Origin of the sequence: Pseudomonas sp. Sample_11, from assembly GCF_004307505.1 — a bacterium.
Classification (GTDB): domain Bacteria; phylum Pseudomonadota; class Gammaproteobacteria; order Pseudomonadales; family Pseudomonadaceae; genus Aquipseudomonas; species Aquipseudomonas atacamensis.
The window spans coordinates 1-57,671 of sequence record NZ_RCOD01000048.1; the positions used below are offsets into that span (position 1 = coordinate 1).

Genomic DNA, 57,671 nt, shown 5'->3' on the forward strand with positions numbered 1-57,671 from the left:
GCCCCATCTAACACCCCATACCCCATTGCGCAGGTGCCCCATGACCGACCAGCAAGATCGCCCGGACAACCACGACGATTACGAAACCGACCACATCGAACACACCTCCTCCGGCACCGGCCTGGCACTGCCCGGGCAAAACCTGCCGGACAAGGTCTACATCATCCCGATCCACAACCGTCCGTTCTTCCCGGCCCAGGTCCTGCCGGTCATCGTCAATGAAGAGCCGTGGGCCGAAACCCTCGAACTGGTCAGCAAATCCGAACACCACTCCCTGGCCCTGTTCTTCATGGACACGCCCCAGGAAGACCCGCGCCACTTCGACACCGGCGCCCTCCCCGAATACGGCACGCTGGTCAAGGTCCACCACGCCAGCCGCGAAAACGGCAAACTGCAATTCGTCGCCCAAGGCCTGAGCCGCGTGCGCATCAAGACCTGGCTCAAGCACCATCGCCCGCCGTACCTGGTCGAAGTCGAATACCCGCACCAGCCGACCGAGCCGACCGACGAGGTCAAGGCCTATGGCATGGCGCTGATCAATGCGATCAAGGAATTGTTGCCGCTCAACCCGCTGTACAGCGAAGAGCTGAAGAACTACCTCAACCGCTTCAGCCCCAACGACCCATCGCCGCTGACCGACTTCGCCGCCGCCCTGACCTCCGCCACCGGCCCCGAGCTGCAAGAAGTGCTCGACTGCGTGCCGATGCTCAAGCGCATGGAGAAAGTCCTGCCGATGCTGCGCAAGGAAGTCGAAGTAGCGCGTCTGCAAAAAGAGATTTCCGCTGAAGTTAACCGCAAGATCGGCGAGCATCAGCGTGAGTTCTTCCTCAAGGAGCAACTCAAGGTCATTCAGCAGGAACTCGGCCTGACCAAGGACGACCGCAGCGCCGACCTCGAACAGTTCCAGCAGCGTCTTGAAGGCAAAACCCTGCCGGCGCAGGTGCAGAAACGCCTCGAGGAAGAAACCCATAAACTGTCGATCCTGGAAACCGGCTCGCCGGAGTACGCGGTTACGCGTAATTATCTGGATTGGGCAACATCGGTACCGTGGGGCGTGTACGGCGAGGACAAACTCGACCTCAAGCACGCACGCAAAATCCTCGACAAGCACCATGCGGGTCTGGACGACATCAAGGATCGCATCCTCGAATTCCTCGCCGTTGGTGCCTATAAAGGCGAGATCAGTGGCTCGATCGTGCTGCTGGTCGGCCCACCGGGCGTGGGTAAAACCAGCGTTGGCAAATCCATCGCCGAATCCCTCGGCCGGCCGTTCTACCGCTTCAGCGTCGGCGGCATGCGCGATGAAGCCGAGATCAAGGGCCACCGCCGCACCTACATCGGCGCGCAGCCGGGCAAACTGGTGCAGGCGTTGAAAGACGTCGAGGTGATGAACCCGGTGATCATGCTCGACGAGATCGACAAAATGGGCCAGAGCTACCAGGGCGACCCGGCCTCGGCGCTGCTGGAAACTCTCGATCCTGAGCAGAACGTCGAATTCCTCGACCACTACCTCGACCTGCGCATGGATCTGTCGAAGGTGCTGTTCGTCTGCACCGCCAACACCCTCGACTCGATCCCCGGCCCGTTGCTCGACCGAATGGAAGTGATTCGCCTGTCCGGCTACATCACCGAAGAAAAAGTCGCCATCGCCAAGCGTCACCTGTGGCCGAAACTGCTGGAAAAGGCCGGCGTATCAAAAGGCAGCCTGAGCATCAGCGACACCGCGCTCAAAGCCCTGATCGACGGCTATGCCCGTGAAGCCGGCGTGCGGCAGCTGGAAAAGCAGATGGGCAAACTGGTGCGCAAAGCGGTGATGAAGCTGATCGACGATCCGAAAGCGGTGATCAAACTCGGCCCGAAAGACCTCGAAGCCTCGCTGGGCCATCCTGTATTCCGCAATGAGCAAGTGCTGTCCGGCACCGGCGTGATTACCGGCCTGGCCTGGACCAGCATGGGCGGCGCGACCTTGCCGATCGAGGCCACGCGGATTCATACCTTGAATCGTGGCTTCAAGCTCACTGGGCAACTCGGCGATGTAATGAAGGAATCGGCGGAGATCGCCTACAGCTACGTCAGCTCGCACCTCAAGCAGTTTGGTGGTGACGCGAAGTTCTTCGACGAAGCCTTCGTCCACCTGCACGTGCCCGAAGGCGCAACGCCGAAGGACGGCCCGAGCGCCGGCGTAACCATGGCCAGCGCCCTGCTATCCCTCGCGCGTAATCAGCCACCGAAAAAAGGCGTGGCGATGACCGGCGAACTGACCCTGACCGGGCATGTACTGCCGATCGGCGGCGTGCGCGAGAAAGTGATCGCAGCGCGGCGGCAGAAGATTTTCGAGCTGATTCTGCCGGAGCCGAACCGGGGTAACTTTGAGGAATTGCCGGATTACCTGAAGGAAGGGATTACCGTGCACTTTGCCAAGCGGTTTGCGGATGTGGCGAAGGTACTCTTCTGACAATCATGTAGTGCCTGATGTACCGCTATCGCTGGCAAGCCAGCTCCCACAATGTTCAATGTGCCCACAAATCTTGTGGTCAACCGAGAAACCTGTGGGAGCTGGCTTGCCAGCGATGGCTTCAGTGCTGCCAACAAGGAACTCCCTGACCGTCACACTTTGTCTCATCTTCAGTTATGCTCGCCGTTCGTCGTAACCGCCGGAGCTGCTGACCTTATGTCCCCCACTCGCCTGTTTCTCCCCCTCGCCCTTTCCTTGCTGGCGGCCTGCGCCACGCAACCGAAACACAACGTGACCGTGGAAAAACAAAGCGAATGCCCCGTGCGGCTCAACGTCGGGCAAAACCTGATCATCAGCCTGCCAAGCAACCCGACCACCGGCTACCGCTGGGCGATTCAGGATTCGGCTGGCGGCGTGTTGCGCGCGCTCAGCCCGGAGGTTTACAGCAATCCGGAAGATGCCGGCGTGGTGGGCGCAGCGGGGGTTTCGACCTGGCGCTTCCAGGCCTTCGCGGCCGGCACCGGTCGCTTGCGCCTGACCTCGCAACAACCGTGGGCTCCGGAAGTGCTGCCAGTAGAAACCTTTGACTGCGCCATTTCCGTGGAATGATCGGGTTCGCGAATCCTTCTTCTCATTCGCGATAACCGCGCACGATCCCATGATCTATTCGTATAAAAAACTGTCATTTCTGTCAGTTACCAGTCCTTCCCACTCACGTTTAGAGTGGACGCAGAGCAGCTCCCCATGAGCTGTCGCGTACTCAAGGAACGGCCATGAGCAATCAAGACAAGGATTTCAAACCCCAAGCCAACGCCTTCACGTGCCAGATTGAAGGCGCTGATGCGTTCAGCTTTCCTTTAGTCAATGCATTCCGCACCGAGCGAATTACCATCACGGGCGCAGACTATCTCCCACTTGATCAGGATATTTACAAGATTGAGTTCACTTTCGATAACGACATCGTGACTGCCGAATACAACCTCGGCCATGCCAAGGTAAAGGTCGACACCGAGACGGGGAAGGCCAACATACGATATACGCCGATCAGCATGATCCTGAAGCTGACCGTTGACCATTTCTCCAAGTCCGTCTCCGGCGTATATGCCATCGATACGGTCCAGGACTACGGCGGTGTGATAACCCCTGGAATCAAGCTGAACGGGAATTTCGCAGTCAATTATATCGACAGCTGAGACAGCCTTGGCCCGCCGAGCTGCGCAGAGCGTGACTCACAACTACAGATCGCCTCGTGCGCGGCGACTCAAAGTCGCCGAATCACCCGACTTTAACCGCACCGAAGCGGCTTATCAGCAATTCAAGCATCCATGCCCCACTTTGGCTAAAATGCCGGCCTTTTCCACCGACACCGCCGGACGCCGCCGTGAGCAAAGAACCCGATCGCCTATTCGCCCAGCCTTTGGCCCAGGTGCCTGACTTCGCCTTCAATGAAGACGTGGTGCGGGTGTTCCCGGACATGATCAAGCGCTCGGTGCCGGGTTACCCGACCATCGTCGAAAACCTCGGCGTGCTCGCGGCGCAGTTCGCCCAGCCGAACAGCGTGCTCTACGACCTCGGTTCGTCGCTCGGCGCAGTCACTCAAGCCCTGCGCCGTCATGTGCGCACCGACGGTTGCCGGGTTATTGCTGTGGATAACTCGGCGGCGATGGTCGAGCGTTGCCGTGAGTACCTCAATGGTCAGGATTCGATGTTTCAGGAATTGCTGCCGGTCGAGGTGATCGAGGGCGATATCCTCGCGCTGGAGTTTCAACCGGCCTCGGTGGTGGCGCTGAACTTCACCCTGCAATTCATCGCCCCGGACCAGCGCACCGCGTTGCTCTCGCGCATTCGCCAATCGTTGCTGCCCGGCGGCGCGCTGATTCTCTCGGAGAAGCTGCGCTTCAACGATGCCGAAGAGCATGCGCTGCTCACCGATCTGCACGTGGCGTTCAAACGCGCCAACGGCTATAGCGAACTGGAAATAGCCCAGAAGCGCAGCGCCATCGAAAACGTCATGAAGCCCGACAGCCTCGAAGAACACCGCGAACGCCTGCTGGCCGCCGGGTTCTCGAAAGTCGTGCCGTGGTTCCAGTGTCTTAACTTTGCCTCGTTGATTGCCTTGCCATGATTGATCTGTCCCCCCTCGCCCGCCGTCTGGCCGGTACCCCGCTGGCCGAATGGGCCAACACCCTGCAAGCGCAACTCGACAAGAAAATGGACAAAGGCCACGGCGATCTGGAGCGCTGGCAAAGTGCGCTGGACGCCTTGCCGAAGATCCAGCCAAGCGAAGTCGACCTGCTCAACGGCCTGAAACTCGACACCGATTGCGACGACGACACCCGCGCACAGATGCGCACCGCGCTGATGGGGCTGTCGCCGTGGCGCAAAGGGCCGTTCGACCTGTTCGGTGTGCATGTCGACACCGAATGGCGTTCGGACTGGAAGTGGTCGCGCGTCTCCCCGCACCTCGACCTGAAGGGCAAACGCATTCTCGATGTCGGCTGCGGCAACGGCTACTACATGTGGCGCATGCTCGGCGCCGGTGCCGACAGCGTGATCGGTGTCGACCCGAACTGGCTGTTCTTCTGCCAGTTCCAGGCGGTGCAGCGTTACTTGTCCGAGCCGAATGCCTGGCACCTGCCGTTCCCGTTCGAAGACCTGCCGCCGAATCTGGAAGGCTTCGACACGGTGTTTTCCATGGGCGTGTTCTACCACCGTCGCTCGCCGATCGAGCATTTGCTGGCGCTGAAGGATTGCCTGGTCAAGGGTGGGGAACTGGTGCTGGAAACCCTGGTGGTCGAAGGCGACAAGCATCAGGTGCTGGTGCCGGAAGATCGCTACGCACAGATGCGCAACGTGTGGTTTTTGCCGTCGGTGCCGGCGCTGGAATTGTGGCTGCGCAGAGCCGGGTTCACCGATATTCGTTGTGTGGATGTCAGTACCACGACGGTGGAAGAACAACGCGGGACGGAGTGGATGAAGTATCAGTCGCTGAGTGATTTTCTGGATCCTGAGGATCACAGCAAAACCATTGAAGGGCTGCCGGCGCCGATGCGTGCGGTTATCGTCGCCAGGAAGTAAGCGTATTTTCCCATGACCGCGGTAGGCCTGCCCCTCACCCCAGCCCTCTCCCCAGGGAGAGGGAGCTGATTGTTGAGCTTTTCAAAACTTGCGTCCGACTCGGTATTTCAGTTCGGCGGATTTGGTCCATCCAACTCGGTCGGTCCCCTCTCCCTCTGGGAGAGGGTTAGGGTGAGGGGCTTTTGGTGCGTCTGGCGCGGAAAAACTCGGTCAGCACCGCACCACATTCTTCAGCCAGCACCCCCCCCTCATACAACACCCGGTGATTCAAAAAGCCCTGGGTAAAAAACTGTCCCTGACTCTGCACAATCCCGGCCTTGGGTTCCAGCGCGCCGTACACCACCCGCGCCACCCGCGAATGCACGATCAGCCCGGCGCACATGCTGCACGGTTCCAGCGTCACATACAGCGTGCTGCCCGGCAGGCGATAGTTATCCACTGCCTGCGCGGCGGCGCGGATCGCGACCATTTCGGCGTGGGCACTCGGGTCGCTGGTGCTGATCGGGCAATTGAAGCCGCGACCGATGATCACGCCATCGTGCACCAGCACCGCGCCCACCGGCACCTCACCGAGGGCGGCGCCCTGTGCGGCGAGGGTCAGGGCTTCGCGCATGAAGTCGCGGTCGCGGCTGCGGTCGATGATCGCCGCCGGGCGGATCTGGCGCATCACTTCACCTCGATCGCGGCCATCAGGCCGGTTTCCATGTGGTCGATGACATGGCAGTGGAACATCCATACCCCCGGGTTATCCGCCACCAGCGCCACTTGCGCACGCTCGTTCTTGCCCAGCAGATAGGTGTCGGTGAAATACGGCACGACTTTGTGCCGGTTCGACGCGATCACCTTGAAGCTCATGCCGTGCAGGTGGATCGGGTGCTGGTACTGGGTCATGTTCTTCAGTTCGAAAATATAGCTCTGACCCAGTTTCAGGCTGGCAATCGGTCGGTCAGCACAGGTCTTGTCGGTGATGTCCCAAGCCTTGCCGTTGATCTGCCACAGGCTCGGCGGTTTACCGTTTTCGGTGTTCACCGAGACCGAGCCGACCCATTCGAAATTGAAGTTGAGTTTCTCCGCATTGGCCAGATCCGGCTCGGCCACCGGGTTGGCCGGCAGGGCTTTCGGCCAGTCCGTCGGCGCGTCGGTGTTGGCGACTGAACGTAGCGTGCCCAGACGCACCGGGCCGTTACGCAGCGACAACTCTTCACCCGCCGCCGGCGCCTTGATCGCCAGGCAAATGCGCATGCCGGGGCCGAGCCAGTATTCCTTGCCCAACGGGCGGGGCTCGACCGGGTTGCCATCCAGCGCGTAGATCTTCGCTTCGACACCGGGGATGTTGATGCGATAGGTCAGGGTGTTGTCGAGGTTGAGCAGACGCACCCGGGTGATCTGCCCGGCCGGCAGATCAATCACCGGCAGCGGCACACCATTGATCGTCGACAGGCGCCCGGCGGTACCGCCACGGGCCGCTTCGCGGGGGATGCTGAATTCGACGAACTGGCCTTGCTCGTCGATGTGCCAGTTCTTCAGGCTCAGGGTTTTCTCGTACTTGAAGCCGGTCGGCTCGCGTTCTTCGATGATCAGCGGCCCGACCAGCCCGCGCCCCAGTTCCTCGCTGCTGCTGACATGCGGGTGATACCAGTAGCTGCCGGCGTCCGGCACGCGGAATTTGTAGTCGAAGTATTCGCCCGGCAATACCGGCAGTTGCGACACATAAGGCACGCCGTCCATTTCCAGCGGCAGGCGGATGCCGTGCCAGTGGATGGTGGTCGCCACCGGCAGGTGATTGATGAAACGCACCCGCAGCCATTCACCCTGGCGCACGCGCAATTCGGTGCCCGGCGCCGACGGGCCGAACGCCCAGGCTTCGGTCATGTGGCCCGGCACCAGCTCGACATCGAGCGGCGCGGCGATCAGTTCATAGTCGTGGCCGGCCTCGGCGTCGGCCATCTTGCCCAGCCAGTAACGCGACGCGCCTCCCGCGCCCACGCCAACGACAACAAGACCGGCCAGGCCACCGAGGATTTGGCGACGGGTAAAGGACATGAACTCAACTACCTCACGTATCAGCGACAGACCCCGAGGGATCCGCAAAAAGGCGAATACGATACACCCGCAGTTGAGAAACAGTAAGGGCGACCTGCGGCCGCACGTCTTGTCGGCCTTATGCGCGCAGCCCGGTAATCAGGTGCAGCACGCCGCCCTCAAGCGGCATGACGCCCGCCACACCGGCGACACTCAGGGCCTGACGGTCGACCCGTGCCTCGTCATGCAACGTCACCCGCACCCGGGTCAGCGCCAGCGGTTGCTGCGACTTGAGGTTATCCACACCGCCCAGCGCGGCGACGATCTCGGCGTTCAAGCCGGCAACCGCATCGGCGGTAATGTTTGCCTCGTCCGGTACCATATCCGGCGTCAGTGCTTTCCAGAATGCCTGCTGCAATTTGTCGAACATGTTCAATTCTCCATAACCGGCGAGGCATCGACTTTCGCCCCATGAAACTGCTGCAAGGCTGCGCGCACGTCGGCGGCGCTCTCAAGGTTCGAGACCTGTTCGGCGATGATTCGACAGTCGGCCATATTCACTTCGCGCACCGCCGACTTGATCGCCGGAATCAACGGCACGCTCACCGACAATTCATCCACACCCAGCCCCAGCAGCAACGGCACCGCAAGGCGTTCAGACGCCATGGCGCCGCAGACGCCGACCCATTTGCCGTGGGCATGGGCCGCCTTAACCGTCATGGCAATCAGGCGCAGCACCGAAGGGTGAAAGCTGTCCGCCTGGCTGGCCAGACGCGGATGATCACGATCCATGGCCAGGGTGTATTGGGTGAGGTCGTTGGTACCGATGGAGAAAAAATCCACGTGCGGCGCCAGCACATCGGCCATCAGCGCTGCGGCAGGCACTTCGATCATGATTCCCAGCTTCGGCATGTGCCTAATGCCGACTACTCGCGCCTCCTCTTCGAGGATCTGCCGCGCCAGACGCAGTTCGGCCAGATTCGTGACCATCGGCAACATGATGTGCAGACGCGTCAGTTCACAGCAGGCGAGGATTGCACGGAACTGCTCGCGCAACAGTTGCGGTCGTTCAAGACACAGGCGAATGCCGCGCAAACCGAGGAATGGATTGGTTTCGCTGTCCATCGGTACATAGGCCAGCGGTTTGTCGCCACCGACATCGAGGGTGCGCACCACCAGATTGTGTGCCGGCCCGATGGTGCGCGCGATGGCGCTATAAGTGGCCACCTGTTCGTCATGGCTCGGCGCCTGTTGACGGCCCAGGTAGAGAAATTCCGAACGCAGCAGGCCAACGCCACTCGCGCCGAGCTCCATGGCCTGGGCGGTTTCGCCCTGCGAGGCAACGTTGGCGGTGACTTCGATGTGCTGACCGTCACGGGTACAAGCCGCCTCGCTGGCCTGCGCCAGTTCCTGCTGATGACGCTTGCGCTGGCGCTCATGCCGCGTGCGCAATTGATCGATGGACTCGGCGTCCGGGTGCAACTGCAATTCGCCTTTGTCGGCATCGAGCAGCACCCGCGTGCCGTTGCCGAGCCCGAGCATTTGCAATGGCATGCCACAGATCGCCGGCAAGCCGCAGGCTCGCGCGAGGATCGCGACATGGCTGGTGGCGCCACCGCCAACGGTGGCAAACCCGAGCACCTTGCGCGTATCGAGCCCGGCAGTCTGGGACGGGGTCAACTGATCGGCGATCAGAATGGTGTCGTCCGGCAACTCCAGCGCTTGTTCGTGAACACCAAGGATCAGCTTCAGCACGCGCTGGCCGACATCATCCAGATCCGCCGCGCGCTCAGCCAGCAAGGCATTGCCCAGCGAGCGAAACATCGCCGCCGTTGCATCGGTGCTGGTCTTCCAGGCAAACGCCGCGCTTTTGCCCGCGTCGATCAGCGCCCGGGCCTGATCCAGCAGGCTCGGGTCGGCCAGCAGTTCCTGATGCGCCTTGAAGATCTCCGCCTGCGCCTGGCCGCTGGCGGTGTCGCGCAGATGTTGCAGGGCCATGTCGGCTTCGATCAGGGCCTGGCTCAACGCCTCCCGTTCGCTTGGCGGCTCGGCGCCGAACTCGTTGACCGTGAGCGACGCTTCGACGATCTGCATGACTTGTCCCAACGCCGAACCGGGCGAGGCGCAGACACCGCGCAGGATGTTCGGCATTTCTGCTGCGTCGGCTTCGACCGGTACGGGCGCTGTCACCGCTTCGCCGCAGCCTTCGTTCAGCAAGCGTGTCAGCGCTGCGACCGCTGCTTCGGCATCTTCACCTTCGGCGCTGACCTGCACGCTGTCGCCATGGACCGTCTGCAACGCCATGATTGCCACCAGGGACTTGCCGTTGGCTTGCGCTCGCAGCTTGTGCAGATGGATAGTCGCTGAAAATGCTTTGGCCGCTTGGGCAAATACTGCCGCCGGCCGCGCGTGCAGGCCATTGGGATTGGGCAGGTTGATCGGCTGCGAGAACACCGCGTCGCCCGGCACCGGCGCTGGATGTTCGCCAACGGCTGCGCCGACCACGACGTCCAGCACTGGCTGGCCCACCTCGACCAACCCGGTTGAGCCAACGAGTGAATCGAACGGCTCGCCGCTGACCACCAGCATCAAGGTCAACAAACTGCGCGCATGCAGGGCAATGTAGTCAGCATCGAAGTCGATCAGCGCCTGCCCCGCTTCGACCCGCTGCCCCGCTTCAACGCGGCGGGTGAATCCTTCGCCGGCGAGATTCACCGTGTCCAGGCCGATATGCATCAACACCTGAACACCCGCATCACTGGTGATGGTGAGCGCGTGCCCGCTGGTCTGCACATCGCTGATCACACCGGCCAACGGTGCGCAGAGCGTTGACGAAGTCGGGTCGATGCACAAACCGTCGCCGATGATCCGCCCGGCAAATACCGGGTCGGGCACCTGGTCCAGCGCCATCAGCACGCCGGATAAAGGAGCCAGCAGCTGCAATTGTTGGGGTGTGGCCATGACATCACCTGAGCTTGTATTGATTGAATGAGCGGTCGCAGCCGCTTTGCTTATTTCCACCAGTATTCAACCTGCAGCCCGACATTGGCCCCGTGCCGTGCGTTGCCGAACGCGCCGGTGTCGGACAGCGCCGAACCTTTGGCCAACAGGTTGGCGGCACGCTTGGCTGCCTGGTTCCAGCTGGCATAGGTGTAATACAGACGCACCTCGGGCCGCGCCCAGAATTCCGGGCCTTTCGGTGACCAGGTCGGTGCAAAGGTGAACTTGCTCAGCTTGCGCGTGCCGTCCGCCGCCTCGACCTGATCGTGACCCAGTTCGGTCACCAGTTTGAACTGCTCGCTCAGTGCATAGGCCGGACGCACACCGAGGGACAGCCAGTTCTGATCGGCGCCGCCCTGACGAATATCTTTCTGATACACCGCCTGGAATTGTCCGCCAAAACGTGGCGTCAGTTGCCAGTCGAAGAACTCGACGATGCGATAGCTCTTGTTGCGGTCATCAAGCCTGACGTTACCGGTATAGCCCAATCCGGTGCCCGGCCCTTCGCCGTATTGCAGCGCCAGTTTGTTCTTGCCACCGAAAAAGTCCTGCTGCACATGCTGAGTGGTAATCGCCCAGCCACGGTGGGCATCGCGGCTGTCGGGCTTGTCGATGTAGCTGAGGCCGAACTCCAGTTCTCCGCCGCGGTTGCTGTTGAAACCGCCGACATTGAAGTCGTGGCGGTTGATGTAATCCTTTTGGTAAAGGTTGTCCTTGCGCGAAAAGGCGTAGCTGTATTTCAGGCCGCCGAGCAACACGTCTTCAATGCCTGCCCCGGTGGCGCTCTGGTTCCAGTAATAGAAATCGGAAATATGGATGTCGTTACGTTTGTAGTAACGCCGCCCTGCCCACAGCGAGCCGCCGTTGAGCGCGGGCATCGCCGACCATTGCGCATACGCCTGCGGCAAACGAATCGAGCCGTTGTCTTCCTTGAACGTCAGGCTGCGGTCATAGCGGTTATACAGCGAGGCCATGCCGTCGACGCTCAGCACCGAGCCGTCGTCGAGGGTGTACAGATCCTGGCGCAGCTCGAGCTCACCGTACTGCTCGCACTCGTTACCGAGGCGATATTTGGTCTGCGCGCCGGGCAATTGGAAACACGACTGGCTGCTGCTGTTGACCGATGTACCGACCCCGCTGCGCAGATAGCCGCCGAACTCCAGCGCATGTGATGACGTAGGCATTGCCAGACAAATCCCCGCGATTGCCAGACTGTAATTTATGGTTGCTCTCATATATGCCACCCGTTGTTTTTATTGTGTGGTTGCAGGAATTCAGCGCGCACAAATCCCCCGCGCAGCGTTCTGCGTGTTTTTTCAAAGGTTGTTATTCAGTTAAAAATCAGGGATCGGTCAGGTGCAGCACGAAGGATTCGTAAGGTCGCAACTGCAGCAAACGCGAGCGTTGCGGGCAGTCCGGGTAGTTGCTGATCAACAGGCGCTGCTCCTGGGCTTCGTCGATCAGTGCCGGTAGCTCGACCTCACAGGCAGTCCCATAGAAGTTGTTCACCACTAACAGGCGTTCGCCCGTCCCCTCGCGCAGGTACGCCCAGACCTGTGGATGCTCCGGCAACAACTGGCGATAGATGCCATCGGAGATCAACGCTTCAGTGCGGCGTAAAGCGATCAGGCGCCGATAGTGATGCAGCACCGATTCCGGGTCGTGCAGTTGATGCGCGACATTGATCTGTGCGGCATTGGCCGACACGCCAATCCATGGTTCGCTGCGCGTGAAGCCGGCGTTGTGCCCGGCGTGCCAGTGCATCGGCGTGCGCCCGTTGTCGCGGGACTTCTGCATGATCGCCGCCATGTTGTCGAGGTCGCTGGTGCCGGCTTCACGCTTGAGGCGAAAGATATTCAGGGTTTCGACGTCACGGTATTGCTCGATGCTCTCGAACCCCGGATTGGTCATTCCCAATTCTTCGCCCTGATAAACGAAGGGCGTGCCCTGCAGAAAGTGCAGCGCGGTAGCAAGCATCTTCGCCGACAGCTCGCGGTATTCGCCGTCATTGCCGAATCGCGAGACCACGCGCGGCTGATCGTGATTACACCAGAACAGCGCATTCCAGCCACCGCCCGCCTGCATGCCGGTCTGCCAGTCGGACAGGATCTGCTTGAGCTGGAGGAAGTCGAAATCGGCGCGGACCCACTTCTGCAGGTTCGGGTAATCGACCTTCAAGTGATGAAAGTTGAAGGTCATCGACAATTCTTTCGACTGCGGATTGGAGTAGCGGATGCAGTGTTCGAGGCGGGTCGAGGACATCTCGCCGACGTTGATCAGCTCATGCCCTTCGAAGACTTCGCGGTGCATTTGCTGCAAGTACGCATGCACGTTAGGCCCATCGGTGTAGAAGCGCCGACCGTCGCTGTCGTCCTCGGGGAAGTCCGCCGGTTTCGAGATCAGATTGATCACGTCCAGACGAAAGCCACCGACACCCTTGTCGCGCCAGAAACGCATCATCTTGAACACTTCGTCGCGGACCTTGGGGTTGTCCCAATTGAGGTCGGCCTGGGTGTGGTCGAACAGGTGCAGATAGTACTGGCCGGTCTGCGCTTCGTATTCCCAGGCCGAACCGCCGAACTTGGATTCCCAGTTGTTCGGCTGGTCGCGCCAGATATAGAAGTCGCGATAAGGGTTGTCGAGGCTGCTGCGGGCCTGCTGGAACCAGACGTGCTCGATCGAGGTGTGGTTGACCACGATGTCGAGCATCAACTTGATCCCGCGTTTGCCCGCTTCGGCGATCAGCAGCTCACAGTCGGCCATGCTGCCGTAACTCGGATCGACCGCGTAGTAGTCGCTGATGTCGTAGCCGTTGTCGCGCTGCGGCGAGCGCAGGAACGGCGTGATCCACAGGTAATCGACTCCCAGCCATTGCAGATAATCGAGCTTGGCGACGATGCCGAGCAGATCGCCAGTGGCGTTGCCCGCATGGCTGTGAAAGCTCTTCGGGTAGATCTGGTAGATCACCGAACGTTGCCAGTCTTGCATGGCGGATTTCCTCTTGAATTTTGGAGCCGTGTAGGAGCTGCCGAAGGCGGCGATCTTTTGATTTTGAAAGGCAAGATCAAAAGATCGCAGCCTCCGGCAGCTCCTACAGTTGAGTTTCAGGCAACCCGGTAACCCGGACGGACGATCTTCATGCTCAGCACGCAGGTCAGGGCAAACGGCACGAGCATGGCGATCAGCATCCCGATGACGAACATCGGGATGAACTGCGGAACGATCGAGATGAAACCGGGCAAGCCACCGACGCCGATGGCCGAGGCCTGGATCTTGTTCAGTGAGAGGAACATGCAACCCAGCGCCGAACCGGCCAGCGCGGCGTAGAACGGAAACTTGTAGCGCAGGTTGACGCCGAACATCGCCGGCTCGGTGATGCCGAAATACGCAGAAATCGCCGAGGTCGAGGCCATGCTCTTGTCCCGCGCATTGCGCGTCATCCAGAACACCGCCAATGCCGCACTGCCCTGCGCCAGATTGGACATGACAATCATCGGCCAGATGAAGGTGCCGCCCTGGCTGGAGATCAGTTGCAGATCCACGGCGAGGAACATGTGGTGCATGCCGGTGATCACCAAGGGTGCATACAACAGGCCGAAAATCAGACCGCCCACCAACGGCGCCAGATCGAACAGCATCACTAGCCCTTCGGTGATGTAGATGCCGATATGCCGGGTCACCGGGCCGATGATCGCCAACGCCAGCACGCCTGTGACAACGATGGTGGTGATCGGCACCACCAGCAACTGCACCGCGTTGGGCACGCGTGCGCGCAGCCATTTTTCGATCACGCTCATTACGTACGCCGCCAGCAGGATCGGCAGGATCTGCCCTTGGTATCCGACTTTTTCCACCTGGAACAGGCCGAGGATGTCGAAGTACGGCAGTTGCTGCCCGTCCAGCCCGGCAACGGCCTTGCCGTAATTCCAGGCGTTGAGCAGGTCCGGGTGCACCAGCATCAGACCGAGGACGATGCCGAGGATTTCGCTGCCGCCGAAACGCTTGGCCGCCGACCAGCCCACCAGCGCCGGAAGGAACACGAATGAGGTGTTGGCCATCAGATTGATCAGGCTCCACAACCCGTCGAGGTTGGGATAGGCATCGAGCAGGGTCTGGCCCTCGATGAACATGCCCTTGGCGCCGAGCAGGTTGTTGATGCCCATCAACAGGCCGGCAATGATCAGCGCCGGCAGGATCGGCATGAACACATCGGAAAACACCCGCACCAGCCGCTGCATGGCGTTGATCTTCTCGGCGCTTTTCTGTTTAACGTCGGCGATGGTCGATGCCGCAAGGCCAGTCTGCTGGCGCAGTTCGGCATAAACCTTTTCAACATCACCCGGGCCGATGACCACTTGATACAACCCGCCGGTGAAGAACGAACCCTTGACCAGATCGACGCCATTGAGCGCGGCCACATTCACCAGCGCGGGGTTCTTCAGCGCCAGGCGCAAACGCGTGACGCAATGCGCCGCCTGCTCGATGTTGTCACGGCCACCGAGGCTTTCCAGCAGCTCCTTGGCGATGTTCGGATAGTCATGGCTCATGCTTGTTCTTCCGTCGTGGATTGTTGTTATTGGCAGCACGCCGAAACGAAAAATACTCGTCTGTACGAGTTAATGCAACAACTCGTCTGTACGAGTTTGCATCCGTGGATGAACGTCAGAAAAACGCGGATTCTTCCTACTCTGACCTAAGATGTTTTCCTTCGTCCGCATGGACAAACCCCTACCCTGCCCTTAAGGTTCGGGGTTTTGAGCACCGTCGGCACAGAGTCCAGCCATGAGCAAGTACAACCAGATCTACAGCGATTTGCTTGCCAGTATCACCACCCAGCGCCTGGAGCGCGGCGCCCGGCTGCCTTCCGAAACCGAACTGATGGACACCTATCAGGCCAGCCGTGGCACGGTGCGCAAGGCCATCGACCAGTTGCAGGAGCGCGGTTTCGCTCAGAAGATTCACGGCAAAGGCGCGTTCGTGCTGTCGACCAACCCGATCGAATTCCAGCTCGGCGGCATCGTCAGTTTTCAGGAGACCCACCCGCGACTGGGCAACGACGTCAGCACCGAAGTGGTCGAGATGTGTCAGGTGCCGCTGGTAGGTGCGCTGCTCGAACACATCAATGCCGAACCCGGCAGCCCGATCACCCGGATCAAGCGGGTACGGCGCATCGACGGCAAACGCGTCATCCTCGACATCAACCACTTCGTCAGCGACGTGATCCCCGACCTGTCAGCAGACATCGCCGAACATTCGATCTACGCCCACATCGAACAGACCCTGCAACTGCAGATCGCCTACGCCCAGCGCACCATCGAAGCCGTGCCGTGCAGCAAGGACGACCAACAACACCTGGACCTCGACGGCCAGAGCCATGTCATCGTGGTCAGCAACCAGACCTTCCTGCAGGACGGCCGCCAGTTCGAATACACCGAATCGCGGCATACGCTGGACAAGTTCTATTTTTCGGATGTGGCGCGGCGCTGACGTTCGCCAACAGGCGAGCCCATTGCAAAATATGTGATTCGCTGACAAGCCGCGATGACCTCCGGTAGTATGCCGCCGTGGCTATGGAACACCTTCCTTCTATCCTCCATGAACTAGGGGTTCCGCTCTCCACACCGCGCCTGCTTATTGCAGGCGTTTTCGTATCGATTGCACAGGTGAGCTTCAGCTCACTGGAAACGGCGACCAAGGAAGAAATCATGATGAATCAGGAGCTGTTCCTGCGGCGCCGTACAAAACTTCACGTCCCTGCCGGCTCTGGCGGAGCCACACGCGCGCAGGTCGCATCAGCGGTCAAAGAAGTCGCGGCGTTTCGATATGTACTCTCTGAACCGCTTATCGAGCGAATCGGCATGCTCTCTGCGGTCGAACTCAAGAATTGGCTGCGTGAAGTCATTCGAGTCCTGCGGCGTCGCAGCGGTGCTCATGTACATCACCGACCGTTTTATCCTGACTTCCCCCATCAGGTCCTCGAAGCGACAGAGGCGGAGTTGTATCTCAACGCCGTCATTCACTACCACACACTTCGGCGCCTGCCACCCAGCGAACAGGTTCGGCCAGCCATGCTTGAAGGCAACTTCATCCATTGGGTTATCGAACCGGGAAGTGTCAGCGAGTTCGAGGCATTGCTGGAGCCGCTGGTCTCATCGCGCACCTCGCTGTCCGAAGAGGAAGCCGCGGATGTCACTTGGTTTATCCGAACTTACAGAAACGACGTGTTCCGTCTGCTGCCCGATACCATCCCGTTCCGCGAGATTCGCGCGCTGGTCGGCGGCGCGCTGATCCTGCATATCGGTGACGATGCCCGGGTCGAGGAATTCCTTGAGCAAAATGTCGAAACGGCAACGGACGTGCTGCGCGTGGCGATCGCACTGCATGGTGGAGACGTGTCGCTGGCGACAGCGCAGACGCGCTTTCGCAAACTGAAACGTTCGATGCGGCGCAAGCTGTTGCGCCTGCTCGACCGCACGCCCAACGCTACGGAAGATGTGATGCGCCAGGCCGAACGCTGGAAACGCCTGGCCGAAGTCCTGCATCCAGGCGATTACGCTGAGAAGTATCCGCGAGCATTTGCGGCCATCACCGCAGCGCGACGCAATGATCCGCCGGCATCGTTCGGGTCGCGGGTGGAAACCATGCTTGCCCAACGCCAGATCGCCGCGCTTACGCCAGTGCTGCAGGATCGTCCCGGAGAATTCGCGCGCCGTCTGGACGTGATGTTACGGCGTGCCACAGAACCGGACGCGGTGCTCGACGCCTTTGCGGCTGTCGCGGCGCAAGTGTCCTCACCTGTGCTGCTGCAATTGCTGGCCCAGGTAAATGCCCCGCGCCCCCTGCCCTTGCGGGCGTTCACACCTAAAGGAGCACTGGCGAAAGTCTTCGGCACTGCTGATCGTCGAGAGTCGATCGCACCGCAGGTATTGGCACGTGCCGCACAGATTTGCGAGAACGCCCTGATCGCGCGTTTCACGTTGCTGCCACCACTTGGGCGTTGTTTCATCGATCCGGCGTTGCGCGAATACCGGGTGCCACTGGCACAGCGCGCCGCAGCGAAGTCGCTGCGAACACTGGTACGCGGCAGTCGGTTGCCAATGCCGGACACGCGATTCATTCGCCTGTTCCTGTGGTGGAAGAATGGTCGTGACCGCACGGACATCGACTTGTCCGCCGCCTTCTTCGACACCGACTTCGTCTTCAAGGAAGCGATCGCCTATTACAACCTCAAAGGTTATGGCGGTTACCACAGCGGCGACATCGTCGACGCGCCCAACGGCGCCTCCGAATTCATCGACCTCGACCTTGATGTTCTCGTCAAAAAGGGCGTCCGCTACGTCGTCACGTCCCTCAATTCGTTTACCTGGCAGCCATATTGTGATCTTCCGGAATGCTTCGCAGGCTGGATGGCCCGCGCCGACACGGCATCTGGCGAAGTGTTCGAGCCGCGCACCGTAGTCGACCGCATCGATATCGCCTCCGACACGAGTATCTGCCTGCCATTCGTGATGGACCTGGAGGAGCGACGCATGATCTGGGCCGATCTGGGGCTGACTTCATCGCCCCGCTGGAACAACGTCGACAACAACCTCAGCGGAGTTTCGTTGATGCTGCGCGCCCTGGTGCATACACCAAGGCCGGATCTGCACACGCTTTTCGATTTACATGTGCGGGCACGAGGCGAACGAGTGGCCTCTGCAGAGCAGGCGCAGAGGGTGTTCGCACCTGAACAAGGTCTGACTCCGTTCGATACTGATCTGATTCGGTCTGAATATCTTTGATATCTGCGAAAGCATTGGCTCACTTTCAAAAGGACATCACGCAATAGCCGAGTAACACCCTCCCCTTGAGCACATCGGTCATCTTCCGCCTTTGTGTCTCAAGGATGAACACCCGCATGACCGCTCCCGAACGTCGTCTGCTGCCAAACGCAGCGGACAAAACCGCCCTCAAAGCCATCGCCACGACCATTGTGCAGAACTGCCCGAGCCTGCTCGATGCGGCCCGGCAAGTTGCGATCGAACTGCTGACCGACAAAGGGCTATCCGGCTTCGATCCCGACCAGGTTTATTTCCATCGATTCAAAACGGCGCAAAGCAGCGCGCTGACCTTTACCGGTTGGGAACACTTGCTGGAAAAGCCTTATGAAACGCTCACCCTCACGCAGTTGGTGATCCATCGATTTCGTGCGACCGATCAAGACAACGCAGATTTGCTGGGCCTTTACTGTGGCTTCTACTCGGATGGCCCGAACGCGGAGAATTTCAATCAGAGCAACGAAGTGCGACTGCTTGGCAGCGATGTGCTGAAGGCATTCTGGGCCGTTGATTTCAGCACGCGTTACAGCGATCAATTGGCCAAATTCTGGCAAACCTCGTCGGAAGACTTCCGCGCCCTGGCCAAGTGCAACTTCCTCGGTCAGGCGGTGCAGGCGCTGCAACAGGGGGACGTTGACGGCAATGATTTTCAACGCATCGTCACCTCGCTGATCGGCCCCGTTACCTGGCCGGTAACCCTGCAAATGCTCCGATCGACGTACCCGGTCGGCGCGCAGGTGCGCACGCTGGATCTGGACGGTCACGTCGCCACCAACGTGCTGCGTCTGGTCGAAGACAGTGGCCGGCAGACCCTTTACCTGCCGGGACAAGCCCAGGCCTTTCGGCTGATGGACACTGCGGCGGATCTGCACTGGTGGTTGCTCGAACAGATGAATTCAGAGCAGAAACGCCCTTTGTTTCTCAAGCACTTCTCGTTGGCTGACAGCAATCACATCACTGAGAACCTCACTGATCTGATGAACCGTTTGGTGAGCACCTGGGGCCACAGCGATCACCGGATGATCAACCGCAGCAACGTTGCGATCAGCGGTGACGCCTTCACGTGGTTACGCGAGTCGACTCGCGCGGGCATGATTGCCGAGGCGCATCTGGTGCTCACGTCCAACAGTGAGCTACGCAGGAAACTCTGGACCGGGTATCTGAGCGCCGGGCTGAAAGTGTTCGGCCCGATGGCGGCCGTGGGCTGGCCGGTGGCTTTGCCCTTGATCGGCGCCGGCGTCGCGAACATGGGGCTGAACATCGATCAGGCGATCAACGGCATTACGGCGACCGAACGTAGAGCCGGGGTGATCGGTGCGGTGCTCAGCGCTATCGAAACCGTATTCAATGTGCCGTTCCTGATCGGCACCGGCGCGCAACTGGAAGTCGGGCCACAGGTCGAGTATGCCGAGGCTGAAGAGATGCGTGGTCTGGTCGAGCTTGCCTCGGCTGACACGCGATTATTGCCACCTGTGGATCCGCCACCTGTCACAGCGGCTGAAGAAGCGAGCAGCGAGTTGGCAAACGAGATACCCAGCGGGGCGACATTCGTCGACGTCACTGAGCCCTTGAATACGCCTGCTACACGGCAAGGTTCGACATTTCCACAAGTACCTGCCAGCTATCGATGCAACGAGTTACTTGCGCAACATTCCGTAGAGGCGACGCCGGGGAAATACGAAGGCATTTACCGCCTCGACAACGAGCCCGGTCATGCCATCGAAATGGATGGCGATGCCTATTACGTGCGCTACTTCGCCGACTCGCAGGACAGCGGCAACTGGGCAATCATCGATCCCGAGCGCCCCAACCAGTTCGCTTATTCGTTGCCGGTCCGCCTGGGAAGCGCTGGCAAGTGGGAGCGCATGCCTGCGCTGCGGCTGCGCGGAGGCGGCCAATGCGTGGGCAAGGCGTGTGCGCCGGAGACAGATTTGAGCCCTTCTGAGGCAACACCATCGGTGGATCTGCCACGCGTCGAACCGCTTCCAGGCGTTCCGTGCCCGCTGCGCCTGGTTACGGCGCTCAAAGATATTTCAGAGACGGAAAAACCCGGAATGAGGAGATGGGCAATGAACTTGCCCAACGCTTCTGCCGAGTCAACAAGCGCTGGACGCCGTTATTTACTGGCTACCGACCGTTACCAGGCGCATTTCAGCGAACAACGAACAGCACTGCTGAACAACGCCGGAGAATTCTTTCGAGAGCTGAAATGGACAAATCTGCCGGGACGGCCGCTCATTCCGCAAATCGATCCCTTGATGCAAACCGAAGAGCTGATAGATCTGATGTTTGCCAATACCGATGGACTGGCGGTCGGAGAAACCCTCGATCGCATCGCCAGCATGCGCTTCATGATCGAGAACATGCCAACGTTCGCGCGGCATATCAGAACGCTCTACGTGCGTGGACTACTGAGTGATTTCGCCCAGGATGACCTCAACCATTTCTACCTCTCTGGAGACATGTCAGAGGACCTCACTACCTATTTGTCCAGCCTGGGTACCGACCCTGAGAACCGGTTCAACATGCTCGAATTGATCACGTCTGCCCAAGCCAATGGCGTCCGCGTCCATGGACTGGACGCAGCACAAACCTGCACGCTGAAAGTCCCACTCACTTCGATCGAAGAGCAGATGATCAAGACCCGCCTGGCAACGCAGATCATGGAGCGTGACAAGCTCCTCAACAGACCCGGCAAGTGGGTGGCTCTGGTCGATGCCACGAACACCAATACCTTCAGGGACCTGCCAGGCATAAGCGAACTCAGGGGCGGTATCGGTTTGCGCATCGAAGAAGTCTGGCCCGACGAGGCAGCCGACGTCAGGATTGACCCGGGAGTGGAAGTCGCTCGCGGTCCGTTTCACAACGGGACGACGACAAGCAACGCCTTCGACCCTCTGTTCGCTGACCTGCGATTGCAGGTCGAGGCCCCCGTGCCGCCATGGAATGACGCTACGCTGGAAAAGCTTCTGCATCGCAATGGCATGTTCGTGATACGAAAAACAGAACCCAGCACATACACACTCGTGCGGCGCAACAGCGCCAGTAACATCGTGCAAACAAGGGTGCATTGCACCGCAGATGGCCGGTTTTATATCTGGGACCAGTCGATGCGCCGCATCACCGGCATGATATTCCGCGACATCGCCGCAGTAGCCGAGCGCCTGATCGAGCTCGGCATGACCCTGCAAAGTCGTTTACCCCGCTGATCTGTTTTCAGGGCTCTGAAACGAAAAAACCCTTGGCTTCACACCAAGGGTTTTTCGTTATTCGAACCGCAGCGGGATCATTCCCACTCAATCGTCGCCGGCGGCTTGCTCGACACGTCGTAAGTAACGCGCGAGATGCCTTCGATTTCGTTGATGATGCGGCCGGAAACGGTTTCCAGCAGTTCGTAAGGCAGGTGCGCCCAACGTGCGGTCATGAAGTCGATGGTTTCCACGGCACGCAGGGCCACGACCCAGGCGTAACGACGGCCATCGCCGACCACGCCGACCGATTTCACTGGCTGGAATACTACGAACGCCTGGCTGACCTTGTGGTACCAGTCGGCCTTGCGCAGTTCTTCGATGAAGATGTGGTCGGCGCGACGCAGCAGGTCGGCGTATTCCTTTTTCACTTCACCGAGGATGCGCACGCCCAGGCCCGGGCCCGGGAACGGGTGACGGTAGACCATGTCGTACGGCAGGCCGAGTTCCAGGCCGAGACGACGGACTTCGTCCTTGAACAGTTCGCGCAGGGGCTCGACCAGTTTCAGGTTCATTTCTTCCGGCAGGCCGCCCACGTTGTGGTGCGACTTGATCACGTGGGCCTTGCCGCTTTTCGCGCCAGCCGACTCGATCACGTCCGGGTAGATGGTGCCCTGAGCGAGGTACTTGATGTTGTCCAGCTTGCAGGACTCGGCATCGAACACGTCGATGAAGGTGCGGCCGATGATCTTGCGCTTCTTCTCCGGGTCGGCTTCGCCGGCCAGGTTGTTGAGGAACTGCTCCTCAGCGTTGGCGCGGATTACCTTGACGCCCATGTTCTCGGCGAACATGGCCATCACTTGCTCGCCTTCGTGCAGACGCAGCAGGCCGTTGTCGACGAAGACGCAGGTCAGCTGATCGCCGATGGCCTTGTGCAGCAGTGCGGCAACCACCGAGGAGTCAACGCCGCCGGACAGACCCAGCAGCACGTTGTCGGTGCCGACCTGGGCGCGGATGTTGGCGATGGCGTCTTCAGCGATCTTCGACGGCGTCCACAGGGCTTCACAGCCGCAGATGTCGAGCACGAAGCGCGACAGGATGCGACCGCCCTGTTTGGTGTGGGTCACTTCCGGGTGGAACTGCACGCCGTAGTAAGCGCGGTCGTCGTTGAACATACCGGCGATCGGGCAGCTTGGGGTGCTGGCGAGGATGTGGAAGTCTTCCGGCATCTTCGTGACTTTGTCACCGTGGCTCATCCAAACGTCGAGGCCGAAAAGGCCGTCGGCGTCGATGTGGTCTTCGATGCCGTCGAGCAGGCGGCTCTTGCCGACCACGTCAACGCGGGCGTAACCGAACTCACGCAGTTCGGAACCTTCCACCTTGCCGCCCAGTTGCTCGGCCATGGTCTGCATGCCGTAGCAGATGCCGAATACCGGAACGCCCAGGTCGAACACTGCCTGCGGGCAGCGCGGGCTGTTGGCTTCGTGCACGGACTCGGGGCCGCCGGCGAGGATGACGCCTTTAGGGGCGAATTCGCGGATCGCATCTTCGTCCATGTCGAACGGGTGCAGTTCGCAGTACACGCCGATCTCGCGCACGCGGCGGGCAATCAGCTGGGTGTATTGCGAACCGAAGTCGAGGATCAGGATGCGGTGAGCGTGAATGTCGAGGGCCATGAAAGAAACTCTGAAAAGCAGTTGCAAGCTTCAAGCTGCAAGCTGCAAGTAATCGGAAGCCGAGCGGCACTGCTCTGACGCAGCACCGCTTGCAGCTTGTAACTTGTGGCTTAGAGCTGTCGGCGTCAGCCGACCCGGTAGTTCGGCGCTTCCTTGGTGATCTGCACGTCGTGAACGTGGGACTCGGCCATGCCGGCACCGGTGATCCGCACGAACTCGGGCTTGGTACGCATTTCTTCGATGTTGGCGCTGCCGGTGTAACCCATCGAGGAACGCAGGCCGCCCATCAACTGGTGAATGATCGCGCTCAGGGTGCCTTTGTACGGCACACGGCCTTCGATGCCTTCCGGGACCAGTTTCTCGGCGCCTGCCGAGGAGTCCTGGAAGTAACGGTCGGACGAGCCTTGAGCCTGGGACATGGCGCCCAGCGAACCCATGCCGCGATAAGCCTTGTACGAACGACCCTGGAACAGTTCGATCTCGCCCGGGGCCTCTTCGGTACCGGCGAACATCGAGCCCATCATCACGCAGGACGCACCGGCCACGATGGCCTTGGACAGGTCACCGGAGAAACGGATACCACCGTCGGCGATCAACGGCACGCCAGTGCCTTCAAGGGCGGCGGCGACGTTGGCGATGGCGCTGATTTGCGGCACGCCGACACCGGCGACGATACGGGTGGTGCAGATCGAGCCAGGGCCGATACCGACCTTGACTGCGTCGGCGCCCGCTTCGGCCAGGGCCTTGGCGGCAGCGCCGGTGGCGATGTTGCCGCCGATCACCTGCACTTCAGGGAAGTTCTCTTTGACCCAGCGTACGCGGTCGATCACGCCTTTGGAGTGACCGTGTGCGGTGTCGACCACCACCACGTCCACGCCGGCGTTGACCAGTGCTGTCACGCGATCACCGGTGTCTTTACCGGTGCCGACCGCAGCGCCAACGCGCAGACGACCTTGGTCGTCCTTGCTGGCCAGCGGGTAGGCTTTGGCTTTTTCGATGTCGTTGACGGTCATCATGCCTTTGAGGGCGAATTTGTCGTCGACGATCAGCACGCGCTCGATGCGGTGCTTGTGCAGCAGTTCACGCACGTCGTTCTTGTCGGCGCCTTCCTTGACCGTGACCAGACGCTCTTTAGGCGTCATCACTTCGCGGACAGTGGCTTCCAGACGGTTTTCGAAACGTACGTCGCGGGAGGTGACGATGCCGACCAGGTCGCCATCGTGCAGGACCGGAACGCCGGAAATGTTGTGCAGACGGGTCAGTTCGAACAGATCACGCACCGTGGCATCGGCCTCGATGGTGATGGGATCCTTGACCACACCGGCTTCGAACTTCTTGACCTTGCGCACTTCGGCAGCTTGCTGCTCGATGGTCATGTTCTTGTGGATAATGCCGATGCCACCTTCCTGAGCCATGGCGATTGCCAGACGGGCTTCAGTAACGGTGTCCATGGCGGCAGAAACCAGAGGAATATTCAGTTCGATGCCACGGGTAAGACGGGTCTTGAGACTGACTTCGTTGGGAAGTACCTCGGAATAACCGGGCACTAGGAGAATGTCGTCGAATGTCAGAGCTTCTTGGCTGATACGCAGCATCGCGGGGGCTCCCGAGCGGGAAAATGGAAGCGCGCCATTATAGTCAGACACCCCCTGCTGTTCAATGTAAAACTCAGCCTAATTGATAGATGGAAAAGCCCGGCCCTACAGCTCCACCTTGACCCAAGAGACAGGTTGATCGAGCCAATCGGCGAACTCGTCGATAAAGCTCTGCTTGAACCCGGCCTCCAGCCAATTGTTGAAAATGAAGCCGAGGTTGGAAAACGCGCATTCCTGCAAAAACAGGAAGCCGTTGATGTCGTCCTCGTGCCCGCATTCCGGGCAGGTGAAATTGTCGGTGCGCCCTGGAAACCAGTCTTCAAGACTTTCGAACAGTGCCTCGCCCACTTCGCGGCGGCACTCGGCGCAACCAGCCTCCTCGAGAAAGCCCTTGGCCGGTGTGTAGATGCAGCGTTTGGTGACGATCTCCAGGCCATTGATCGGCTCGCCGAACGGCAGCGCTTCGGGGTACAGCACCACGGCGCGAGCACCATCAGCGATGGCGTGGGCCATGCGGTTGCCGGTGCGGCCGCAGGTGGTCAGCTGTTCTTCGATGATGTTCTTGCGCACCAGCCAGCGCACGATCGCCCGCGCCCGGGGCTCGTGCACCGGCAGGGTGGAGATTTTCGGGACGATGATGCTTTGCGAGTTCATGGGAAATCCTGCGGTGTGACTTCTAACGACTTCGCGAGCAAGCTCGCTCCCACAGAGATTGCATGCCAATGTGGGAGCGAGCTTGCTCGCGAAGAGGCCCTGAAGGCCGGCAGCTTAATCCCTGAAGAAATCCGGTCAAGTGCTGAAATAGCGCACGATCAACGCGATGCCGCTGGCCAGTACCAGCCAAGTCACCAGCCGCACAAACGCCTCGCGCGACAACCTCATGGTCAGCCGCCGGCCGATCCACAAGCCCAGCGCCATCGCCGGCAACAGACACAGCGCCAGCATCAACAAGGGTAGCTCGGCATACACACCGGCGATGACAAACAGACTCAAGCGCACCACGGTGCTGCAACTGATCAACGCACTTTGCGTGGCCCGCGCCGCGTCCTTGGGCAGGCGGCTGTTCAGATAGATCGCGTAAAGAAAGCCGCCACTGCCAAACAAAGCGCCAAACAACCCGCCCACTGTGCCCATCGGCACCGCCCACGCTGCCGACAACTGTGCCGGCCGCGCTTTCACCCACAGGCTGTAAACCGCATAGGCGCTGATAAACAGCCCCATCAAAAGCAGTAACAGATCGGATTTCAGATTCAGCAGGAAGATCACCCCCAACGTGCAGCCGATCGCCATGCACGGCAGCAGCCTGAGCAATTCCGGCTTGGCGACGTCGCGCCGCGAGGGCAGCAGATTGCCGAATGCGGCGACGAAATCGAGCAGCACCAGCAGCGGCACGATTTTCGACAGTGGCATGAACAGGATCAGCATCGGCCCCGCGACCAGCGCCGTGCCGAAACCGGCGATGCCGAATACGATGTAGGCCAAGGCGATGGCCACCCCGATGGCCGCCCAACCGCCAGCCCCCCACGACCACGCCCCCAACAGCTCCATCACGCTCATCAACGCGTTTCCTTTAATAAGTCCGCCGACGGTTACGACTGACACTCGCCCTGTAGGAGCTGCCGAAGGCTGCGATCTTTTGATCTTGATGTTGAAAAAGCAAGATCAAAAGATCGCAGCCTCGTTGCACTCGACAGCTCCTACAGGGTTCGTGCAATGAGCAGAAGAATGCCTTTAAACTGCGCCCCATGATTAAAGATCCCTTTGCAAGACTTGGCCTGGACCGTGAAGTCCTGACCGTCAGCCAGCTCAACGGCCGCGCGCGGGTGTTGCTTGAAGACGTGTTCAGCAACATCTGGGTCGAAGGCGAAATTTCCAACCTCGCACGTCCGGCGTCCGGCCACGTCTACTTCACCCTCAAGGACAGCGGCGCCCAAGTGCGTTGCGCGTTGTTCCGGCAGAACGCCGCGCGCGTGCGCCAAGCGTTGAAGGACGGTCTGGCGGTCAAGGTGCGCGGCAAGGTTTCGCTGTTCGAAGGCCGTGGCGACTATCAGCTGATCCTCGACACCGTGGAGCCGGCCGGTGACGGCGCGCTGCGTCTGGCCTTCGATGCGCTGAAGGAAAAGCTCAGCGCCGAAGGCCTGTTCAGTGCCGAACGCAAAGTGCCGCTGCCCGCGCATCCGCAGCGCATCGGCATCATCAGTTCGCCAACCGGCGCGGTGATTCGCGACATCATCAGCGTGTTCCGCCGCCGTGCGCCGCAGGTGCAACTGACCCTGATACCGACTGCCGTACAAGGCCGCGAAGCCACTGCGCAAATCGTCCGCGCGCTGAAAATGGCCGATGCCCGCGGCTTCGACGCGCTGATCCTCGCCCGTGGCGGCGGCTCGCTGGAAGACCTCTGGTGCTTCAACGAGGAAGCGGTGGCGCGCGCGGTCGATGCCTGTGTCACGCCGATCGTCAGCGCCGTCGGCCATGAAACCGATGTTTCGATCAGCGATTTTGTCGCCGACGTCCGCGCCCCCACGCCCTCGGCCGCCGCCGAACTGCTCGCCCCGGATTCCAGCCATCTGATCCGTCAGGTCGAGAGCCTGCACCGGCGTCTGGTGATGCGCATGCGTGACCGCTTGATGCGTGATCGCCTGCGCCTGGAAGGCATGGCGCGACGGTTGCGCCATCCCGGCGAACGTCTGCGCCAGCAGGCGCAACGTCTGGACGATCTGGACATGCGCATGCGCCGCGCATTCGAACGCAGCCTCAATACCCGCCGCGAACGCCTGATCCGTCTGGAAACCCGTCTCGCCGGGCAACATCCGGGGCGCCAACTGGCCATGCTTCGCCAGCGCCTCGACAGCCTCGCCGAGCGTCTGCCCCGGGCCATGCGCGATGCTCTGAAACAGCGTCGGCAGCAATTGCTCAGTCAGATGCAGACCCTGCACGTGGTCAGCCCGCTGGCGACTCTCGGTCGCGGTTACAGCATCCTGCTCGACGAGCGTGGCCACGCGATCCGCAATGCTGCGCAGACCCACACCGGCCAGCGCCTGAAAGCCAAGCTCGGCGAAGGCGAACTGCAAGTGCGCGTCGAGGACAATCACCTGACGCCCGTCACCCTCTCTTTACTGGACTGATCCATGCCGCGTTTTCTTGCTCCGCTGCTGTTGCTCTGCCTGACCTTCAACGCCCACGCCGACAGTTACATCACCCGGCTGCTGAACAAACCGGTGCCGGGCGGCGTCGCCGTGGTGGATCTGGGCACTGCCGCGCAGGCGCCGAAAGCTTCTTATCAGGGCAAACCGGTGCTGGTGGTCAAAGAGCAGAACAACTGGTTGGCAATCGTTGGCGTGCCGCTGACGGTCAAGCCTGGCGCGCAGCAGATCAGCAGTGGCGGGCGCAATCTGCCATTCACCGTGGGCAGCAAGAAATACCCGGAACAGCACATCACCCTGAAGAACAAACAGCAGGTCAATCCGAACGCCGACAACCTCAAGCGCATTGAGGGTGAACTGGCGGAACAGATCGCGGCTTACCGCAGTTTCAGCCCGAACACGCCGAGCAATCTGCTGCTGGACAAACCGGTCAACGGGCCGCTGTCGAGCAAGTTTGGCGTGCGTCGTTTCTTCAATGGCGAAGAACGTAATCCTCATGCCGGTCTCGATTTCGCAGTGCCCGCGGGCACGCCGATCAAGACTCCGGCGGCGGGCAAGGTGATTCTGATCGGCAATTACTTCTTCAACGGCAACACGGTTTTTGTTGACCACGGCCAAGGCTTTATCAGCATGTTCTGCCATATGTCGAAGATCGACGTGAAGAACGGCCAGCAACTGGCGCGCGGCGCGGTGGTCGGCAAAGTCGGCGCGACCGGCCGGGCAACCGGGCCGCATATGCACTGGAACGTCAGCCTGAATGACGCGCGGGTGGATCCGGCGATTTTCATTGGTGCCTTCCAACCTTGAGTATGTGTTGAGGCGACCGGCCTGCTCGCGAAGGCGGCCTATAAAACACCGCAATACTCAATGAATCTCCAAAAACTTAATTGCGCCCCAATCTAGCCCCACGCAAACATCAACAACTTCCACCGCCTTAAGCGCAATAAATTCCTGCAAAATCCCGCTTTCCGGGTATTCCTCTCAATTTTTTCCGACTGCTTGCCATCCTTTCCCCTCGCGGTTAGGGTTGAAGTCATGAAAACCTCTCACACCCTCATTCAGCTTCGCCAGCACCGCAGCCTGTGCCTCGTCAGCGCACGACTGCCAAGCTGAATCGCTGCGCCTCGTCCCACGCTTTTCCAAGAACATTCGTTCAACCGGCAGGCCGCCTCTTTTCGGCCCAGACAACAAGGAATTTCCCGATGAGCATGCTCAAAGACCCGTCTTCGAAATACCGCGCGTTTCCCGTCATCAACCTGCCTGATCGCACCTGGCCGTCGAAGACCATCGACGCCGCGCCGATCTGGTGCAGCTCCGACCTGCGTGACGGCAACCAGTCGCTGATCGAGCCAATGGACGCGGCGAAGAAGCTGCGCTTCTGGAAAACCCTGGTGCAGGTCGGCGTGAAGGAGATCGAAGCGTCGTTCCCCGCCGCGTCGCAAACCGACTTCGACTTCGTGCGTACCCTGATCGAAGAAGGCCACATCCCGGACGACACCACCATTCAGGTACTGACCCAGGGCCGTGAAGACCTGATCGAGCGCACCTTCGAATCCCTGCGCGGGGCGAAGAAAGCCATCGTTCACCTGTACAACGCCACCTCGCCTTCTTTCCGTCGCATCGTCTTCAACCAGGACAAGGACGGCATCAAAGCCATCGCGGTCAACGCTGCCAAGCTGTTCGTCAAATACGCAGCCATGCAGCCGGAAACCGAGTGGACCTTCGAATACTCGCCGGAAACCTTCAGCGCTACCGAGCTGGAATTCGCCAAGGAAGTCTGTGACGCCGTGATCGAGGTGTGGAACCCGACGCCTGAGCACAAAATGATCCTCAACCTGCCGGCCACCGTTGAATGCGCAACGCCGAACGTTTACGCCGACCAGATCGAGTGGTTCGGCCGCAACATCAACCGTCGTGACAGCGTGATCATCAGCCTGCACACCCACAACGACCGTGGCACCGGCGTTGCGGCCACCGAGCTGGGCCTGATGGCCGGCGCCGATCGCGTCGAAGGCTGCCTGTTCGGCAACGGCGAACGCACCGGTAACGTCGACCTCGTCACCGTCGCGCTGAACATGTACACCCAGGGCGTCGACCCTGAGCTGGACTTCTCCGATATCGACGGCGTGCGCAAGGTCGTCGAAGAGTGCAACCAGATCCAGGTGCACCCGCGTCATCCGTACGTTGGCGACCTGGTCCACACCGCGTTCTCCGGCTCGCACCAGGATGCGATCCGCAAGGGCTTCGCCCAGCAGAAACCGGACACCCTGTGGGAAGTGCCGTACCTGCCGATCGACCCGGCCGACATCGGTCGCAGCTACGAGGCGGTGATCCGTGTCAACAGCCAGTCGGGCAAGGGCGGCATCGCTTACTTGCTGGAGCAGGAATACGGCATCAGCCTGCCACGCCGCATGCAGATCGAGTTCAGCCAGGTGGTGCAGCGTGAGACCGATCGCCTGGGCCTGGAGATGACCGCCAAGCAGATTCACTCGCTGTTGATCAGTGAATACCTGCAAGCCAATACGCCGTACGCACTGGTCAGCCATCGTTTGCAGGAAGAGAACGGCAACAGCGCCGTCGAAGTCGAAGTAGCCAGCAAAGGTCAGGGCGAAACCAACCTGCACTGGCGCGGCAAGGGCAACGGCGCGCTGGAAGCACTGGTCGCCGGCCTGCCGATTCCGGTGGAAATCATGGACTACAACGAACACGCAATCGGCGCGGGCACCAATGCCAAAGCAGCGGCCTACATCGAACTGCGGGTGAACGGTGAACGTGCGGTGCACGGCGTGGGTATCGATGAAAACATCACCACCGCCAGCTTCAAGGCATTGTTCAGCGCGCTGAACCGCTCGCTGAGCCAGCCAGAGGCAAAAGCAGCGTAATCCGACTGCTGAAATGCGAAAGGCCCCGGAGTGTGAGCTCCGGGGCCTTTTTTTGTCGATCAAAGGATGCGATCGTTCCCATGCTCCGCGTGGGAATGCCTCAAGGGACGCTCCGCGTCCAGTGACGCGGAGCGTCACGGGCTGCATTCCCACGCAGAGCGTGGGAACGATCGGCTGCCTCAGGTGAACTCGAAAGTGTCGGCATCCAGGTTCGCCGGAAAGCGCTCGCGATACGCCGACAACGGCGCCGCTTCCACAATCACCTTGAACACGCCATCCGCCTCCCCCGCCGCCAGCAACGTCTCGCCCTGGAAATCCAGCACCTGACTGTCGCCGGTATAGGCGAAGCCTTTGCCATCGCTGCCCACCCGATTTACCGCTGCCACGTAGCAGAGATTTTCAATCGCTCGTGCCGGCAGCAGGCGGTTCCAGTGCAGACGCCGTGCGCCCGGCCAATTGGCGGTGTACAGCAGCAGATCGGTGTCCTGCGCGTCCCTGCTCCACACCGGGAAGCGCAGGTCGTAGCAGATCAGCGGACGAATCCGCCAACCCTTGAGCTCGAACTGCACCTGCCGCTCGCCGGGCGTGTAATGGTTGTGCTCGCCGGCCATGCGGAACAGGTGCCGCTTGTCGTAATGCAGCACTTCGCCGTCTGGCCGCGCCCAGAGCAAGCGGTTGCGATGGCTGCCGTCAGCCGCCTGAATGATCACGCTGCCAGTGATGACCGCATCGAACTTCGCTGCCTGCGCCCGCAGCCATTTGCTGGTCGGGCCGTTTTCGGCTTCGGCGAGGGTTTCCGATTCCATCGAGAATCCGGTGGTGAACATCTCCGGCAGGATGATCAGATCGGCGCCCCGGGCCTGCTCCAGCAGCAGCTCGAAATGCTCGAGATTGGCCTGGCGATCGTGCCAGGCCAGGCTGGTCTGGATCAGCGCCAGGGTCAGGTCTGGCAATGCACTCAGATCACGCATAGTTTCGCCGCCGCTTCACGCAGCGTCTCCTCGCGTTTGGCAAAGCACAGGCGTATCAGGCGCTGGCCCTGCGGTGGATTCTGGTAGAACACCGACACCGGAATGCTCGCGACACCGTGCTCGCGAGTCATCCACATGGCCATCTCAACATCGTTCAGATCCGGACGGATCTGCGAATAATCGACCAACTGGAAATAGGTGCCGGTGACCCGGGTAAAACTGAAGCGCGACGGCGCGAGCAGATCGCAGAACAGATCGCGCTTGGCCTGATAGAAACCCGGCAGCTCTTCAACGTGCTCCGGGTGCTCGGCCATGTAATCGGCCAGCGCGTATTGCAGCGGCGTGACGCCACAGAAACTGACGTACTGATGCACCTTGCGCAATTCGGCCGTCAGCGCTGGCGGTGCGACGACGTAGCCGGTTTTCCAGCCGGTGACGTGGTAAGTCTTGCCGAACGAGCTGACCACGAACGCGCGCTGATACAGCTCTTCATGGGCCAGCACGCTGACATGTGGCATGCCGTCGAAAACCAAGTGCTCGTAGACTTCGTCGCTGATCAGATAGATGTCGCGATCACGGATCAACGCCGCCAGTTGATCGAGCTCGGCGCGGCTGATCAATGCGCCGCTGGGGTTGTGCGGGGTGTTGATGACGATCATTTTCGTGCGCGGGCTCAGGGCCGCAGCGAGCTGGTCGAAGTCGATGGAGAAATCGACCGGATTCAGCTGCACATGCACGCAACGACCACCCGCCAGCTCCGTTGCCGGTGCGTAACTGTCGTAGCATGGATCGAAGACGATGACTTCATCGCCGCTGTGAATCACTGCCTGAATCGCGCAGAAGATCGCCTGGGTCGCGCCGGGCGTTACCGTCACTTCATGATCGGCATCGACAGTCACGCCGTAGCTGCGGGCGATCTTGGCCGCGATCTGCTGACGCAATGCCGGCAAACCGGTCATCGGCGAATACTGGTTATGGCCACTGGCGATATGCCGCCCGACCGCATCACGCAACGACTGCGGGCCGTCGAAATCCGGGAAACCCTGGGACAGGTTGATCGCGCCGGTCTGCGCCGCGAGCTGAGACATCTGCGTGAAAATAGTGATGCCGACATTCGGCAGCTTGCTGGTGATCATCGGAGGCCCCTTGCAGGTGAGCTGCAAGTTTCAAGCGTCAAGCTGCAAGCTGCAAGCAAAAACCCGCGCCCACAAAAAAGGGCTTCATACGAAGCCCTCTCTGCTTTACCGCTTTTACTTGCAGCTTGCAGCTTGAAACTCGCAGCTGCTTCTATTTCTTGTCGCGGCGCTTCTTGCTGGCTTTCTTGTTGTGCGACATCAAGCGACGCTTCTTGTTGACCTGGCGGTCGGTCAGCGTGTTCTTGTTGCCTTCGTACGGGTTCTCGCCGCCCTTGAACTCGATGCGGATCGGCGTACCGACCAGCTTGAGCACACGACGGTAAGTGTTTTCCAGATAGCGCACATACGACTTCGGCACTTTCTCGATCTGGTTACCGTGGATCACGATGATCGGCGGGTTCGCACCACCCAAGTGAGCGTAACGCAGCTTGATCCGGCGGTTGTTGACCATCGGTGGCGCGTGCTCGCCCACCGCATCTTCCAGAATCTGGGTGAGACGGTTGGTCGGCCAGCGGGTAACCGCGGACTTGAACGAGTTCTGCACCGAAGCGTAGAGGTTGCCCACGCCCGTGCCGTGCAGGGCCGAGATGAAGTGAATGTCGGCGTAGTCGACGAAGAACAGTCGACGTTGCAGCTCGACTTTGACGAAGTCGCGCTCGCTCGGCGTCATGCCGTCCCACTTGTTGATCGCGATGACCAGCGCACGACCGGATTCGATCGCGAAGCCCAGCAGGTTCAAGTCGTGATCGACCACACCCTCGCGGGCGTCCATGACGAAGATCACCACGTTGGCGTCTTTGATCGCCTGCAGGGTTTTGACCACGGAGAATTTTTCGACTTCTTCGTGGATCTTGCCGCGCTTGCGCACACCGGCGGTGTCGATCAGCGTGTACTTCTCTTCATTGCGCTCGAACGGAATGTAGATGCTGTCGCGGGTGGTGCCCGGCTGGTCATACACGATGACCCGGTCTTCACCGAGCATGCGGTTGACCAAGGTCGACTTGCCGACGTTCGGACGACCGATGATGGCGATCTTGATCCCGTCTTTTTCGCTCGGACCAGGAATGCGCTTGGCTTCCTCGCCTTCGGCAACGACTTCTTCCTCTTCGCCTTCAGCCGGCTCGTCATCATCGCGCGGGAATTCGCTCAGAGCGGCTTCCAGCAGTTGCGTGATGCCACGGCCGTGGGCGCCGGCGATAGGGATCGCGTGGCCCATGCCCAGCGGAGCGAATTCGGCGCGGGCCATTTCCGGGTCGATGTTGTCGACCTTGTTGGCCACCACGTGGGAACGCTTGTTACGTTTGCGCAAATGCTCGGCGATCATCTGGTCGGCAGCGGTAAAACCGGCCTTGGCATCTACCAGAAACAGCACCACATCGGCTTCTTCGATGGCCAGCAGCGACTGCTCGGCCATTTTTTCGTCCATACCATGTTCGTCACCGGAGATACCGCCGGTGTCGATCAGAATGTAGGAACGCCCTTGCCACTTGGCCTCACCGTACTGGCGATCACGGGTCAGACCGGACAGGTCGCCGACGATGGCGTCACGAGTCCTGGTCAGGCGGTTGAACAAGGTGGACTTGCCGACGTTCGGTCGGCCCACCAGGGCGATTACGGGAACCATGCGGCTCTCCACTTCGTTATTTCAGAAAATACAAAAGCCGCTGCGAGGCAGCGGCTGGTGCTCGGGGCAACACCCGGGGGCGCTGCAAACCCTGCTGATGCAGGGCCGCTTGGGGATGAACCCCAAGCATAGTTGTTACTTGATGGTCAGGGCTTCCAGTTTGCCGCTGTTGCCATACACATAAATCGTGTCGCCCACCACCAGCGGACGGGCACGCAGGCCGTCGCTGTCGATGCGCTCACGGCCGACGAAACGACCGTCGACCTGACTCAGCAGATGCAGATAACCTTCCAGGTCACCCACAGCTACGTAGCTGGAGAACACTTCCGGTGCCGACAGTTGACGGCGAGCCAGCGAGTCGTTGCTCCACAGTGCGGTGGTGGAACGCTCGTCGACGCCTTCAACGGTGCCCGAAGACAGGCTTACGTAGACGCTGCCGAAACCCTGAGCGATACCGGCGTAGCTCGACGCGTCGCGCTGCCACAGTTGACGACCGCTTTCCAGATCCAGCGCCGCAACGCGACCCTGATAACTGGCCACGTACAGCGTGCCGCCGGACAGCAGCAGACCGCCGTCGATGTCGACCACGCGCTCCAGTTCCGAACGCCCCTGTGGAATGGCGATGCGTTGTTCCCACACTGGCACGCCGTTGGAGATGTCCAGCGCGACCACTTTACCGGTCGAAAGGCCAGCTACCGCCAGGCGGTTGGTGACCAGCGGAGCACTTGTGCCACGCAGGGTCAGGACCGCCGGGGTGCTGTCATACACCCAGCGCTGGTTGCCGGTGGCAGCGTCCAGACCGATCAGACGATCGTCCTGGGTCTGCACAACGACCACGTCGCCATTGTTGGCCGGCGGCGCGAGGACTTCACTGTTGACGCGGGCACGCCACTTCTCTTCACCGTTGCTGGTGTCCAGAGCGACGACTTCGCCACGCAGGGTACCGATCAGTACCAGACCGTAACCCACGCCGACGGCGCCGGAGACAGGCAGTTCCAGATCCTGGTCCCACTTCACGTCGCCGTTGCTGCGATCCATGGCCATTACGACACCGGTCACATCGGCGGCGTAGATGGTGTCACCGTCGATCGCCGGCACCAGCATGTTGTAGGTTTCGCCCTGACCATCACCGATCGAGCGGCTCCACTGCTTCTGCAGAACCACTTCTTCTTTGAAGTCGGTCAGTTCGGCCGGTGGCAATTCTTTCTTGCTGTTGCTGCTGCAACCCGCGGCCAGAAGGGCCAGAGCCAGCAATGCTGCATGCTTCCAACGGATCACGTCACGCATCCCCTTTGGCCAGGTCGTCGAGCTTGATTTGAAGGCCACCGACCGCCGCTTCATCCGACAGTGCCGCCTTGGCTTTTTGATACGCCTTGTTCGCGTCATCGGTACGGCCCAAGCGCACCAGCAGGTCGCCCTTGAGTTCTTCGCGAGTGGCCAGGAACGCTTTGTCGGCATCGCCGTCGAGCAGTTTCAGGGCGTCTTCGGCCTTGTCCTGCGCGCCCAGCACCTGCGCCAGACGCTGACGGGCGATTTCGCCCAGCGCCGGGTTGGCCGGCTTGTCGACGATGGCTTTGAGTTCGGTTGCCGCGTCGTCCAGCTTGCCGCTGTCGACCGCTACTTTGGCGACGAACAGGCTGCCGTACTGCGCGTAGGCCGAACCGCCGTATTCGCTGTTGAGCTTGCCGGCCAGATCCGCAACGCGGGCGGCATCAGGCTTGCCGTCAGGCGTCAGCGTGGTTTCCAGCAATTGCTGATAGAGCACCGAGGCGCCTTGCGACTGGTTGCTCTGGTATTTGTGATATGCCTGCCAGCCGAACACGATGACCAGCGCCAACAGGCCGCCGGTGACCAGAGGTTTGCCGTTGCGTGTCCACCAGTCCTTCAAATCCGCCAACTGTTCGTCTTCGGTACTCGACACCCCAATACTCCTTAATCGCTAAATCGGCTGTTAAGACAGCTTCAACCCTGCACGACGCAGGTGGCCAGGTGAGCGGCGAGCGCATCCCAGGCAATGCTTTGTTGTTCGCCCTGGCCACGCAGGGGTTTGAAACCTACCACTTGCTGGGCCATTTCGTCGTCACCGAGGATCAATGCGTACAGCGCACCGCTCTTGTCGGCCTTCTTGAACTGGCTTTTGAAACTGCCGGCGCCGGCATTGACTTGCAGGCGCAGGTTTGGAAGTTCATCGCGAACCCGTTCGGCCAGGGCCAGACCGGCCAGCTCGGCCTCTTCACCGAAGGCGCAGAGGTAGACGTCGACCTGACGGGAAATTTCCTGCGGGATCTGCTCAAGGGTTTCGAGCATCAATACCAGACGCTCGATGCCCATGGCGAAACCGACGCCCGGGGTTGGCTTGCCGCCCATCTGCTCGACCAGACCGTCGTAACGGCCGCCCGCGCACACGGTGCCCTGGGCGCCGAGCTTGTCGGTGACCCATTCGAAAACGGTTTTGCTGTAGTAATCGAGGCCACGCACCAGTTTCGGATTGAGCACGTAAGGAATGCCAACGGCATCCAGACGCGCCTTCAGGCCTTCGAAGTGAGCGCGGGACTCGTCGTCGAGGTAGTCGGCCATTTTCGGCGCATCGACCAGCACGGCCTGGGTGTCGGCATTTTTCGTGTCGAGCACGCGCAGCGGGTTGGTTTTCAGGCGACGCTGGCTGTCTTCATCGAGCTTGTCGTGGTGCGCCGAGAGGTACTCGACCAGCGCTTCACGATAGCGACCACGGGATTCGCTGGTGCCGAGGCTGTTGAGTTCGAGCTTGACCGCATCACGGATGCCCAGCTCGCCCCACAGGCGCCAGGTCATGATGATCAGCTCGGCGTCGATGTCCGGACCGTCGAGGTTGAACACTTCCAGACCGATCTGGTGGAACTGGCGATAACGGCCTTTCTGCGGACGCTCGTGGCGGAACATCGGGCCGATGTACCAGAGTTTCTGCACCTGACCACCGCCGGTGATGCCGTGCTCGAGCACTGCACGTACGCAGGCCGCAGTGCCTTCCGGACGCAGGGTCAGGGAATCACCGTTGCGGTCTTCGAAGGTGTACATCTCTTTTTCGACGATATCGGTGACTTCGCCGATCGAGCGCTTGAAGAGCTCAGTGAACTCGACGATCGGCATGCGGATCTGCTTGTAACCGTAGTTATCCAGCAGACGCGCCACGGTGCCTTCGAAATAACGCCACAGCGGGGTCTGTTCGGGCAGGATGTCGTTCATGCCACGAATGGCTTGCAGAGACTTGCTCACAAAATTTCCTTAATTCGTTCGATCAGCCGCGCGCGATAACGGCAGCGTCAGCTTCGACCTTTTCGGCCGCTTTCTGGCGGATCAGCTTTTCCAGCTCGTCCACCAGATTGTCATTCGTCAGCTTCTGCGACGGCTTGCCGTCGATGTAAATCAGGTTGGGCGTGCCGCCGGTCAAGCCGATATGGGCTTCCTTGGCTTCGCCGGGGCCGTTGACCACGCAACCGATGACCGCGACATCCAGCGGCACCAGCAGGTCTTCAAGGCGCCCTTCCAGCTCGTTCATGGTCTTGACCACATCGAAGTTCTGCCGCGAGCAGCTCGGGCAGGCGATGAAGTTGATGCCACGGGAACGCAGATGCAAAGACTTGAGAATGTCGTAACCGACCTTCACTTCCTCGACCGGGTCGGCCGCCAGCGAGATGCGGATAGTATCGCCAATCCCTTCGGCGAGCAGCATACCTAGGCCCACGGCGGATTTCACCGTGCCCGAACGCAAACCGCCAGCTTCAGTGATGCCGAGGTGCAGCGGCTGGACGATTTCTTTCGCCAGCAAACGGTAGGCTTCGACGGCCATGAACACGTCGGAGGCTTTCACGCTGACCTTGAAGTCCTGGAAATTCAGGCGTTCGAGGTGTTCAACGTGGCGCAGCGCGGATTCGACCAGCGCCGCCGGGGTCGGCTCGCCGTATTTCTTTTGCAGGTCTTTTTCCAGCGAACCGGCATTGACGCCGATGCGGATCGGAATGCCGCGATCACGGGCCGCATCGACCACTGCACGCACACGATCTTCACGACCGATGTTGCCCGGGTTGATGCGCAGGCAGTCCACACCCAGTTCGGCTACGCGCAAGGCGATTTTGTAGTCGAAGTGGATATCGGCCACCAACGGCACTTTGACCAGTTGTTTGATCTTGCCGAACGCCTCGGCGGCGTCCATGTCCGGCACCGAGACGCGAACGATGTCGACGCCGGCGGCTTCCAGACGATTGATCTGCGCCACCGTCGCAGCGACATCATTGGTGTCGCTGTTGGTCATGCTCTGCACAGCGATCGGCGCGTCGCCGCCCACCGGTACGTTGCCGACCCAGATCTTGCGCGATTCGCGACGTTTGATTGGAGATTCGCCGTGCATGACTTATTGACCCAACTTCAGGCGAGCAGTCTCGCCACTGGTGAACGGAGCGATATCGACCGGTTGGCCGTTGTAGCTGACCTGTGCTGCGCGGGCCACGCCCAGACGCACATTGAGCGGCGGTTTGCCGGAAACGCTCACGCTGTCGCCTTTATGCTTCAGACCACTGAAAATCACTTTGCCACGGCCATCGGTCACCTGTGCCCAGCAATCGCCGGTGAACTGCAATTGCACCTGGCCTTCGCCGGCAACCGGAGCAGCTGCTTCAGCGCTTGGCGCTTGGGCGACCGGCGCGGTCGGGGCAGGTGTCGCTGGGACATTCGGCGCTGGAGTGGCCGGAGCCGCCACCACTGGCGCAGGCGTCTGTGCCGGTGCGCTTGGCGCAACTGCCGGGGCAGCCGGCTCGGCTGCTGGCGCGGCAGACTCGGCGCCGGTCGATTCGGCACTGGTTTCCGACTGCGGCAAGGCCAGCGATGTCGAATTGTCTGCCTGATTTTCGGCGACAGCCTGGTCTTCCGGCTCGTCGATCGGGTGGATCTGCGTGGTGCCGTCAGCGCCTTCGACTTCGACGTGCTCCGGTGCGAGGCTGGTCAGATCGCGGGTGCGCTGCGAGGTCTGATCCTGCCACCAGACGAATCCGCCGCCGATGACCGCGATCAGCAGCAACAGGCTGACGATACGCAAAATTGTGTGGGAAACCCGCACCGGCTCTTCGATACGACCGAGGGCGTGAACGTTGCTGCCCTGGGAGTCGGTGCCGGTGGACTGGTCGAACTGCTGAACCAGAACGGTCTGGTCCATGCCGAGCAATTTGGCATAGGCGCGAATGTAACCGCGAGCGAAGGTATGCCCCGGCAGCTTGTCGAAAGCGCCGGCTTCAAGATTGCTCAGGGATGTCACGGTGAGGTTGAGCTTGAGGGCCACTTCGGCCAGCGACCAGCCATTGCTTTCGCGGGCCTGGCGCAGGGTCTCACCGGGATTTACGCGATTCGCTGCTACAACTTCGGGATGCGCCGCTTTCATCATTGCTCCGACAGGTATTGCTGATATTCCGGCGTACCGGGATAGAGTCGTTTTAATTGCAGACCGTAACTGGCTGCCTTGTCGCGATCTTCAAACACTTTTGCCAGCCGAACGCCGAGCAATAGACTACGTGCATTTTGTTCGGTGAGCTGGCTGAAACGGTCGTAATAGTCACGCGCGGGCACATAATGCCTGTCTTCGAAGGACAACTCAGCCATTTCCAGCAATGCGCGTGGTTGTTGGCGATTCAGGCGCAGGGCTTTTTCCAGCTGTTGCTGGGCCAGATCACGCTGGCCAAGCTTGGCGGCGGTCATGCCGAGATTTTCGAAGACCCGCGAGCGCTCAGGATACAGGGTATCGGCGGCCGCTTGTTCAAAACGCTCGTAGGCTTCCTTGTAGCGCTGTTCTTCGTAGAGAAAACTGCCGTAGTTGTTGAGGATGCGCGCATCGGCGGGACGTGAGGACAGGGCCTTGCGAAAGTGCTCGTCGGCCAGTGCCGGCTCCATCTCGGCCTGGAACACCAGACCGAGGGCCGCATTGGCGTCGGGGTCGGAACCGTCCAGCTCCAGCGCTTTCTTCAATGGCACCTTGGCGCGCTCGGTCATGCCTTGCTGCAGATAGCCCAGCCCCAGCTGCACGTAGGCAGCCCGCGCTTCATCGCGGCCCTTGCTGGTCTTCATCGGGTTGTAGTCACCCGACAGGACACAACCAGCACACAGGCTGGCCAACAGCAACAGCAGCGCAAAGCGCAGGGACATAGAGATCCTCTCTTAGTTAGTGTTCGCGGCGTTCTGTGCCAGATCGCTGTCGGCGCTCAACTCGCGCACGGCGATGTAACGTTCGCTGCGACGGGTGCGATCCAGCACCTGCCCTACCAATTGACCACATGCGGCATCGATGTCTTCACCACGGGTGGTGCGCACGGTGACGTTGAAACCGGCCTGATGCAACTGATCCTGGAAGCGGCGGATGGCATTGTTGCTCGGCCGCTCGTACCCGGAGTGCGGGAACGGGTTGAACGGGATCAGGTTGATCTTGCACGGGATATCTTTAAGCAACTCGATCATTTCCACCGCGTGCTCAAGCTTGTCGTTGACGTCCTTTAGCAAGGTGTACTCGATGGTCAGCACACGTTTCTCGCCAAGGGCGGACATGTAGCGCTGGCACGACTCGAGCAGCATCTTAAGCGGATATTTCTTGTTGATCGGCACCAATTGGTTACGCAATGCGTCGTTCGGTGCGTGCAGGGACAACGCCAGGGACACGTCGATGTGCTTGGCCAGCTCATCGATCATCGGCACCACACCCGAGGTGGACAGGGTCACACGGCGCTTGGAGATCCCGTAGCCGAGGTCATCCATCATCAGATGCATGGCGGCGACGACGTTGTCGAAGTTCAGCAACGGCTCGCCCATGCCCATCATCACCACGTTGGTGATGGCGCGGTCGACGGTGGCCGGGACGCTGCCGAAAGATTTGTTGGCAATCCACACCTGACCGATGACTTCGGCGGCGGTGAGGTTGCTGTTGAAGCCTTGCTTGCCGGTGGAGCAGAAACTGCAATCCAGGGCACAGCCTGCCTGGGACGAAACGCACAAAGTGCCGCGCTTGCCCTGGGGAATGTACACGGTCTCGACGCAGCTGCCGGACGCCACGCGCACCACCCATTTACGGGTGCCGTCGCTGGAGATGTCCTCGCTGACCACTTCCGGACCACGCACTTCAGCAATGGCCTTGAGCTTGTCGCGCAAGGCTTTGCTGACGTTCGTCATGGCGTCGAAATCATCGACGCCAAAGTGGTGAATCCATTTCATTACCTGACCGGCACGGAAACGCTTCTCCCCGATTGAGTCGAAGAATTTTTCCATTTCCGGCTGGGTCAGACCCAGCAGGTTTGTTTTAACAGTCGATGTAGTCATGGATTCACCTTCACTCTGCAAGCAATGCTTAGCGAGTGGTTACTTCAGTAGCTGCGAAGAAGTAAGCGATTTCGCGAGCGGCAGCAGCTTCGGAGTCCGAACCGTGAACGGCGTTGGCGTCGATCGATTCAGCGAAGTCAGCACGGATGGTGCCGGCAGCAGCTTCTTTAGGGTTGGTAGCGCCCATCAGCTCACGGTTGCGAGCGATAGCGTTTTCACCTTCCAGAACCTGAACGACAACCGGGCCGGAAGTCATGAAAGCAACCAGGTCACCGAAGAAACCGCGCTCGCTGTGCTCAGCGTAGAAGCCTTCGGCTTCGGCTTTGGACAGTTGCTTCAGTTTCGAAGCTACAACGCGCAGGCCAGCGTCTTCGAAGCGAGTGGTGATCTTGCCGATCACGTTTTTAGCAACGGCGTCAGGCTTGATGATGGAGAAAGTACGTTGAACAGCCATGGTGTAACTCCAGAAACGGTAATTTGCGAAAAATTAAACCCGCGAATTATACGCGGGTTCTTGGGTATTGCCTAACCTGCGAGACGATCAGTCCAATTCTGCGGCCCAGAGCTCCTGAACCGCTTCGAGCACCTTCTCGCCGACCCGGCCGGAAGTAGCATCGAAGTCAGGCAGTTCAAGAATCATCTGCTGCAAACGGACGAAACCTACAGAATACGGGTCGAGTCCCTCATGGGCCTCGGCCAGCTCTTCTGCAATGCGTTGAACATCATTCCAACCGTAGCTCATGACAGTCTTACCAGTCAGTGCGGCGCTTCGGCCGCATGGTTAAGCGAATATTTCGGAATCTCGACGGTGAGGTCTTCCTCACCGACGATGGCCTGGCAAGCCAGACGCGATTGCGCCTCAAGGCCCCAGGCACGATCGAGGAAGTCTTCTTCCAGCTCGTCGGCCTCTTCCAGCGAGTCGAAACCCTCGCGGATGATGCAGTGGCACGTGGTGCAGGCGCAGACGCCGCCGCACGCGCTTTCCATCTCGATATGGTGTTCATGGGCCAGTTCGAGAATCGATGTGCCGGGCGCAGCCTCGACCACCATACCTTCAGGGCAGAACTTCTCGTGGGGCAGAAAAATGACCTGCGGCATCAGATATCCTCGATTTCATTCAGGTTGCGCCCCGACAGAGCGGCTTTCACCGTCAGATCCATGCGGCGGGCAGCAAAAGCATCGGTCACTTGCGACAGACGCTTGGTCTGCTGCTCGATGGCGTAACCATCGGTACCTTTCATCAGTTCGGCCAGTTCCTGCATTTGCAGTTCGATGACCATGCGCTCTTCGGCGTCGAGCAAACGCTCGCCATCGGCATCCAGCGCGCCCTGCACCGCTTCGAGCAGGCGCTGGGCATCGACTTGCTGCTCACGCAGAACGCGGGCGACCTTGTCGTCATTGGCATGCTGGAACGAATCTTTAAGCATCTTGGCGATTTCGCCGTCGGTCAGTCCGTAGGAAGGCTTGACCTGAATGCTCGCTTCAACGCCCGAGCCCAATTCACGGGCAGACACGCTGAGCAGACCGTCGGCATCGACCTGGAAGGTCACGCGAATTTTCGCCGCACCGGCCACCATCGCCGGAATGCCGCGCAATTCGAAACGTGCCAGAGAGCGGCAATCGCTGATCAGCTCGCGCTCACCCTGCAACACGTGGATCGCCATGGCCGACTGGCCGTCTTTATAGGTGGTGAAGTCCTGAGCGCGGGCGACGGGGATGGTGGTGTTGCGCGGAATCACCTTCTCCATCAGACCGCCCATGGTTTCCAAACCAAGGGAAAGCGGAATCACGTCGAGCAGCAGCAGTTCGCCGCCATCGCGCTTGTTGCCAGCCAGGGTGTCAGCCTGGATCGCGGCACCGATGGCCACCACTTGATCCGGGTCGATTTCCGTCAATGGTTGACGACCGAAGGCTTCGGCAACGGCTTCGCGAACGCGCGGCACACGGGTCGAACCGCCGACCATGACCACAGCGTGGACGTCTTCCAGTTCAATACCGGAATCGCGAACGGCGCGGCGGCAGGCTTTCAGGCTGCGCGCGACCATTGGCTCGATCAGCGCATCGAAGGCTTCGCGAGTCAACTGGGCTTTCCAGTCGCCGTAAGCCACTTCCACACTGGCCGCATCGGTCAGGGCTTCTTTGGCCGCGCAGGCGGTTTGCAGCAGATTGCGTTGCGCGCCCGGGTCGAGATCGGCGGAGAGGCCAGCGCTCTCGATGATCCAGCCGGCAATCGCGTGATCAAAGTCATCGCCGCCCAGCGCGCTGTCGCCGCCAGTGGCCAGAACTTCAAAAACGCCGCCGGTCAGACGCAGAATGGAGATATCGAAAGTACCGCCGCCCAGATCGTAGATCGCCACCAGACCTTCGGCGTGCTGATCCAGACCGTAAGCCACCGCAGCCGCAGTCGGTTCGTTGAGCAGACGCAACACGTTCAGACCGGCGAGTTTGGCCGCATCTTTGGTGGCCTGACGCTGCGCATCGTCGAAGTAGGCAGGAACGGTGATTACCGCGCCAACCAGTTCGCCACCCAAGGTCGCTTCAGCGCGCTGACGCAGGACCTTGAGGATATCGGCGGAGACTTCAACCGGGCTTTTCGGGCCTTGCACGGTGTCGATGAACGGCATGTGCGATTCGCCGCCGACAAAGCGGTACGGCAGTTGCTCGCCCAATTGCTTGACGTCGGACAGACCACGACCCATCAAGCGCTTGACCGAGAGCACGGTGTTCAGAGGATCGGAGGCTGCCGCCAGCTTGGCGGACTCACCGACTTCGACGCGGTCGGCGTGATAACGCACGGCGGACGGCAGGATGACCTGCCCGTTGGCGTCGGCCAGCGGTTCGGAAAGACCACTGCGCAGCGCAGCGACCAGCGAATTGGTAGTACCCAGGTCGATGCCCACAGCCAGACGGCGCTGGTGCGGTTGAGGACTTTGGCCGGGTTCGGCGATCTGCAGTAGAGCCATGGTGATCAGGTCTTGTCTGTCTGTCAGCGTGCAATCAGGGCAGCACTGGGTTAATCGTCGAGGCGCTCTTCCAGCTGGCGCACTTCGTAGGTGAGCTTGTCGAGGAACTGCATGCGCCGCATCAGGCGTTCGGCCTGCTCGCGTTGCGCTGCATCATCCCAACAGGCTGCGAAGCTTTCGTTGAGCTGTTCCTGAGCCGCCTTCAAGCGACGCTTGAATACCGCGACACCGTCGAGGTCGGCACTGTCCTGCAGATCTTCAAGCTCTTCGCGCCATTGCATCTGCTGCAAAAGAAACTCGGGATCGTGGACGGTGACTTCCATCGGCACTTCATGCCCGCTGATTTTCAGCAGGTAGCGTGCGCGCTGGGCCGGACTCTTGAGCGTCTGGTAGGCGTCGTTGAGCCGCGCCGATTGCTCGAGCGCCGAGCGCTGCTCGCGTTCGGATGCATCGGCAAAGCGGTCAGGATGGACGCCGCGCGCCAACTCACGGTAGCGCGTGGCCAACTGCTCGAGATCCAGGCGGAAGCTCGGTTGCAGCTCGAATAAAGCGAAATGACAAGGAATACCCACGACCAGCCTCAGATGTTGAAGCTTTCGCCGCAGCCACATTCACCGCGCACGTTGGGGTTGTTGAACTTGAAGCCTTCGTTCAACCCTTCCTTGACGAAGTCGAGCTCGGTGCCGTCCAGGTAGGCCAGGCTTTTCGGGTCGATGATCACTTTTTCGCCGTGACTCTCGAACACCTGATCCTCCGCCACTACCTCGTCGACAAACTCCAGCACATAGGCAAGGCCGGAACAGCCTGTGGTGCGAACACCCAGACGAATCCCTTCACCTTTGCCGCGCCCGTCGAGGGAGCGCCGCACGTGTCGAGCAGCCGCTTCTGTCATGCTGATAGCCATCGTTGACTCCTTACTCGTCGCCGAATCTTGAAATTCAGATCAAGCCTTTCTTCTGCTTGTAGTCGCGAACAGCCGCTTTGATAGCGTCTTCAGCGAGCACGGAGCAGTGGATTTTCACTGGCGGCAAAGCCAGTTCTTCGGCCAGCTGAGTGTTCTTGATGGTTTCGGCTTCGTCCAGGGTCTTGCCCTTCATCCACTCGGTAGCGAGGGAGCTGGAGGCGATTGCCGAACCGCAACCGTAGGTCTTGAACTTGGCGTCTTCGATAACGCCCTGATCGTTGACCTTGATCTGCAGACGCATCACGTCGCCGCACGCCGGAGCGCCGACCATGCCGGTGCCGACATCAGGATCTTCCGCGTTCATCTTGCCGACGTTGCGCGGGTTTTCGTAGTGGTCGATGACCTTTTCGCTGTAAGCCATGATTCTCAATCCTCACTCATCAGGGCCGCTCTTGAGACCCTGCAACTGCGCTGCGTTAACGCCGCGTCGCTACAGGATCTGTATCCGGCGGCTTCTATAGTTAGTGTGCCGCCCACTCGATTTTCGAGATATCGACGCCGTCTTTGTACATGTCCCACAGCGGCGACAGAGCGCGCAGCTTGGTAACGGCCTCGCAGACTTTCTGCGCGGCGTAGTCGATTTCTTCTTCGGTGGTGAAACGGCCGAAGGTAAAGCGGATCGAGCTGTGTGCCAGTTCGTCGTTGCGGCCCAGGGCGCGCAGTACGTACGAAGGCTCCAGCGAAGCCGAGGTGCAGGCCGAACCGGACGATACCGCCAGATCCTTGAGCGCCATGATCAGCGACTCGCCTTCAACGTAGTTGAAGCTCAGGTTCAGGTTGTGCGGAACGCGGGCGGTCAGGCTGCCGTTGACGTACAGCTCTTCCAGATGCTCGACCTGCTTGTAGAAGCGATCGCTCAAGGCTTTGATGCGCACGTTTTCAGCGGCCATGTCTTCCTTGGCTACGCGGAACGCTTCGCCCATGCCGACGATCTGGTGGGTCGCAAGGGTGCCGGAACGCATGCCGCGCTCGTGACCGCCGCCGTGCATGGTCGCTTCGATGCGCACACGCGGCTTGCGGCTGACGTACAGCGCGCCGATGCCTTTAGGGCCATAAGTCTTGTGGGCGGAGAACGACATCATGTCGACCTTCAGCTTCTGCAGATCGATTTCGACCTTGCCGGTGGACTGAGCCGCGTCGACATGGAACAGCACGCCTTTGGCGCGCAGCATCTCGCCGATGGCGGCGATGTCGTTGATGGTGCCGATTTCGTTGTTGACGTGCATCACCGACACCAGAATGGTGTCTTCGCGCAGTGCCGCGTCAATCATTGCCGGGGTGATCAGACCGTCTTCGGTCGGCTCGAGGTAGGTCACTTCGAAACCTTCACGCTCCAGCTGGCGCATGGTGTCGAGGACAGCCTTGTGCTCGATCTTGCTGGTGATCAGGTGCTTGCCCTTGGAGGCGTAGAAATGTGCCGCGCCCTTGATCGCCAGGTTGTCGGATTCGGTGGCACCGGAGGTCCAGACGATTTCGCGCGGGTCGGCGTTGACCAGATCGGCCACCTGACGACGAGCGTTTTCGACGGACTCTTCAGCCTTCCAGCCGAACACGTGGGAGCGGGACGCCGGGTTACCGAAGTTTCCGTCGACCAGCAGGCATTCACTCATTTTCTGCGCAACGCGCGGATCAACCGGGGTGGTTGCAGAGTAATCAAGGTAAATCGGCAATTTCATGGACTATCTCCTAAATCAGGGCTGGCGTGCCGCGGGTAGCTCTTCGGCTGTCATTCGACGGCGGACGCTTCAATCTTGTCCAGGCGTGGCGCCTTGCTGCTGCAACGGCGCTGGTCCTGACGCTGGGCCACTTCTTGTACCTCACGGCGAGTCACAAGGTCGGCCAAGCTGATACCGCTCAGAAATTCGTGAATCTGCAGGCTCAAGTCGCACCACAGATGATGGGTCAGGCAGGTATCGCCGGAATGGCAATCGCCCTGGCCCTGGCACTTGGTGGCATCGACCGATTCGTTCACCGCATCGATCACCTGGGCGACCTGGATGCCCTGCATGTCGCGGGACAACTGGTAGCCACCACCCGGACCGCGAACGCTGGAAACCAGATTGCTGCGGCGCAGCTTGGCGAACAGCTGTTCGAGGTAGGACAGGGAGATGCCTTGGCGCTCGGAGATATCGGCCAGAGACACCGGCCCGTGCTGCGCGTGCAACGCCAGGTCAAGCATGGCGGTCACGGCGTATCGGCCTTTTGTAGTCAGTCGCATGGACAGTTACCACGGAGTTCGGAATGGGCGGGAGTATGCAATTCCCGAGCATTTAAGTCAACTATAAGACCTAGTGCTTTAGTCGGGTTTACCCGCAAAAGAGCGCGCGAATGATAGCAGGGTCTGCAGCCCAATGGCACACCAGCTGCTGGACGCCTTTGTAGGAGCTGCCGAAGGCTGCGATCTTTTGATCTTAAGAAGGCAAAATCAAAAGATCGCAGCCTTCGGCAGCTCCTACAGAGGCTTTAGCCGGCTTTCGATTCGTCCTTGCCTTTGACGCAGGCGAAGTCTTCTTCGCGCAGCTCAGGCAGATCTTTCGCACAGTAATTGCTGCCCAGATCCTTCAGCGCGCCGCACATGCCTTCCAGGCGCCCATCCACCGCTTGCAGATGGTCGAGCAACTGGCCGATGGCGCGGGCCACCGGGTCGGGCATGTCTTCGCTGACACCGTAGGCGTCGAAACCGATCTTTTCCGCCATGGCTTTGCGCTTGGCGTCCTGCTCTTCATCGGTCTTGACGATGATCCGCCCCGGAATCCCCACCACCGTGGCGCCCGGCGGCACTTCCTTGGTGACCACAGCGTTGGAGCCGACTTTGGCGCCGGCACCCACCGTGAACGGGCCAAGCACCTTGGCGCCAGCGCCGACCACCACGCCGTCACCCAGTGTCGGGTGGCGCTTGCCTTTGTTCCAGCTGGTGCCGCCGAGGGTCACGCCTTGATAGATGGTGACGTCGTCGCCGATCTCGGCGGTTTCACCAATAACGATGCCCATGCCGTGGTCGATGAAGAACCGCCGACCGACCTTGGCGCCCGGATGAATCTCGATCCCGGTCAGCCAGCGACCGAAGTTCGACACCAGTCGCGCCAGCCACTTCAACTCGTTGCGCCAGAGCATGCCGGCCAGACGATGAATCCAGATCGCATGCATGCCGGGGTAGCAGGTCAGGACTTCAAAAGCGTTACGCGCCGCCGGGTCTCGATGGAATACGCTTTGGATATCTTCACGCAAACGCTCAAACATCATTCAATCCTTCCGCTTTAGAAGCTCGCCACGGGCCGCTTTCTGGGTTTCCGTGAGGATGCCACGCAAAATATTCATTTCCGCCCGGCTGACCGAGCTGCGTCCGTACAACCGGCGCAGGCGCGCCATCAAGTGGCGTGGCTTTTCCGGGTCGAGGAATTCGATGGCAACCAGTGTCTGCTCCAGGTGCTCATAGAATCGCTCCAGCTCATCCATGGTCGCCAGCTCGGCGCTTTTCACCGAGGCCACTTCTTCTTTCTCGACCTTGCTCGGCTGACCCTGTGCGGCCAGCCAGGCCATGCGCACTTCATAACTCAATACCTGCACCGCCGCCCCGAGATTCAGCGAACTGAAGGTCGGGTCGGAAGGGATGTGCACGTGAAAATGACATCGCTGCAGCTCTTCGTTGGTCAGGCCGGAATCTTCACGGCCGAACACCAAAGCAATCTCGGCGCCCTGCCCGGCTTCCTCAACCACTTTGTTGCCGCATTCGCGCGGATCGAGCAGGGGCCAGGGAATGCGCCGGTCACGGGCGCTGGTGCCGAGCACCAGATTGCAACCTACCAAAGCGTCTTCCAAGGTGGCGACGACTTGCGCGTTTTCAAGGATGTCACCAGCACCGGAGGCGCGGGCGTCGGCCTCGTGGTGCGGGAAGACCCGCGGCTCGACCAGCACCAGTCGCGACAGACCCATGTTTTTCATGGCGCGCGCGGCCCCGCCGATGTTGCCGGGGTGACTGGTGTTGACCAGGACGACACGAATGTTCTGCAGCAAGGGAGGCGCTCTCGGACACAGGAAAGGGGGGCAAATCTTACAGAACAGCCTACCGTTAAGCTATGAAAGCGAACAGCGTCCTTCACCTGAAGAAAAGTTCTGATAGAATGCGCGGCTTTCTTTAACAACCTTAGGTGACACATCCATGCAGCCCATGCTGAATATCGCGCTGCGCGCCGCCCGCAGCGCCAGTGAACTGATCTTCCGCTCCATCGAGCGCCTGGATACCATCAAGGTCGACGAAAAAGACGCCAAGGATTACGTATCCGAGGTCGATCGCGCCGCTGAACAGAAAATCATCGATGCCCTGCGCAAGGCTTACCCGAATCACTCGATTCAGGGTGAAGAAACCGGCCTGCACGCTGGCACCGGCATCGAAGGCGAAGAGTACCTGTGGATCATCGATCCGCTGGACGGCACCACCAACTTCCTCCGTGGCATTCCGCACTTTGCAGTGAGCATTGCCTGCAAATATCGTGGTCGCCTGGAGCACGCAGTGGTTCTGGACCCGGTTCGCCAGGAAGAATTCACCGCCAGCCGTGGTCGCGGCGCTCAACTGAACGGTCGTCGTCTGCGCGTAAGCGGTCGCACCAGCCTCGACGGCGCTTTGCTCGGCACTGGCTTCCCGTTCCGTGACGATCAGATGGACAACCTCGACAACTACCTGGGCATGTTCCGCGCTCTGGTTGGCCAGACTGCCGGCATCCGCCGCGCCGGTTCGGCGAGCCTGGACCTGGCTTACGTGGCTGCCGGTCGTTTCGATGCGTTCTGGGAATCGGGCCTGTCCGAGTGGGACATGGCTGCAGGCGCCCTGCTGATTCAAGAAGCCGGCGGCCTGGTGAGCGACTTCACCGGTGGTCACGACTTCCTTGAGAAAGGCCACATCGTTGCCGGCAACACCAAATGCTTCAAGGCAGTACTGACGGCGATCCAGCCGCACCTGCCGGCCTCGCTGAAGCGCTAAGCTTTGCGCGAAACCAGAAAGCACCCTCCGGGGTGCTTTTTTTTGCCCGCGATTCCACACCGCTCCCTGCAGGAACTGCCGAAGGCTGCTCCCACATTGATCAGGTGAATCAACGGGAGATCGGTTGACTGAAGAAATCGCGAGCACAAAAAAAGCACCCCGCAGGGTGCTTCTTTTCACAACCGTAAATCCTTACTGAGCCGGCTCATTCTGCGACAGGATCAGCTTGCCTTCCTTGTCGACCGGAATCTGGTTGCCCGGATCGCGATCCATCCGCACTTTGCCTTCCTTGCCATCAAGCGAGTAACGCACGTCGTAACCGACGACCTTGTCGCTGATGTCATTGACCGTGTTGCAGCGGGTTTGCGTGGTGGTGTAGGTGTCACGCTCCTGCATGCCCTCCTGCACCTTGTTGCCCGCATAACCGCCACCGACCGCACCGGCCACCGTGGCAATCTTCTTGCCGGTACCGCCGCCAATCTGGTTGCCCAGCAAACCACCGGCCAGCGCGCCGACCACGGTACCGGCGATCTGGTGTTGATCTTTTACCGGTGCCTGACGGGTCACCGTTACATCCTTGCATACTTCACGTGGAGTCTTGATCTGTGTCTTGACCGGCTCAACGGCTAATACTTGCGCATACTCAGGGCCGCTTTTAACCAGGCTGTAGGTGGCAACAGCACCCCCGGCTGTGACACCGACAGCACCCAATACCGCACCAACCAGCAACGACTTGTTCACATGAACCTCCTGACCATCACATGCGGGACGCGCCCGCGCTTCTCCCAGCCTTGGAGCACAAAAAAAGGCGCGAGTTCAACTCGCGCCTTTTGTTGGCTGACAGCCGGGAAATCGCTGACCGTTATGGACGGTCGTCGACTTCCTTGTCGGTGTTGGCCGGAGGAATCAGATCCTCGGTGGTCAGGTTCAGCCAGATCAGCACCACGTTGGCGATGTAGATCGACGAGTAAGTACCCGCCAGTACACCGATGAACAGTGCGATGGAGAAGCCGAACAGGTTGTCACCACCGAAGAACAGCAGCGCCGCGATCGCCAGCAGAGTGGAGATCGACGTCGCCATGGTGCGCAGCAGGGTCTGGGTGGTCGAGATGTTGATGTTCTCGATGAGCGTCGCCTTGCGCAGCACGCGGAAGTTCTCACGCACCCGGTCGAAAACCACGATGGTGTCGTTCAGCGAGTAACCGATGATCGCCAGCACCGCTGCCAGCACCGTCAGATCGAAGGTGATCTGGAAGTACGAGAGGATACCCACGGTCACGATGACGTCGTGGATCAGCGAGACAATGGCGCCGACCGCAAACTTCCACTGAAAGCGGAAGGCCAGGTAGATCAGGATGCCGCCGAGCGCCAGCAGCATGCCGAGGCCGCCCTGGTCGCGCAGCTCTTCACCGACCTGCGGGCCGACGAACTCGACACGCTTGACCGTCGCCGGGTTGTCGCCGCCGACTTTCTGCAATGCGTCTGCGACCTGATGGCCCAGCTGCGGGTCTTCACCCGGCATGCGCACCAGCAGATCGGTGGTCGCACCGAAGTTCTGCACCACGGCTTCGTGATAACCGGAAGTCGCCAGTTGCTCGCGCACCTTGGTGACATCGGCCGGACGCTCGTAGGTCAGCTCGATGAGCGTACCGCCGGTGAAGTCCAGGCCCCAGTTCATGCCCTTGGTGGCGACACTGAACAAGGCAATGACGGTAAGCAGCAATGTGACGCCGAACGCGAAGTTGCGAACGCCCATGAAGTTGATTGTACGTAACATGGCAGCCCCTTAAATCCACAACTTCTTGAAGTCACGTCCGCCAAAGATCAGGTTGACCATTGCGCGGGTCACCATGATGGCCGTGAACATCGAGGTAAAGATCCCGAGGGACATCGTCACTGCGAAACCCTTCACCGGGCCGGTGCCCATGGCGAAGAGAATGCCGCCGACCAGCAAGGTGGTCAGGTTGGCGTCGAGAATCGCGGTGAATGCCCGGCCGAAGCCTTCGTTGATTGCCCGCTGCACAGTCATGCCGGCGGCGATCTCTTCACGAATCCGCGAGAAGATCAGTACGTTGGCGTCGACCGCCATACCCATCGTCAAGACGATACCGGCGATACCCGGCAGGGTCAGCGTGGCGCCCAGCAACGACATCAACGCCAGCAGCAGCACCATGTTCACCGCCAGCGCGACGGTGGCGATGACGCCGAAGAAGCGGTAGATGGCGATGATGAACAGCGACACGAACAGCATGCCCCACAGGGAAGCGTCGATACCTTTGGTGATGTTGTCAGCACCCAGGCTCGGACCGATTGTGCGCTCTTCAGCGAAGTACATCGGTGCAGCCAGACCACCGGCGCGCAGCAGCAGTGCCAGCTCGGACGACTCACCCTGACCGTTCAGGCCAGTGATGCGGAATTGCGCACCCAGCGGCGACTGAATGGTCGCCAGGCTGATGATCTTCTTCTCTTCCTTGAACGTCTGCACCGCAACGTCTTTCTCGACGCCATCAACCACTTGCTTGGTGTAAGTGGTGACCGGACGCTGTTCGATGAAGATCACCGCCATGCTGCGACCGACGTTGGAACGGGTCGCGCGGCTCATCAGCTCGCCACCGTGACCATCCAGACGGATGTTCACTTCAGGCGTGCCGTGTTCGCCGAAACCGGCCTTGGCGTCGGTGACCTGGTCACCGGTGATGATCAGGCCACGCTCGATCTGCGCTGGCGGACGGTTGCCTTCGCGGAATTCGAACGATTCGGAAGTGGCTTTCGAAGCGCCCGGCTCGGCGGCCAGACGGAACTCAAGGTTGGCCGTCTTGCCGAGAATACGCTTGGCTTCGGCAGTGTCCTGCACGCCCGGCAGCTCAACCACGATGCGGTTGGCGCCCTGACGCTGCACGATCGGTTCGGCAACACCCAGCTCGTTGACGCGGTTACGTACCGTGGTCAGGTTCTGCTTGATGGAGTATTCACGGATTTCCGCCAGCTTGGCCGGGGTCATCGCCAGACGCAGCACCGGTTGACCGTTGAGGTCGGCCGGAACAATGTCGAAATCGTTGAAGTTCTTGCGGATCAGCGCACGGGCCTGTTCGCGGGAGTCTTCATCGCTGAAGCCCAACTGAATGGCACCGCCCAGTTGCGGCAGGCTGCGATAGCGCAGCTTCTCTTTGCGCAGCAGGCTCTTGACGTCGCCTTCGTAGACTTTCAGGCGCGCATCGAGGGCTTTGTCCATGTCCACTTCGAGCAGGAAGTGCACACCACCGGACAAGTCCAGACCCAGCTTCATCGGGTGCGCACCGAGGTTGCGCAGCCATTGCGGGGTGGTCTGTGCCAGGTTCAGCGCGACGACGTAGTCATCACCCAATGCCTTGCGTACAACGTCCTTGGCCGGCAACTGATCTTCAGCCTTGCTCAGACGGATCAGACCGCCCTTGCCGCCCGCCGTCAGCGTTGCCGCCTTGACGTTGATGCCGGACTCTTTCAGCGCTGTGCTGACGCGAGCCAGATCGGCGTCATTGACCTGCAGAGCCGTGCTGGCGCCGCTGATCTGAATGGCCGGGTCATCGGGGTAAAGATTGGGAGCGGAATAAATCAGACCGATCGCCAGCACCGCCAGGATCAGAATGTATTTCCACAGAGGGTATTTGTTCAGCATCACGCCGCCCGTTATGAACGCGGGGCGCCTTGCGCGCCCCGTCGATTGAGTAGAAGTTGTTGCTCTTAGATCGCTTTCAGCGTGCCTTTTGGCAGCGTGGCGGCGATGGCGCCTTTCTGGAACTTCATTTCCACGGTGTCGGACACTTCCAGAACCACGAAGTCATCGGCAACCTTGGTGATCTTGCCGGCGATGCCGCCAGTGGTCACGACTTCGTCGCCCTTCTGCAGGCTGCTCAGCAGGTTCTTCTGCTCTTTGGCGCGCTTGGCCTGTGGACGCCAGATCATCAGGTAGAAGATGACCAGGAAGCCGACCAGGAAAATCCACTCGAAGCCGCCGCCCATTGGGCTTGCAGCAGCCGGTGCCGCTGCGTCAGCCATGGCGTTAGAGATAAAAAAGCTCATTTAGCACTCCAGTTGCAAATGTTGAATCTTGGGGGTCAGAAAACTCAGTCCAAAGGCGGAACGGGAAGTCCGCGTTTGGCGTAGAAGGCATCGACAAAGGCGGCCAATGTACCCTGTTGAATAGCCTCGCGCAAACCAGCCATCAGCACCTGATAATGGCGCAAGTTATGGATGGTATTGAGCATGCTGCCGAGCATTTCGCCGCACTTGTCCAGGTGATGCAGATAAGCGCGCGAGAAGTTCTGGCAGGTGTAGCAATCGCAGGTCGGATCCAGCGGCGATTCATCATGGCGATGGAACGCGTTACGGATCTTCAGCACACCGGTATCGATGAACAGATGCCCATTGCGGGCATTACGGGTTGGCATCACGCAATCGAACATGTCCACCCCGCGGCGCACACCCTCAACCAGATCTTCCGGTTTGCCAACGCCCATAAGGTAACGAGGTTTGTCAGCGGGCATCTGGCCCGGCAGATAATCCAGCACCTTGATCATTTCGTGCTTCGGTTCGCCCACCGACAGACCGCCGATGGCGAGGCCGTCGAAGCCGATCTTGTCGAGGCCTTCGAGCGAGCGCATGCGCAGGTTTTCATGCATGCCGCCCTGAACAATGCCGAACAGCGCCGCGGTGTTGTCGCCGTGGGCATTCTTCGAACGCTGCGCCCAACGCAACGACAGCTCCATCGATACGCGCGCGACGTCTTCGTCAGCCGGATACGGCGTGCATTCGTCGAAGATCATCACAATGTCGGAACCGAGATCGCGCTGCACCTGCATCGATTCTTCCGGACCCATGAACACTTTGGCGCCGTCGACCGGAGAAGCGAAGGTCACGCCCTCCTCCTTGATCTTGCGCATCGCGCCGAGGCTGAACACCTGGAAGCCGCCGGAGTCGGTGAGGATCGGGCCTTTCCACTGCATGAAATCGTGCAGGTCGCCGTGCTCCTTGATCACTTGAGTGCCGGGACGCAGCCACAGGTGAAAGGTGTTGCCCAGAATGATTTCCGCGCCCGTGGCGACGATGTCGCGCGGCAGCATGCCCTTGACCGTACCGTAGGTGCCGACCGGCATGAACGCCGGGGTCTCGACGGTGCCACGGGGGAAGGTCAGGCGACCACGACGAGCCTTGCCATCGGTGGCCAGCAGCTCAAAGGACATTCGACATTCGCGACTCATTCTGTTTCCTCTGGGCCTGTCTGTTCAGGGGCAGTTGGAGCGGGATTGCGGGTGATGAACATCGCATCCCCGTAACTGAAAAAGCGGTAGCCGTTTTCCACGGCGGCCTTGTAGGCGGCCATGGTTTCGGGATAACCGGCAAACGCGGAAACCAGCATCAACAGCGTGGATTCCGGCAAATGGAAATTGGTCACCAGGGCATCGACCACATGAAACGGCCGGCCCGGATAGATAAAGATGTCGGTGTCGCCACTGAACGGCTTGAGCACACCATCGCGCGCCGCACTTTCCAGCGAACGCACGCTGGTGGTGCCGACCGCAATCACCCGACCGCCACGCGCACGGCACGCAGCGACCGCATCGACCACATCCTGGCCGACTTCCAGCCACTCGCTGTGCATGTGGTGATCTTCGATCTTCTCGACACGCACCGGCTGAAACGTCCCCGCGCCGACGTGCAACGTCACGAACGCAGTCTCGACGCCCTTGGCAGCAATCGCCTGCATCAGCGGCTCGTCGAAATGCAGCCCCGCCGTCGGCGCTGCGACCGCACCCAGACGCTGGGCGTACACGGTCTGATAACGCTCGCGATCCGAGCCTTCATCCGGGCGGTCTATATAAGGAGGCAACGGCATGTGCCCGACGCGATCGAGCAGCGGCAAGACTTCCTCGGCAAAACCCAGCTCGAACAACGCATCATGACGCGCGAGCATCTCGGCTTCGCCACCGCCGTCGATAAGGATCTTCGAACCCGGCTTCGGCGACTTGCTGGAGCGCACATGGGCCAGCACGCGGTGCGCATCGAGCACGCGCTCGATGAGAATTTCCAGCTTGCCGCCGGACGCTTTCTGCCCGAACAGCCGCGCCGGAATCACCCGGGTATTGTTGAACACCATCAAATCGCCCGGGCGCAAATGCTCAAGCAAATCAGTGAATTGACGGTGTGCCAGGGCGCCGCTCGGCCCATCAAGGGTCAGCAGGCGACTACCGCGACGCTCGGCCAACGGATGGCGGGCGATCAGCGAATCAGGAAGCTCGAAAGTAAAGTCAGCAACGCGCATGATGGGGTTCGTCTAGCAGGGCCGGAAAGTCTAGCGGAAATATCAAAAATTGACCATGAAACGTGATTGACCAACGGTAATCACCTCTCTATACTTCGCCGCCATTGAGCCCTGATGGCGGAATTGGTAGACGCGGCGGATTCAAAATCCGTTTTCGAAAGGAGTGGGAGTTCGAGTCTCCCTCGGGGCACCAACACAGAGAAAAAGGTCTTGCGAAAGCAAGGCCTTTTTTTTCGTATGGAGGAAAGTGGAGGGTTGTTTTTGTCTTTTTTCCAAAACAATCAGGGCAACCAGCTTTTCACTCTTGCGGCGCCGGGGCCAACGCGCCACCGGCTAGCCTAATGCCCAACCGTCTAGGGCAACAAGCCCATCAAAAAACCTCAATCGAACCTGCAGTAATTGCTCTGACTCCATGTCCTGACGCTGGGGAACTGGCCGGATCGGTTACGTGCCGCAGGTTTTGCCAAACGCCCTGTCATAATCGCCTGATCCCGGCTAGTTCGAGCTCAAAGCCTACTTTCGATTTCCTCCCAGATGTATGCGTAGTTGTACTTC

51 protein-coding genes and 1 tRNA gene (1 of these 52 running past the window's edge) are annotated in these 57,671 nt (G+C 60.2%); 13 read left to right on the forward strand and 39 right to left on the reverse strand.

The features are described from left to right. The first annotated feature begins 40 nt into the window (after positions 1 to 40). The 5 genes from lon (at position 41) to cmoB (ending at position 5,533) form a co-directional block, all read left to right on the forward strand. Positions 41 to 2,455, forward strand: coding sequence for an endopeptidase La (lon, locus tag D8U60_RS11655; protein WP_024014191.1), 2,415 nt, complete (start codon positions 41 to 43; stop codon positions 2,453 to 2,455). Between the two features lie 216 nt (positions 2,456 to 2,671). Next, positions 2,672 to 3,064, forward strand: coding sequence for a protease inhibitor I42 family protein (locus D8U60_RS11660; protein ID WP_110603681.1), 393 nt, complete (start codon positions 2,672 to 2,674; stop codon positions 3,062 to 3,064). Between the two features lie 164 nt (positions 3,065 to 3,228). After that, on the forward strand, positions 3,229 to 3,648 hold the full coding sequence (locus D8U60_RS11665) for a hypothetical protein (protein ID WP_130900172.1): 420 nt from the start codon (positions 3,229 to 3,231) through the stop codon (positions 3,646 to 3,648). 188 nt (positions 3,649 to 3,836) lie between these two features. Beyond that, complete coding sequence (gene cmoA / locus D8U60_RS11670) at positions 3,837 to 4,580, forward strand: carboxy-S-adenosyl-L-methionine synthase CmoA (RefSeq protein ID WP_016773355.1); 744 nt, start codon at positions 3,837 to 3,839, stop codon at positions 4,578 to 4,580. After that, positions 4,577 to 5,533, forward strand: a complete 957-nt coding sequence (gene cmoB, locus D8U60_RS11675; RefSeq protein WP_056790120.1) for a tRNA 5-methoxyuridine(34)/uridine 5-oxyacetic acid(34) synthase CmoB — start codon at positions 4,577 to 4,579, stop codon at positions 5,531 to 5,533. The genes cmoA and cmoB overlap by 4 nt, the downstream gene beginning before the upstream one ends. A gap of 166 nt (positions 5,534 to 5,699) precedes the next feature. Here cmoB and tadA read toward each other — a convergent pair whose 3' ends face one another. From tadA to treP, 7 genes are all read right to left on the reverse strand, one after another. After that, positions 5,700 to 6,200, reverse strand: a complete 501-nt coding sequence (gene tadA / locus D8U60_RS11680; protein WP_071173476.1) for a tRNA adenosine(34) deaminase TadA — start codon at positions 6,198 to 6,200, stop codon at positions 5,700 to 5,702. Continuing rightward, positions 6,200 to 7,576: a multicopper oxidase family protein gene (locus tag D8U60_RS11685; RefSeq protein WP_130900173.1), complete on the reverse strand. Its 1,377-nt coding sequence runs from the start codon at positions 7,574 to 7,576 to the stop codon at positions 6,200 to 6,202. The genes tadA and D8U60_RS11685 overlap by 1 nt, the downstream gene beginning before the upstream one ends. A gap of 118 nt (positions 7,577 to 7,694) precedes the next feature. Then, the gene (locus D8U60_RS11690) at positions 7,695 to 7,985 is read right to left on the reverse strand and encodes a PTS transporter subunit EIIB (RefSeq protein ID WP_130900174.1); all 291 of its coding nucleotides are present in this window, start codon (positions 7,983 to 7,985) and stop codon (positions 7,695 to 7,697) included. A 2-nt stretch (positions 7,986 to 7,987) separates the two neighbouring features. Further along, on the reverse strand, positions 7,988 to 10,516 hold the full coding sequence (gene ptsP / locus D8U60_RS11695; protein WP_130900175.1) for a phosphoenolpyruvate--protein phosphotransferase: 2,529 nt from the start codon (positions 10,514 to 10,516) through the stop codon (positions 7,988 to 7,990). 50 nt (positions 10,517 to 10,566) lie between these two features. Then, complete coding sequence (locus D8U60_RS11700; RefSeq protein ID WP_130900176.1) at positions 10,567 to 11,790, reverse strand: carbohydrate porin; 1,224 nt, start codon at positions 11,788 to 11,790, stop codon at positions 10,567 to 10,569. A gap of 106 nt (positions 11,791 to 11,896) precedes the next feature. After that, entirely contained in the window at positions 11,897 to 13,543 is a 1,647-nt protein-coding gene (gene treC, locus D8U60_RS11705; RefSeq protein WP_130900177.1) for an alpha,alpha-phosphotrehalase, read from the reverse strand. A gap of 116 nt (positions 13,544 to 13,659) precedes the next feature. Continuing rightward, on the reverse strand, positions 13,660 to 15,102 hold the full coding sequence (gene treP / locus D8U60_RS11710; protein WP_024014201.1) for a PTS system trehalose-specific EIIBC component: 1,443 nt from the start codon (positions 15,100 to 15,102) through the stop codon (positions 13,660 to 13,662). A 235-nt stretch (positions 15,103 to 15,337) separates the two neighbouring features. Here treP and treR point away from each other — a divergent pair, with 235 nt between their 5' ends. The 3 genes from treR (at position 15,338) to D8U60_RS11725 (ending at position 21,581) form a co-directional block, all read left to right on the forward strand. Next, on the forward strand, positions 15,338 to 16,042 hold the full coding sequence (gene treR / locus D8U60_RS11715; protein ID WP_130900178.1) for a trehalose operon repressor: 705 nt from the start codon (positions 15,338 to 15,340) through the stop codon (positions 16,040 to 16,042). An 83-nt stretch (positions 16,043 to 16,125) separates the two neighbouring features. Next, positions 16,126 to 18,336 carry a TerD family protein gene (locus tag D8U60_RS11720; protein ID WP_241663539.1) on the forward strand — a complete coding sequence of 737 codons (2,211 nt, stop codon included), beginning with the start codon at positions 16,126 to 16,128 and terminating at the stop codon, positions 18,334 to 18,336. A gap of 116 nt (positions 18,337 to 18,452) precedes the next feature. Continuing rightward, entirely contained in the window at positions 18,453 to 21,581 is a 3,129-nt protein-coding gene (locus D8U60_RS11725; RefSeq protein WP_130900179.1) for a membrane-targeted effector domain-containing toxin, read from the forward strand. Positions 21,582 to 21,658: 77 nt separating this feature from the next. Here the strand turns inward: D8U60_RS11725 and guaA are convergent, their stop codons facing one another. From guaA to D8U60_RS11745, 4 genes are all read right to left on the reverse strand, one after another. After that, on the reverse strand, positions 21,659 to 23,236 hold the full coding sequence (gene guaA / locus D8U60_RS11730) for a glutamine-hydrolyzing GMP synthase (protein ID WP_016773344.1): 1,578 nt from the start codon (positions 23,234 to 23,236) through the stop codon (positions 21,659 to 21,661). Positions 23,237 to 23,361: 125 nt separating this feature from the next. Next, complete coding sequence (guaB, locus tag D8U60_RS11735; protein ID WP_016773343.1) at positions 23,362 to 24,831, reverse strand: IMP dehydrogenase; 1,470 nt, start codon at positions 24,829 to 24,831, stop codon at positions 23,362 to 23,364. Positions 24,832 to 24,936: 105 nt separating this feature from the next. Further along, the gene (locus D8U60_RS11740) at positions 24,937 to 25,485 is read right to left on the reverse strand and encodes a hypothetical protein (protein WP_016773342.1); all 549 of its coding nucleotides are present in this window, start codon (positions 25,483 to 25,485) and stop codon (positions 24,937 to 24,939) included. A 135-nt stretch (positions 25,486 to 25,620) separates the two neighbouring features. Beyond that, complete coding sequence (locus D8U60_RS11745; RefSeq protein WP_024014205.1) at positions 25,621 to 26,388, reverse strand: sulfite exporter TauE/SafE family protein; 768 nt, start codon at positions 26,386 to 26,388, stop codon at positions 25,621 to 25,623. Positions 26,389 to 26,576: 188 nt separating this feature from the next. Here D8U60_RS11745 and xseA point away from each other — a divergent pair, with 188 nt between their 5' ends. The 3 genes from xseA to leuA all read left to right on the forward strand — a co-directional run bounded on the left by xseA (position 26,577) and on the right by leuA (position 30,856). After that, the gene (xseA, locus tag D8U60_RS11750; RefSeq protein ID WP_130900180.1) at positions 26,577 to 27,956 is read left to right on the forward strand and encodes an exodeoxyribonuclease VII large subunit; all 1,380 of its coding nucleotides are present in this window, start codon (positions 26,577 to 26,579) and stop codon (positions 27,954 to 27,956) included. A 3-nt stretch (positions 27,957 to 27,959) separates the two neighbouring features. After that, positions 27,960 to 28,781, forward strand: a complete 822-nt coding sequence (locus D8U60_RS11755; protein ID WP_130900181.1) for a peptidoglycan DD-metalloendopeptidase family protein — start codon at positions 27,960 to 27,962, stop codon at positions 28,779 to 28,781. A gap of 395 nt (positions 28,782 to 29,176) precedes the next feature. Continuing rightward, the gene (leuA, locus tag D8U60_RS11765) at positions 29,177 to 30,856 is read left to right on the forward strand and encodes a 2-isopropylmalate synthase (protein ID WP_016773339.1); all 1,680 of its coding nucleotides are present in this window, start codon (positions 29,177 to 29,179) and stop codon (positions 30,854 to 30,856) included. 179 nt (positions 30,857 to 31,035) lie between these two features. On the opposite strand, the gene D8U60_RS11770 is transcribed toward leuA, so the two are convergent. The 21 genes from D8U60_RS11770 to trmJ all read right to left on the reverse strand — a co-directional run bounded on the left by D8U60_RS11770 (position 31,036) and on the right by trmJ (position 49,854). Beyond that, the gene (locus D8U60_RS11770) at positions 31,036 to 31,827 is read right to left on the reverse strand and encodes an amidohydrolase (protein ID WP_110603672.1); all 792 of its coding nucleotides are present in this window, start codon (positions 31,825 to 31,827) and stop codon (positions 31,036 to 31,038) included. Further along, a complete protein-coding gene (locus tag D8U60_RS11775; protein ID WP_130900182.1) occupies positions 31,815 to 32,963 on the reverse strand; it encodes a pyridoxal phosphate-dependent aminotransferase in 1,149 nt (382 codons plus the stop codon). Before D8U60_RS11775 ends, D8U60_RS11770 begins: the two co-directional genes overlap by 13 nt. 151 nt (positions 32,964 to 33,114) lie before the next feature. Continuing rightward, a complete protein-coding gene (gene der / locus D8U60_RS11780; RefSeq protein WP_024014210.1) occupies positions 33,115 to 34,587 on the reverse strand; it encodes a ribosome biogenesis GTPase Der in 1,473 nt (490 codons plus the stop codon). A gap of 135 nt (positions 34,588 to 34,722) precedes the next feature. Next, positions 34,723 to 35,874 carry an outer membrane protein assembly factor BamB gene (gene bamB / locus D8U60_RS11785; RefSeq protein ID WP_051600540.1) on the reverse strand — a complete coding sequence of 384 codons (1,152 nt, stop codon included), beginning with the start codon at positions 35,872 to 35,874 and terminating at the stop codon, positions 34,723 to 34,725. Next, entirely contained in the window at positions 35,867 to 36,508 is a 642-nt protein-coding gene (locus D8U60_RS11790) for a tetratricopeptide repeat protein (protein ID WP_016773334.1), read from the reverse strand. Before D8U60_RS11790 ends, bamB begins: the two co-directional genes overlap by 8 nt. Positions 36,509 to 36,549: 41 nt before the next feature. Beyond that, positions 36,550 to 37,839 carry a histidine--tRNA ligase gene (hisS, locus tag D8U60_RS11795; RefSeq protein WP_024014212.1) on the reverse strand — a complete coding sequence of 430 codons (1,290 nt, stop codon included), beginning with the start codon at positions 37,837 to 37,839 and terminating at the stop codon, positions 36,550 to 36,552. Positions 37,840 to 37,861: 22 nt separating this feature from the next. Next, positions 37,862 to 38,971 (reverse strand): flavodoxin-dependent (E)-4-hydroxy-3-methylbut-2-enyl-diphosphate synthase, encoded by a 1,110-nt coding sequence (gene ispG / locus D8U60_RS11800; protein ID WP_016773332.1) that lies wholly within the window; start codon positions 38,969 to 38,971, stop codon positions 37,862 to 37,864. A gap of 3 nt (positions 38,972 to 38,974) precedes the next feature. Next, the gene (locus D8U60_RS11805; protein WP_024014213.1) at positions 38,975 to 39,994 is read right to left on the reverse strand and encodes a RodZ family helix-turn-helix domain-containing protein; all 1,020 of its coding nucleotides are present in this window, start codon (positions 39,992 to 39,994) and stop codon (positions 38,975 to 38,977) included. Next, positions 39,994 to 40,752, reverse strand: coding sequence for a type IV pilus biogenesis/stability protein PilW (pilW, locus tag D8U60_RS11810; RefSeq protein WP_016773330.1), 759 nt, complete (start codon positions 40,750 to 40,752; stop codon positions 39,994 to 39,996). The genes D8U60_RS11805 and pilW overlap by 1 nt, the downstream gene beginning before the upstream one ends. Before the next feature lie 12 nt (positions 40,753 to 40,764). After that, on the reverse strand, positions 40,765 to 41,913 hold the full coding sequence (gene rlmN / locus D8U60_RS11815) for a 23S rRNA (adenine(2503)-C(2))-methyltransferase RlmN (RefSeq protein WP_024014215.1): 1,149 nt from the start codon (positions 41,911 to 41,913) through the stop codon (positions 40,765 to 40,767). Positions 41,914 to 41,941: 28 nt separating this feature from the next. Continuing rightward, positions 41,942 to 42,367, reverse strand: a complete 426-nt coding sequence (ndk, locus tag D8U60_RS11820) for a nucleoside-diphosphate kinase (protein ID WP_024014216.1) — start codon at positions 42,365 to 42,367, stop codon at positions 41,942 to 41,944. An 87-nt stretch (positions 42,368 to 42,454) separates the two neighbouring features. After that, on the reverse strand, positions 42,455 to 42,655 hold the full coding sequence (gene iscX / locus D8U60_RS11825; RefSeq protein WP_016773328.1) for a Fe-S cluster assembly protein IscX: 201 nt from the start codon (positions 42,653 to 42,655) through the stop codon (positions 42,455 to 42,457). Positions 42,656 to 42,669: 14 nt separating this feature from the next. Then, the gene (gene fdx / locus D8U60_RS11830; RefSeq protein WP_016773327.1) at positions 42,670 to 43,011 is read right to left on the reverse strand and encodes an ISC system 2Fe-2S type ferredoxin; all 342 of its coding nucleotides are present in this window, start codon (positions 43,009 to 43,011) and stop codon (positions 42,670 to 42,672) included. Beyond that, a complete protein-coding gene (hscA, locus tag D8U60_RS11835) occupies positions 43,011 to 44,876 on the reverse strand; it encodes a Fe-S protein assembly chaperone HscA (protein WP_024014218.1) in 1,866 nt (621 codons plus the stop codon). The genes fdx and hscA overlap by 1 nt, the downstream gene beginning before the upstream one ends. Positions 44,877 to 44,926: 50 nt before the next feature. Beyond that, complete coding sequence (hscB, locus tag D8U60_RS11840) at positions 44,927 to 45,448, reverse strand: co-chaperone HscB (protein WP_016773325.1); 522 nt, start codon at positions 45,446 to 45,448, stop codon at positions 44,927 to 44,929. Positions 45,449 to 45,456: 8 nt separating this feature from the next. Next, positions 45,457 to 45,780, reverse strand: coding sequence for an iron-sulfur cluster assembly protein IscA (gene iscA / locus D8U60_RS11845; RefSeq protein WP_003227904.1), 324 nt, complete (start codon positions 45,778 to 45,780; stop codon positions 45,457 to 45,459). Between the two features lie 34 nt (positions 45,781 to 45,814). Next, positions 45,815 to 46,201, reverse strand: coding sequence for a Fe-S cluster assembly scaffold IscU (gene iscU, locus D8U60_RS11850; RefSeq protein ID WP_003227907.1), 387 nt, complete (start codon positions 46,199 to 46,201; stop codon positions 45,815 to 45,817). Between the two features lie 100 nt (positions 46,202 to 46,301). Beyond that, a complete protein-coding gene (locus tag D8U60_RS11855) occupies positions 46,302 to 47,516 on the reverse strand; it encodes an IscS subfamily cysteine desulfurase (protein WP_016773324.1) in 1,215 nt (404 codons plus the stop codon). A gap of 50 nt (positions 47,517 to 47,566) precedes the next feature. Further along, positions 47,567 to 48,058: a Fe-S cluster assembly transcriptional regulator IscR gene (gene iscR, locus D8U60_RS11860; RefSeq protein ID WP_016773323.1), complete on the reverse strand. Its 492-nt coding sequence runs from the start codon at positions 48,056 to 48,058 to the stop codon at positions 47,567 to 47,569. A 245-nt stretch (positions 48,059 to 48,303) separates the two neighbouring features. Beyond that, positions 48,304 to 49,080 (reverse strand): serine O-acetyltransferase, encoded by a 777-nt coding sequence (gene cysE / locus D8U60_RS11865; RefSeq protein ID WP_024014221.1) that lies wholly within the window; start codon positions 49,078 to 49,080, stop codon positions 48,304 to 48,306. Between the two features lie 3 nt (positions 49,081 to 49,083). Next, complete coding sequence (trmJ, locus tag D8U60_RS11870; protein ID WP_073473313.1) at positions 49,084 to 49,854, reverse strand: tRNA (cytosine(32)/uridine(32)-2'-O)-methyltransferase TrmJ; 771 nt, start codon at positions 49,852 to 49,854, stop codon at positions 49,084 to 49,086. 145 nt (positions 49,855 to 49,999) lie between these two features. On the opposite strand from trmJ, the gene suhB reads away from it, so the two are divergent. Beyond that, complete coding sequence (gene suhB / locus D8U60_RS11875) at positions 50,000 to 50,818, forward strand: inositol-phosphate phosphatase (RefSeq protein ID WP_016773320.1); 819 nt, start codon at positions 50,000 to 50,002, stop codon at positions 50,816 to 50,818. A 192-nt stretch (positions 50,819 to 51,010) separates the two neighbouring features. Here suhB and D8U60_RS11880 read toward each other — a convergent pair whose 3' ends face one another. The 6 genes from D8U60_RS11880 to queA form a co-directional block, all read right to left on the reverse strand. Beyond that, positions 51,011 to 51,559, reverse strand: coding sequence for a glycine zipper 2TM domain-containing protein (locus D8U60_RS11880; protein ID WP_007916907.1), 549 nt, complete (start codon positions 51,557 to 51,559; stop codon positions 51,011 to 51,013). A 121-nt stretch (positions 51,560 to 51,680) separates the two neighbouring features. Next, positions 51,681 to 52,595, reverse strand: coding sequence for a protein translocase subunit SecF (secF, locus tag D8U60_RS11885; protein ID WP_110603668.1), 915 nt, complete (start codon positions 52,593 to 52,595; stop codon positions 51,681 to 51,683). A 9-nt stretch (positions 52,596 to 52,604) separates the two neighbouring features. Beyond that, complete coding sequence (gene secD / locus D8U60_RS11890; RefSeq protein WP_016773318.1) at positions 52,605 to 54,473, reverse strand: protein translocase subunit SecD; 1,869 nt, start codon at positions 54,471 to 54,473, stop codon at positions 52,605 to 52,607. Positions 54,474 to 54,538: 65 nt separating this feature from the next. Continuing rightward, positions 54,539 to 54,877, reverse strand: a complete 339-nt coding sequence (yajC, locus tag D8U60_RS11895; protein ID WP_016773317.1) for a preprotein translocase subunit YajC — start codon at positions 54,875 to 54,877, stop codon at positions 54,539 to 54,541. A 44-nt stretch (positions 54,878 to 54,921) separates the two neighbouring features. Next, on the reverse strand, positions 54,922 to 56,037 hold the full coding sequence (gene tgt, locus D8U60_RS11900) for a tRNA guanosine(34) transglycosylase Tgt (protein ID WP_160768392.1): 1,116 nt from the start codon (positions 56,035 to 56,037) through the stop codon (positions 54,922 to 54,924). A 14-nt stretch (positions 56,038 to 56,051) separates the two neighbouring features. Beyond that, positions 56,052 to 57,116, reverse strand: a complete 1,065-nt coding sequence (queA, locus tag D8U60_RS11905) for a tRNA preQ1(34) S-adenosylmethionine ribosyltransferase-isomerase QueA (RefSeq protein ID WP_016773315.1) — start codon at positions 57,114 to 57,116, stop codon at positions 56,052 to 56,054. A gap of 108 nt (positions 57,117 to 57,224) precedes the next feature. On the opposite strand from queA, the gene D8U60_RS11910 reads away from it, so the two are divergent. Beyond that, a tRNA-Leu gene (locus D8U60_RS11910) sits at positions 57,225 to 57,309 on the forward strand. 313 nt (positions 57,310 to 57,622) lie between these two features. Here D8U60_RS11910 and D8U60_RS11915 read toward each other — a convergent pair. After that, a protein-coding gene (locus D8U60_RS11915; RefSeq protein WP_122507813.1) for a hypothetical protein crosses the window boundary here: on the reverse strand, positions 57,623 to 57,671 show its end. Its footprint extends 308 nt past the window's final position; 49 of the gene's 357 nt are visible here — the last part of the coding sequence; its start codon lies off the right edge, out of view — the gene reads right to left on this strand; it ends in the stop codon at positions 57,623 to 57,625.

Excerpts from the sequence above, each read along its gene's own strand:
- lon (WP_024014191.1), top strand. The coding sequence starts at position 41 with ATGACCGACCAGCAAGATCGCCCGGACAACCACGACGATTACGAAACC.
- D8U60_RS11660 (WP_110603681.1), top strand. The coding sequence starts at position 2,672 with ATGTCCCCCACTCGCCTGTTTCTCCCCCTCGCCCTTTCCTTGCTGGCG.
- D8U60_RS11665 (WP_130900172.1), top strand. The coding sequence starts at position 3,229 with ATGAGCAATCAAGACAAGGATTTCAAACCCCAAGCCAACGCCTTCACG.
- cmoB (WP_056790120.1), top strand. The coding sequence starts at position 4,577 with ATGATTGATCTGTCCCCCCTCGCCCGCCGTCTGGCCGGTACCCCGCTG.
- tadA (WP_071173476.1), bottom strand. The coding sequence starts at position 6,200 with ATGCGCCAGATCCGCCCGGCGGCGATCATCGACCGCAGCCGCGACCGC.
- D8U60_RS11685 (WP_130900173.1), bottom strand. The coding sequence starts at position 7,576 with ATGTCCTTTACCCGTCGCCAAATCCTCGGTGGCCTGGCCGGTCTTGTT.
- D8U60_RS11690 (WP_130900174.1), bottom strand. The coding sequence starts at position 7,985 with ATGTTCGACAAATTGCAGCAGGCATTCTGGAAAGCACTGACGCCGGAT.
- ptsP (WP_130900175.1), bottom strand. The coding sequence starts at position 10,516 with ATGGCCACACCCCAACAATTGCAGCTGCTGGCTCCTTTATCCGGCGTG.
- D8U60_RS11700 (WP_130900176.1), bottom strand. The coding sequence starts at position 11,790 with ATGAGAGCAACCATAAATTACAGTCTGGCAATCGCGGGGATTTGTCTG.
- treC (WP_130900177.1), bottom strand. The coding sequence starts at position 13,543 with ATGCAAGACTGGCAACGTTCGGTGATCTACCAGATCTACCCGAAGAGC.
- treP (WP_024014201.1), bottom strand. The coding sequence starts at position 15,102 with ATGAGCCATGACTATCCGAACATCGCCAAGGAGCTGCTGGAAAGCCTC.
- treR (WP_130900178.1), top strand. The coding sequence starts at position 15,338 with ATGAGCAAGTACAACCAGATCTACAGCGATTTGCTTGCCAGTATCACC.
- D8U60_RS11720 (WP_241663539.1), top strand. The coding sequence starts at position 16,126 with ATGGAACACCTTCCTTCTATCCTCCATGAACTAGGGGTTCCGCTCTCC.
- D8U60_RS11725 (WP_130900179.1), top strand. The coding sequence starts at position 18,453 with ATGACCGCTCCCGAACGTCGTCTGCTGCCAAACGCAGCGGACAAAACC.
- guaA (WP_016773344.1), bottom strand. The coding sequence starts at position 23,236 with ATGGCCCTCGACATTCACGCTCACCGCATCCTGATCCTCGACTTCGGT.
- guaB (WP_016773343.1), bottom strand. The coding sequence starts at position 24,831 with ATGCTGCGTATCAGCCAAGAAGCTCTGACATTCGACGACATTCTCCTA.
- D8U60_RS11740 (WP_016773342.1), bottom strand. The coding sequence starts at position 25,485 with ATGAACTCGCAAAGCATCATCGTCCCGAAAATCTCCACCCTGCCGGTG.
- D8U60_RS11745 (WP_024014205.1), bottom strand. The coding sequence starts at position 26,388 with ATGAGCGTGATGGAGCTGTTGGGGGCGTGGTCGTGGGGGGCTGGCGGT.
- xseA (WP_130900180.1), top strand. The coding sequence starts at position 26,577 with ATGATTAAAGATCCCTTTGCAAGACTTGGCCTGGACCGTGAAGTCCTG.
- D8U60_RS11755 (WP_130900181.1), top strand. The coding sequence starts at position 27,960 with ATGCCGCGTTTTCTTGCTCCGCTGCTGTTGCTCTGCCTGACCTTCAAC.
- leuA (WP_016773339.1), top strand. The coding sequence starts at position 29,177 with ATGAGCATGCTCAAAGACCCGTCTTCGAAATACCGCGCGTTTCCCGTC.
- D8U60_RS11770 (WP_110603672.1), bottom strand. The coding sequence starts at position 31,827 with ATGCGTGATCTGAGTGCATTGCCAGACCTGACCCTGGCGCTGATCCAG.
- D8U60_RS11775 (WP_130900182.1), bottom strand. The coding sequence starts at position 32,963 with ATGATCACCAGCAAGCTGCCGAATGTCGGCATCACTATTTTCACGCAG.
- der (WP_024014210.1), bottom strand. The coding sequence starts at position 34,587 with ATGGTTCCCGTAATCGCCCTGGTGGGCCGACCGAACGTCGGCAAGTCC.
- bamB (WP_051600540.1), bottom strand. The coding sequence starts at position 35,874 with ATGCGTGACGTGATCCGTTGGAAGCATGCAGCATTGCTGGCTCTGGCC.
- ispG (WP_016773332.1), bottom strand. The coding sequence starts at position 38,971 with ATGCACGGCGAATCTCCAATCAAACGTCGCGAATCGCGCAAGATCTGG.
- D8U60_RS11805 (WP_024014213.1), bottom strand. The coding sequence starts at position 39,994 with ATGAAAGCGGCGCATCCCGAAGTTGTAGCAGCGAATCGCGTAAATCCC.
- pilW (WP_016773330.1), bottom strand. The coding sequence starts at position 40,752 with ATGTCCCTGCGCTTTGCGCTGCTGTTGCTGTTGGCCAGCCTGTGTGCT.
- rlmN (WP_024014215.1), bottom strand. The coding sequence starts at position 41,913 with ATGACTACATCGACTGTTAAAACAAACCTGCTGGGTCTGACCCAGCCG.
- ndk (WP_024014216.1), bottom strand. The coding sequence starts at position 42,367 with ATGGCTGTTCAACGTACTTTCTCCATCATCAAGCCTGACGCCGTTGCT.
- iscX (WP_016773328.1), bottom strand. The coding sequence starts at position 42,655 with ATGAGCTACGGTTGGAATGATGTTCAACGCATTGCAGAAGAGCTGGCC.
- fdx (WP_016773327.1), bottom strand. The coding sequence starts at position 43,011 with ATGCCGCAGGTCATTTTTCTGCCCCACGAGAAGTTCTGCCCTGAAGGT.
- hscA (WP_024014218.1), bottom strand. The coding sequence starts at position 44,876 with ATGGCTCTACTGCAGATCGCCGAACCCGGCCAAAGTCCTCAACCGCAC.
- iscA (WP_003227904.1), bottom strand. The coding sequence starts at position 45,780 with ATGGCTATCAGCATGACAGAAGCGGCTGCTCGACACGTGCGGCGCTCC.
- iscU (WP_003227907.1), bottom strand. The coding sequence starts at position 46,201 with ATGGCTTACAGCGAAAAGGTCATCGACCACTACGAAAACCCGCGCAAC.
- D8U60_RS11855 (WP_016773324.1), bottom strand. The coding sequence starts at position 47,516 with ATGAAATTGCCGATTTACCTTGATTACTCTGCAACCACCCCGGTTGAT.
- iscR (WP_016773323.1), bottom strand. The coding sequence starts at position 48,058 with ATGCGACTGACTACAAAAGGCCGATACGCCGTGACCGCCATGCTTGAC.
- cysE (WP_024014221.1), bottom strand. The coding sequence starts at position 49,080 with ATGTTTGAGCGTTTGCGTGAAGATATCCAAAGCGTATTCCATCGAGAC.
- suhB (WP_016773320.1), top strand. The coding sequence starts at position 50,000 with ATGCAGCCCATGCTGAATATCGCGCTGCGCGCCGCCCGCAGCGCCAGT.
- secF (WP_110603668.1), bottom strand. The coding sequence starts at position 52,595 with ATGTTACGTACAATCAACTTCATGGGCGTTCGCAACTTCGCGTTCGGC.
- secD (WP_016773318.1), bottom strand. The coding sequence starts at position 54,473 with ATGCTGAACAAATACCCTCTGTGGAAATACATTCTGATCCTGGCGGTG.
- yajC (WP_016773317.1), bottom strand. The coding sequence starts at position 54,877 with ATGAGCTTTTTTATCTCTAACGCCATGGCTGACGCAGCGGCACCGGCT.
- tgt (WP_160768392.1), bottom strand. The coding sequence starts at position 56,037 with ATGTCCTTTGAGCTGCTGGCCACCGATGGCAAGGCTCGTCGTGGTCGC.
- queA (WP_016773315.1), bottom strand. The coding sequence starts at position 57,116 with ATGCGCGTTGCTGACTTTACTTTCGAGCTTCCTGATTCGCTGATCGCC.